The 51,538-nt window shown below is 71.8% G+C and carries 34 protein-coding genes; 24 read left to right on the forward strand and 10 right to left on the reverse strand.

The window, feature by feature from the left end; translation table 11 throughout:
* A partial coding sequence (locus AOK03_RS43735) for a TetR/AcrR family transcriptional regulator (protein ID WP_244177462.1) occupies positions 1-288 on the reverse strand: 288 nt, incomplete at its 3' end.
* A 137-nt stretch (positions 289-425) separates the two neighbouring features.
* Here AOK03_RS43735 and abc-f point away from each other — a divergent pair.
* The 4 genes from abc-f to AOK03_RS02385 all read left to right on the forward strand — a co-directional run bounded on the left by abc-f (position 426) and on the right by AOK03_RS02385 (position 5,723).
* Entirely contained in the window at positions 426-2,036 is a 1,611-nt protein-coding gene (gene abc-f, locus AOK03_RS02370) for a ribosomal protection-like ABC-F family protein (RefSeq protein ID WP_055563426.1), read from the forward strand.
* 34 nt (positions 2,037-2,070) lie between these two features.
* Complete coding sequence (locus AOK03_RS02375; RefSeq protein ID WP_055563427.1) at positions 2,071-2,730, forward strand: histidine phosphatase family protein; 660 nt, start codon at positions 2,071-2,073, stop codon at positions 2,728-2,730.
* A gap of 134 nt (positions 2,731-2,864) precedes the next feature.
* Entirely contained in the window at positions 2,865-3,773 is a 909-nt protein-coding gene (locus AOK03_RS02380) for an ADP-ribosylglycohydrolase family protein (protein WP_055563428.1), read from the forward strand.
* A 564-nt stretch (positions 3,774-4,337) separates the two neighbouring features.
* Positions 4,338-5,723 (forward strand): DUF4153 domain-containing protein, encoded by a 1,386-nt coding sequence (locus AOK03_RS02385; RefSeq protein WP_079074420.1) that lies wholly within the window; start codon positions 4,338-4,340, stop codon positions 5,721-5,723.
* 136 nt (positions 5,724-5,859) lie between these two features.
* Here AOK03_RS02385 and AOK03_RS02390 read toward each other — a convergent pair whose 3' ends face one another.
* Positions 5,860-7,419, reverse strand: coding sequence for an MFS transporter (locus tag AOK03_RS02390; RefSeq protein WP_055563429.1), 1,560 nt, complete (start codon positions 7,417-7,419; stop codon positions 5,860-5,862).
* Positions 7,420-7,558: 139 nt separating this feature from the next.
* On the opposite strand from AOK03_RS02390, the gene AOK03_RS02395 reads away from it, so the two are divergent.
* From AOK03_RS02395 to AOK03_RS40450, 3 genes are all read left to right on the forward strand, one after another.
* A complete protein-coding gene (locus AOK03_RS02395) occupies positions 7,559-8,173 on the forward strand; it encodes a TetR/AcrR family transcriptional regulator (RefSeq protein ID WP_055563430.1) in 615 nt (204 codons plus the stop codon).
* A gap of 90 nt (positions 8,174-8,263) precedes the next feature.
* Positions 8,264-8,965, forward strand: coding sequence for a ribonuclease HII (locus tag AOK03_RS02400; RefSeq protein ID WP_055563431.1), 702 nt, complete (start codon positions 8,264-8,266; stop codon positions 8,963-8,965).
* Between the two features lie 79 nt (positions 8,966-9,044).
* Positions 9,045-9,725 (forward strand): hypothetical protein, encoded by a 681-nt coding sequence (locus AOK03_RS40450; RefSeq protein WP_079074417.1) that lies wholly within the window; start codon positions 9,045-9,047, stop codon positions 9,723-9,725.
* Between the two features lie 225 nt (positions 9,726-9,950).
* Here AOK03_RS40450 and AOK03_RS02410 read toward each other — a convergent pair whose 3' ends face one another.
* Positions 9,951-10,604, reverse strand: coding sequence for a hypothetical protein (locus AOK03_RS02410; protein ID WP_055563433.1), 654 nt, complete (start codon positions 10,602-10,604; stop codon positions 9,951-9,953).
* A 385-nt stretch (positions 10,605-10,989) separates the two neighbouring features.
* On the opposite strand from AOK03_RS02410, the gene AOK03_RS02415 reads away from it, so the two are divergent.
* A complete protein-coding gene (locus AOK03_RS02415; RefSeq protein WP_055563434.1) occupies positions 10,990-13,149 on the forward strand; it encodes a RecQ family ATP-dependent DNA helicase in 2,160 nt (719 codons plus the stop codon).
* A 101-nt stretch (positions 13,150-13,250) separates the two neighbouring features.
* Here AOK03_RS02415 and AOK03_RS02420 read toward each other — a convergent pair whose 3' ends face one another.
* Complete coding sequence (locus tag AOK03_RS02420) at positions 13,251-14,198, reverse strand: methionyl-tRNA formyltransferase (protein ID WP_055563435.1); 948 nt, start codon at positions 14,196-14,198, stop codon at positions 13,251-13,253.
* A gap of 261 nt (positions 14,199-14,459) precedes the next feature.
* Here AOK03_RS02420 and AOK03_RS02425 point away from each other — a divergent pair, with 261 nt between their 5' ends.
* The 8 genes from AOK03_RS02425 to AOK03_RS02460 all read left to right on the forward strand — a co-directional run bounded on the left by AOK03_RS02425 (position 14,460) and on the right by AOK03_RS02460 (position 34,711).
* Positions 14,460-15,812: a lysine N(6)-hydroxylase/L-ornithine N(5)-oxygenase family protein gene (locus AOK03_RS02425; RefSeq protein ID WP_055563436.1), complete on the forward strand. Its 1,353-nt coding sequence runs from the start codon at positions 14,460-14,462 to the stop codon at positions 15,810-15,812.
* A gap of 112 nt (positions 15,813-15,924) precedes the next feature.
* Complete coding sequence (locus tag AOK03_RS02430; RefSeq protein WP_055563437.1) at positions 15,925-16,983, forward strand: FecCD family ABC transporter permease; 1,059 nt, start codon at positions 15,925-15,927, stop codon at positions 16,981-16,983.
* A complete protein-coding gene (locus tag AOK03_RS02435; protein WP_055563438.1) occupies positions 16,980-18,041 on the forward strand; it encodes a FecCD family ABC transporter permease in 1,062 nt (353 codons plus the stop codon). The genes AOK03_RS02430 and AOK03_RS02435 overlap by 4 nt, the downstream gene beginning before the upstream one ends.
* Positions 18,042-18,081: 40 nt before the next feature.
* Positions 18,082-18,921 carry an ABC transporter ATP-binding protein gene (locus tag AOK03_RS02440; protein ID WP_055563439.1) on the forward strand — a complete coding sequence of 280 codons (840 nt, stop codon included), beginning with the start codon at positions 18,082-18,084 and terminating at the stop codon, positions 18,919-18,921.
* A 111-nt stretch (positions 18,922-19,032) separates the two neighbouring features.
* Positions 19,033-20,085: an iron-siderophore ABC transporter substrate-binding protein gene (locus AOK03_RS02445; protein WP_055563440.1), complete on the forward strand. Its 1,053-nt coding sequence runs from the start codon at positions 19,033-19,035 to the stop codon at positions 20,083-20,085.
* A gap of 140 nt (positions 20,086-20,225) precedes the next feature.
* A complete protein-coding gene (locus tag AOK03_RS02450) occupies positions 20,226-21,977 on the forward strand; it encodes an ABC transporter ATP-binding protein (RefSeq protein ID WP_055563454.1) in 1,752 nt (583 codons plus the stop codon).
* A 58-nt stretch (positions 21,978-22,035) separates the two neighbouring features.
* Entirely contained in the window at positions 22,036-33,021 is a 10,986-nt protein-coding gene (locus tag AOK03_RS02455) for a non-ribosomal peptide synthetase (RefSeq protein WP_055563441.1), read from the forward strand.
* Complete coding sequence (locus tag AOK03_RS02460) at positions 32,999-34,711, forward strand: ABC transporter ATP-binding protein (RefSeq protein WP_055563442.1); 1,713 nt, start codon at positions 32,999-33,001, stop codon at positions 34,709-34,711. Before AOK03_RS02455 ends, AOK03_RS02460 begins: the two co-directional genes overlap by 23 nt.
* 40 nt (positions 34,712-34,751) lie before the next feature.
* Here AOK03_RS02460 and AOK03_RS02465 read toward each other — a convergent pair whose 3' ends face one another.
* A complete protein-coding gene (locus AOK03_RS02465; RefSeq protein ID WP_055563443.1) occupies positions 34,752-35,852 on the reverse strand; it encodes an alpha/beta hydrolase-fold protein in 1,101 nt (366 codons plus the stop codon).
* A gap of 120 nt (positions 35,853-35,972) precedes the next feature.
* On the opposite strand from AOK03_RS02465, the gene AOK03_RS02470 reads away from it, so the two are divergent.
* Genes AOK03_RS02470 through AOK03_RS02480 form a run of 3 tightly spaced genes read left to right on the forward strand, consistent with a single transcriptional unit; the run spans position 35,973 to position 38,025 of the window.
* Positions 35,973-36,185 (forward strand): MbtH family protein, encoded by a 213-nt coding sequence (locus AOK03_RS02470; RefSeq protein WP_055563444.1) that lies wholly within the window; start codon positions 35,973-35,975, stop codon positions 36,183-36,185.
* Positions 36,186-36,223: 38 nt separating this feature from the next.
* A complete protein-coding gene (locus AOK03_RS02475) occupies positions 36,224-37,801 on the forward strand; it encodes an amidohydrolase (RefSeq protein WP_055563445.1) in 1,578 nt (525 codons plus the stop codon).
* Positions 37,798-38,025 carry a hypothetical protein gene (locus AOK03_RS02480; protein ID WP_055563446.1) on the forward strand — a complete coding sequence of 76 codons (228 nt, stop codon included), beginning with the start codon at positions 37,798-37,800 and terminating at the stop codon, positions 38,023-38,025. The genes AOK03_RS02475 and AOK03_RS02480 overlap by 4 nt, the downstream gene beginning before the upstream one ends.
* A gap of 15 nt (positions 38,026-38,040) precedes the next feature.
* Here AOK03_RS02480 and helR read toward each other — a convergent pair whose 3' ends face one another.
* On the reverse strand, positions 38,041-40,260 hold the full coding sequence (helR, locus tag AOK03_RS02485) for an RNA polymerase recycling motor ATPase HelR (RefSeq protein WP_055563455.1): 2,220 nt from the start codon (positions 40,258-40,260) through the stop codon (positions 38,041-38,043).
* Between the two features lie 378 nt (positions 40,261-40,638).
* Here helR and AOK03_RS02490 point away from each other — a divergent pair, with 378 nt between their 5' ends.
* Positions 40,639-41,181 (forward strand): GNAT family N-acetyltransferase, encoded by a 543-nt coding sequence (locus AOK03_RS02490; RefSeq protein WP_055563447.1) that lies wholly within the window; start codon positions 40,639-40,641, stop codon positions 41,179-41,181.
* A 116-nt stretch (positions 41,182-41,297) separates the two neighbouring features.
* Here the strand turns inward: AOK03_RS02490 and argB are convergent, their stop codons facing one another.
* From argB to AOK03_RS02510, 4 genes are all read right to left on the reverse strand, one after another.
* On the reverse strand, positions 41,298-42,155 hold the full coding sequence (gene argB / locus AOK03_RS02495; protein WP_055563456.1) for an acetylglutamate kinase: 858 nt from the start codon (positions 42,153-42,155) through the stop codon (positions 41,298-41,300).
* 89 nt (positions 42,156-42,244) lie between these two features.
* A complete protein-coding gene (gene argJ, locus AOK03_RS02500) occupies positions 42,245-43,396 on the reverse strand; it encodes a bifunctional glutamate N-acetyltransferase/amino-acid acetyltransferase ArgJ (RefSeq protein ID WP_055563448.1) in 1,152 nt (383 codons plus the stop codon).
* Entirely contained in the window at positions 43,393-44,496 is a 1,104-nt protein-coding gene (gene argC / locus AOK03_RS02505; RefSeq protein WP_055563449.1) for an N-acetyl-gamma-glutamyl-phosphate reductase, read from the reverse strand. The genes argJ and argC overlap by 4 nt, the downstream gene beginning before the upstream one ends.
* Before the next feature lie 40 nt (positions 44,497-44,536).
* Positions 44,537-45,193, reverse strand: coding sequence for an isochorismatase family protein (locus AOK03_RS02510; RefSeq protein WP_055563450.1), 657 nt, complete (start codon positions 45,191-45,193; stop codon positions 44,537-44,539).
* Between the two features lie 285 nt (positions 45,194-45,478).
* Between AOK03_RS02510 and AOK03_RS40455 the strand changes: the two genes are divergently transcribed.
* The 4 genes from AOK03_RS40455 to AOK03_RS02530 form a co-directional block, all read left to right on the forward strand.
* The gene (locus AOK03_RS40455; RefSeq protein ID WP_055563451.1) at positions 45,479-46,981 is read left to right on the forward strand and encodes a DUF4192 domain-containing protein; all 1,503 of its coding nucleotides are present in this window, start codon (positions 45,479-45,481) and stop codon (positions 46,979-46,981) included.
* Between the two features lie 330 nt (positions 46,982-47,311).
* Entirely contained in the window at positions 47,312-49,330 is a 2,019-nt protein-coding gene (locus AOK03_RS02520) for a glycogen debranching N-terminal domain-containing protein (protein ID WP_079074418.1), read from the forward strand.
* 140 nt (positions 49,331-49,470) lie between these two features.
* Positions 49,471-50,232, forward strand: coding sequence for an NUDIX hydrolase (locus AOK03_RS02525; RefSeq protein ID WP_055563452.1), 762 nt, complete (start codon positions 49,471-49,473; stop codon positions 50,230-50,232).
* Between the two features lie 189 nt (positions 50,233-50,421).
* Positions 50,422-51,538: ATP-binding cassette domain-containing protein (locus AOK03_RS02530; RefSeq protein ID WP_244177463.1), on the forward strand; the 1,117-nt coding region annotated here is incomplete at its 3' end.

Below are 51,538 nucleotides of genomic sequence, written 5' to 3' on the forward strand. Positions count from 1 at the left end.
GCCGCCCCAGCGGCGGTACAGCGTGGTCTTGTGCACCCCCGAGTGGTCGGCCACGTACTCGACGGTGAGCCCGGGGTATCCGTGATCGGCCAGGCCGCTCAGTACGGCGTCGCGGACGGCTGCGCGGGTACGGGCCGTTCGGCCGCCGGGGCGACGGGTGCCGGGAGCGGGCGAGGCGGGTTCGGTGGACGAGGCGGGCCCGGTGGGCCCGGTGGGCGAGGTGGGCGAGGTGGGCGAGGTGGGCTCACCGCCACCGCTCTGACCAGCAGCAGCAGTCTCTTCCTTCATCGGTCTGTTCCTTCCCCTCGGCCCGCCCGGGCCATTAATCACAACTCTGGTTGCATTAGCCGAGTCAGTCTGCCACACTCATCGTAATGCGACTGGGGTTGCGTTTGGTTGAGGCGGATCGAAAATCGGGGGTGCCTGTGCCTACTCAGATCTCTCTGCACGGCGTGACCAAGGCTCATGGGGATCGACTGATCCTCGACGCGGTGTCTCTCACGGTCAGGCCGGGCGAGCGCATAGGTGTGGTGGGGGAGAACGGTGCGGGAAAGTCCACGCTGCTGCACCTGATGTCCGGTGACGAGCGGCCCGACGAGGGTGAGGTGGTGACCGTCGCCGAGCGAGGGGCCGGGCTTCTCGCGCAGACTCCCCGGCTTCCGGCGGATCGGTGCGTCGACGATGCCATCGACGCGGCCCTGGCCGAACTGCGGGCGATGGAGCGCCGGTTGCGTGCTCTGGAGGCGGACCTCGGTTCCGCGACCGAGCGTGAGCTGGGCGAATACGGCGACCTGCTCACGGCTTTCGAATTGCGCGGTGGCTATGAGGCGGACGCGCGCGTGGACAAGGCGATGCACGGGCTGGGGCTCGGGCACGTCGGCCGGGACAGGGTCCTGGGCAGCTTGTCCGGTGGCGAACAGGCCCGTCTCGGCCTCGCCTGCCTCATAGCGGCCGCCCCCGAAGTCATGCTCCTGGACGAACCGACCAATCACCTGGACGAAGATGCGCTGGACTGGCTGGAGAGCGCCCTCGCGGCGCATCGCGGGACGGTGGTCGCGGTCTCTCACGACCGAGTGTTCCTGGAGCGAGTCGCCACCGCGATCCTCGAAGTGGACGCCGACCGCCGGTCGGTGGTGCGTCACGGCGGTGGCTACCAAGGGCTGGTCGCGGAACGGGCGGCCGCCCGGCTGCGCTGGGAGCAGCAGTACGCGCAGTGGTGCGAGGAGACGAGCCGGCTCCAGGAGTTCATGGCAACCACCGCCCACGCGGTAGCCGGTGGACGTGGCATGAAGGACAACAACAAGATGGCGTACGACCGGGCCGGGGGACGGGTCCAGGCCTCGGTCGCGGGGCGCGTCCGGAACGCCCAGGAGCGCCTCCGAAGGCTGCGGGAACAGCCGGTGCGCCGACCTCCCGAGCCACTGAGCTTCACGGCTCGCCCGGTGACGGGCGCGGCCGAAGGGGCCCTGGTGAGCCTGAGGGACGTGAAGGTGGGCGAGCGGCTGGCCGTGGCGTCGCTCACCGTCTCGGCGGGCGAGCGACTGCTGATCCACGGGGGCAACGGCGCGGGCAAGTCCACGTTGCTGCGCACCATGGCGGGAGTGCTCCAGCCCGACGAAGGCACCGTCGCCCGGAGGGGACGGATCGGCTACCTCGCGCAGGAGATACCGGTACGACGCCCCGCCGAGCGCGTCCTCGAAGTGTTCGGCAGCGGCCTCGGGCTGACCGACGACGAGCAGCGGGATCTGCTCCTCTCGTACGGCCTGTTCCGGACCCGGGACCTGCACGTCCCGGTGGGTTCCCTGTCCGCCGGGCAGCGGCGGAGGCTCGCCCTCGCCCGCCTGCTCGCCAGGCCCGCCGACCTGCTGTTGCTGGACGAGCCCGCCAACCACCTGGCACTGGGCCTGGTCGAAGAACTGGAGGCGGCACTGGACCAGTGGACGGGGGCGTTGGTCGTCGTCTCGCACGACCGATTGCTCCGCCGGCGCTTCACCGGCCGAATACGCCGGATGGAGTCCGGGCGGCTACCCGACTGAGCGGCCCACCGGGGACCCGATCTAGGGTTTCTGTATGGCACGCCCGCGGCGCATCATTCTGGTCAGGCACGGCGAATCGGCAGGCAACGCCGACGACACCGTGTACGAGCGCGAACCCGATCATGCCCTGGAGCTCACCGAGACGGGATGGTCCCAGGCCGAGGACACGGGAAAGCACCTGCGGGAACTGCTCGGCCGTGAGCGGGTGAGTGTGTACGTGTCCCCGTACCGCCGCACCCACGAGACCTTCCAGGCGTTCCGGCTCGACCCCGAGCTGGTGCGTGTACGGGAGGAGCCGAGGCTGCGCGAGCAGGACTGGGGCAACTGGCAGGACAGGGACGACGTTCGGCTGCAGAAGGCGTACCGCGACGCGTACGGACACTTCTTCTACCGCTTCGCTCAAGGGGAGTCGGGGGCCGATGTGTACGACCGGGTGGGGGCCTTCCTGGAAAGCCTCTACCGGAGCTTCGAGGCACCGGACCATCCGCCGAACGTCCTGCTGGTCACACACGGACTGACGATGCGGCTGTTCTGCATGCGCTGGTTCCACTGGTCGGTCGCAGAGTTCGAGTCGCTTTCCAACCCGGGCAACGGGGAGATGCGGGTGCTGGTGCTCGGTGAGGACGGCAAGTACACGCTGGACCGGCCGTTCGAACGCTGGCGCGAACCTGAGCCGTACGGCGTCACCGGATAGGCGCCCCTCCCTGCGAGGGCCCGGGTGTTCAGGCTCCCGTGATAGCGATGTCACCGGCCCAGGGATCCGACCGGCTCGGCGGAAGGGCCTGGGTGGTGCTGGATCCGTTGGCAACGAATTAGAGTGGCAGGGCGATGACCGCTGATTCCTCTCCCGACCGGCGCCTTGAGCGCGCTCTGGCCAGCCTGCGCGGACTGGCGGTGGGGGACGCGCTGGGCTCACAGTTCTTCGTGCCCGCGCATTACCCACTGCTCAAGCGCCGTGAGCTGCCCGACGCTCCCTGGCAGTGGACCGACGACACGGAAATGGCCTGCTCCGTCCTGGCCATCCTCGCCGAGCACCGCCGCATCGACCAGGACGCCCTCGCCCTGTCGTTCGCCGAGCACCATGACTTCGACCGTGGCTACGGCCCTGCCGTGAACCGGCTGCTGCGCCAGGTCAGGGAGGGCGGGGACTGGCGGGAGCTGGCCTCTGCGCTCTTCAAGGGGCAGGGGTCCTGGGGGAACGGCGCTGCGATGCGGATCGCCCCGCTCGGCGCCTGGTACGCGGACGACCCGGAGCAGGCGACGCACCAGGCGGAGATCTCCGCCTACCCCACGCATCAGCATCGCGAGGCGGTGGTCGGGGCGATGGCCGTGGCTGCGGCCGCGGCGCTGGTGGCCGCTCCCGCGGGGCCGCCCGCGCCGAAGGAACTGCTCGACGGGGTCATCGCACTGGTGCCGCGCAGCGCGGTGGGAGCGGGGCTGCGCCGGGCGCGGGACATGCTCGACTACGGCGACGCCGGGACGGTGGCGGCGGTTCTCGGGTGCGGTCGTCGGACGACGGCGCATGACACGGTGCCGTTCGCGCTGTGGTCGGCTGCTCGTGGGCTCGGGGCGTACGAGCGGGCCATCTGGGACACCGCCCGGGTGGGCGGGGACATGGACACGACGTGCGCCATCGTCGGTGGGGTCGTCGCGTCAGGGGAGGGCGGCGCGCCGCCCGAGGAATGGCTGGAGCGCACGGAGGCGCTGCCCGGCTGGGTTTCCGTCGGGGCGGTCTGACTCCGTCGGTCTCCGGGATACCTCGGAGTACCCCGGAGTACCACTGTCACGGTCATGCCACAGGCGGGACCGGGTCGGGGGGCGTTGGTGGGGCATGCGGCTACGCTCGGGCGGGCCGTTAGTTGATCTTGACTCGCGTGCGTTGAACGAGATGCCGGTCCCGGCGCCCCTGCGGCCACCTGTGTGTGGCGTGCTGCGCGCGTGGACCGGCCGGGAGGGGGTCCCGTGTCCGACACGTCAGACGGACGTGACGCAGGAGATGCGCGTGATGCAGAGGCTGCGCGCGGCAAAGGCAGTACGGGTGGCGCAGGCGGTACGGGCGGTGTAAAGGGTGGGGCTCCGTCGGCTGAGGTGCCTCAGCTGGTAGGGGCCGCTCAAGTCGCGGACGCCCCGCAGGCCGGGCGTGCGGGGCGTGGCGCGGGCGGGGCGACCGCTGGGCGTGACTCGTGGGGGCATCCCCTGCCCGCGGAGCACACACCGCTTCTTGCCGATCTGCGCCTCGATCCGCCCGGGCCCGTTCGGACGGCGACGCTCTGGGCGGTGCTGGCGACCGGGCTGCTGAGCATGCTGTTGCTCGGCGACGGGCTGGCGCTGAATCTGCTGATCGTCGCCGTTCCGGCCACGCTCGCTGCCTACTTCGCCGCGCAGAAGGGCGGGCGTCGGCCTCGGCCCTGGTCGCTGGTGTGGGCCGTTGGAGGGCTCGGGCTGTTGGTCGTGCCCGCGTTGCGTGATGCGGGGTGGCCCTCGTTCCTGGCGATCGTCTCCGCGCTTGCGCTCGGCTCGCTCGCGCTGCACGGGAGCCGGACCTGGATAGGCATACTCCTGAGTCCGCTCGGCATCTTCGATGCGATCTTCGCCGGGGTTCGGTGGGGCTGGCGCGGGGTGCGGGAGCGGGACGGTGGGGCTCGTGGTGCGGGGCCTGTGCTGCGTGCCATCGCGGTGACGGCGGTGCTGCTCGTTGTGTTCGGCGCGTTGTTCGCTGGTGCGGACGCCGCCTTCGCGGACCTGCTCGGCGATCTGATACCCGACGCCTCGGTCTCCGGGAGCCCCTGGCGCGTGCTGCTCCTGGTCGCCGGGGTGGTCGGGGCGCTCGCGGTTGCGCACACGGCGGCGTCACCCGTGCGCTGGGACAGGCTCGTGGTGAACCCCGGCCGGGCCCGGGGGCGGGTCGAGTGGGCGTTGCCGCTGATCGTGCTGAACGTGCTGTTCGCGGCGTTCAACGTGGTCCAGCTGACGGTGCTGTTCGGCGGGTACGACACGGTGCTCGACAAGACTGGACTCTCGTACTCCGACTATGCGCGGCAGGGGTTCTGGCAGCTGCTGCTCGCCACTCTGCTCACTCTGGTCGTCATCGTGTTCGCCCTGCGTTGGGCTCCCCGTGACGGTGCTCAGGACCGCACGCTGGTGCGCGCGGTGCTCGGCACGCTGTGCGTGATGACGCTGGTCGTGGTGGCGTCCGCGGTGCGTCGGATGGACATGTACGTGGAGGCGTACGGGCTGACCAGGCTGAGGATCTCGGTCGTCTCGGTGGAGCTCTGGCTCGGCGTGATCGTCCTGTTGATCATGGCCGCGGGTATTTGGGGCGCCCAGTGGCTGCCGCGCGCTGTCGCTGCCAGCGCGGCGGCCGGTGTGCTGGCGTTCGGGCTGCTGTCGCCCGACGCGCTGATCGCCGAGCGGAACGTACAGCGATACGAGGAGACCGGGAAGTTCGACTTCGACTACACGCGCCAGTTGTCCGCGGATGCGGTGCCGGAGCTGGACAAGTTGCCGGAGCCGGAGCGTTCCTGCGCGCTCAAGGACATAGTCGACGGCCTCGAATCCGATGGTGAGCCGTGGTTCGCGACCAGTCTGGGGGAGTCCAGGGCACGGCGGATCATCGAGGAACGGCCAGTCTCTGTGGACCCCGGGTTCTGCGGTGAGAGCAGGGATGACCCCTACAGCTCGTACTGACGTCGTGGTGATGACTGGCGTACTGCCGACGTCGACATATTGGCATGAGTGCATGTGGCGGGGCGCGGGCGCGGGCGCGGGTGTTGGTGCGGGTGCCGCGCCGATCGTGTCGGCACGGCACCCGCTGCCCGTTCCGTCAGCCGCCCGCCGGGCCCGCGGCGCTCGCCGTGCCGGCGAGGGCGTCCAGGTCGCTCTTGCGTACGCGGATCACCAGCGCCGCGGTGATCAGGGCGACCACGGCCATGGCGGCGGCCGGGATGAAGGCGGTCGAGATGCCGTGGGCCAGCACCTCGTGGCTCCAGGGCGCGGGGAGCTCGTGGGTCTTGGCGAACTCGGCCTTCTGCTCCGGTGTGGCGTGGGCCATGAAGTCGGCCACTTGGTCCTTGGCCTCGTTCCGGCTCGCCGTGCCGAAGACCGTGGTGAGGATGGAGAGACCGAGCGAGCCGCCCACCTGCTGGGTGGCGTTGAGCAGGCCGGATGCCGCGCCCGCCTCGTGGAGGGCCACTCCGGAGACGGCGGTCAGTGTCAGGGTCACGAAGTTGAGCCCCATGCCGAAGCCGAAGAGCAGCATCGGGCCGAGCACTCCGCCGAGGTACGAACTGTCCGGGCCGATCAGCGCCTGCCAGCCGAGACCCAGGGCGACGATGGCCGAGCCGGTCACCATGAACGGCTTGGGGCCGAGCACGGGGAGGAACTTCTGCGACAGGGCCGCGCCGACCGCGATGACCACCGTCACCGGCAGGAAGGCCAGGCCCGCCTCGATCGGGGTGTAGTTCAAAATGTTCTGGACGAAGAGAACGATGAAGAAGAACATGCCGAACATCGCGGCGGCCAGGCTGAGCATGATCACATACGTGCCCGAGCGGTTGCGGTCGGCGAACATCCGGAGGGGCGTGATCGGCTCCTTCGCCCGCTGCTCGACGAACACGAAGGCCAGGAGCAGGACGATCGCGGCGCCGAACGAACCCACGGTGATGCTGTCGCGCCAGCCTTCTTCGGAGGCGCGGATGAATCCGTAGACGAGGGAAGCCATGCCGAGCGTCGACGTCAGTGCGCCCAGGATGTCGAAGCGGCCGGGGTGGCGCTCGGATTCATTGATGTAGAGCGGGGTGAGGAAGGCGATCAGGATGCCGATGGGCACGTTCACGAACAGGACCCAGCGCCAGTCGAGCCACTCGGTGAGCATGCCGCCCGCCAGCAGGCCGATGGCGCCACCACCTGCGGAGACGGCCGCGAAGACGCCGAACGCGCGGTTCCGTTCGGGACCTTCGGGGAAGGTCGTCGTGATGAGTGCCAGCGAGGTGGGTGAGGCGATGGCGCCTCCGACGCCCTGCAAGGCGCGCGCGGCCAGCAACTGCCAGGGTTCCTGGGCGAAACCGCCGAGGAGCGAGGCGACCGTGAAGAGGAGGATGCCGGCCATGAAGACGCGGCGGCGTCCCAGGATGTCACCGGCGCGACCGCCGAGCAGCAGCAGTCCACCGAACGTGAGGGTGTACGCGCTGACGACCCAAGTGAGGTCGGTCGTCGAGAAGTTGAGGGCTCCCTGGATGTGGGGGAGCGCGATATTCACAATCGTGGCATCGAGTACCACCATGAGTTGGCAGGCCGCGATGACGGTGAGCGCTAAGCCGGGGTGCCCCTCTCGGCGGGCGGTACCAGGCTTTTGATTCTTCGTCAGCTGAGAGGTGGTCGTCATGATCCCCCACAAGTTCCTTAGTGAACGGACCCGTTCACTGTCAACTACGACGGTAGTGACTCCTCTTGAGTGAACGCAAGCGTTCACTCACCCTTCGTCCGTTCTCCGCCTTTCTTGTGTGCTCGATGGAGAGAAATTGATGGCTACTTCTCGTTGGTCGGCCGCTCCCGCCCGGGCGGTGTCCCCGCGCCGCCGGGGTCCTGTCCTGGAGCGGGCGATCCTCGATGCCGCCCTGGAGCAGCTCAGCACGGTCGGCTGGAGCGGGCTGACGATGGAGGGTGTGGCCGCGGGCGCGCAGACGGGCAAGGCCGCCGTGTACCGCCGCTGGCCGTCCAAGGAGGACCTCGTCGTCGACGCGCTGCGGGCCGGGCTGCCCCGCCTCGACAGCCCTCCGGACCTCGGGAGCGTCCGGGAGGATCTGCTGCGGCTGTGCAAGGAGATGCGGGTCACCATGTTCTCGCGCACCGGCTTCGCCCTGCGTTCGGTGCTTCACGAATGCGACACGGCGACGGCCGAGCGCTTCCATGACGTGATCTTCGAAGGTGTCATCGAGCCGAGCGTCAAGTTGATCAAGGAGGTCGTGCGCCGCGGAATCGAGCGTGGAGAGGTCCGTTCCGGGGGTGTCGATGCGTACGTCTGCGATGTCATTCCGGCGATGTTCATGTACCGCTCGAAGGTGTGCGGAAGCGAATGGCGGGACGATGAATTCGAGGCCTTGATCGACCAGGTGATGGTTCCGCTGCTGCGGCCCTGAGGGTCCGGCCCGTCCGGATATGGGCCTCCGGGGCCGTTCGGCGAGCCTGGGTGTCGCGGGCGGTCCCCGGCGGCGTAGGCTATTGCCGCCATGCCGTACGAAGCACCCACCCACACCGTCGAGCGCTCTTTGCGTGCCACCACCGGAGCGAAGATCGTCGCCGGTGTCGACGAGGTCGGGCGCGGCGCGTGGGCAGGTCCGGTCACCGTCTGTGCGGCGGTCACGGGACTGCGCAGGCCGCCGGAAGGGCTCACCGACTCCAAGCTGATCACTCCCAAGCGGCGCACCGCGCTCGCCGAGGAGCTGGCGGGCTGGGTCACGGCGCACGCCCTCGGTCATGCCTCCCACGAGGAGATCGACGCCCTGGGGATGACGGCCGCGCTGCGGCTGGCCGCGGTGCGTGCTCTGGAGGGGCTGCCGGTCCGCCCGGACGCGGTCATCCTCGACGGGAAGCACGACTACCTCGGTGCTCCCTGGCGGGTTCGTACGGTGATCAAGGGTGATCAGTCCTGTGTGGCCGTCGCCGCTGCTTCGGTCATCGCAAAAGTTCAGCGCGACAAAATGATGGCCGAACTGGGCATCGAACATGCAGACTTCGGTTTTGCGGCCAACGCCGGTTATCCGTCGCCGGTGCACAAGGCCGCGCTGGCGGAGCGGGGGCCCACCCCGTACCACCGGCTCACGTGGGCGTATCTTGATGCGTTGCCTCAGTGGCGGCACCTCAAGAAGGCCCGCAGCTGGGCGGACGGAAATGTTCCGGAAATCGAGGGTCAGCTCGGCTTTGAGTTCTGACGCTTTTCCGGTACTTCCCGTCGCACTCATGTGCCACCCGCCGACGCGAGTCGCATCGGCGTTTGATAGACAACACTTCATGCCTCTCATTCCCGAGGAGCCTCAGATTCACGAGAGTGCCCAGGGTCCCCGCACCGCGCCGACCCCCCGCCCCGTACCCGGCCCGCGTCCCGCGGCACCGCCGCGTCCCGGCCGTCCGGGTCCTGCCCGGCCGATGCCGCCCGCGCAGCGCACGCCGCGTGATGCGGCCGCCAAGCCCGGGCCTCCCGCCCCGGCTGTCCCCGGTCCCGCTGCTTCCGCCGCCGGTCCCGCCGCTTCCGGTGGGCCTGCTGCCGGAGTGTCGGCCGGTGGTCCCGACGCCTCGGCCTCGGTTCCGCAGATCCAGCTGATCCCGGCCTCGGCCGAGGGTGCGCTGGACGCCGCCGAGGAAGCGGTCGACCTCCTTCTCGACTCCGGGCGTGCCCCCGGCGAGGTCCTGGTGATCACCACCGGTGACCCGCACCCGTGGGCCACGCACGAGCTGTCCTTCGGTGAGGCCTCCTACTGGGCCCAGCACGAGGCGGGTGACGACGTCTTCTACGCCGACGCCGCCGCCCTGAACCGTGCCGGGTCCCGGCCCGTGGTCGTCGTCGCCCTCAACGGCGGCAGCGAGGACACCGCGGTCTCGGCCCTGCCGACGGCCCTCACCCGTGCGAGCACCCTGCTGATCGTCTGCGGCGACCCGCAGCGGATCAACGCGATGCTGGGCGCGGGCGTCTGAGACGACTTCCGTCGGCCGAAGTCACGGCTGACGTGGAGCCGTTGAAGCGGAGTCGTGATCGACCGTGCGGTGGTGCCGTCAGGCGCCGACCGCGCGGGAGCGCCGTGTGACGGCCGACGTGTGCCGTGCCGGACATGGCCGGGTCGGTCGTATGCCCGTTGCGTGCCGATTGTGGCCTTCGGCCTGCGCGAGCAGGGGTGCGGGGGCGACGTGAGGACGGCGCGGTCAGCGTGCCGCCGCGCGGCGCAGCACATCGGAGGCAGCCCCTCCGGTGCGTATCGTCGGCACTTCGGTCCCGGTCCCGGGGAACAGCTCGGGCCGTGAACCGACGCTCGGCCGTCGGCCGCCGCGTCCCTCGCCGAGCACCTGCCAGCCGTCGGACGTCAGCGTGATGTACGCACCGCAGCGCAGCCCGTGCAGCGTGCAGGCATCCCGCAGGCCCCACATCCAGGCCCCGTCCTCCTGGGTCCAACGGGCGTCCCCCTCACGGCAGTAGAGCAACACTGCGGTACGCACGGGAGTGCGGCGCCGCAGGTCGTGCGGGATGACCCGACGCAACTGCGCGAGCAGCGCGTTGCGGAAGATCCAGCCGTCCGTCATCGTCGCGCGCCGGCTGAACGAGGCGCTCGCCCGCAGCCGTTCGTCCGGATCCAGCACGGCCACCACGGCCGTCGCCGGGGTCGGCAGATGGCGCGCGTGCAGGCCGCTGACGACCTCTCGCGGGTTGCGCAGCAAGGGAATTCCCGCTGCCGACCACTCGGCGGGCTCGAGGATCCGGGCCAGTCGGTGGGCGGAGTAGGCGGAGTCGGGGAAAAACTCGGCCGACGCCGATTGCTCCGGCATCGATACCGCGCCGGACGAGGCGAATCCGAAGGTCACGGTCCTCCCTTCGGCTACGCGCCCGTACGAGGGCGGGGTCGGTCTGGGGGAGCGCACCACGGCACGGCCCTACCGGACCACGGGCCGCACGGGGAGCGGTTCCAATTGTTCCCGCCGCGATCGCCGGGGGCAATGAACAATCGGCACCGCAAGCCGGTATCGGACGATGCGCTGCTTATATCCCTGCCCACATCGCCGCCCTTCGAGTCCTTCGGGCCGGACGGGTCCACCGCGACCTTCGGGTCGGCCGGGTTCTTCGGTTCCGCGGGGGTACGCAGGTCCGCGGGGATGCGCACTGGCGCGAGGGCCACGCACTGCCGCGAGGGCCACGCGCGGCCCCGTGGCGGATTGGGCGATTGTCAGTGCCATCGGGTTGCATGGGGGCATGGACAACCTGGAGCTCCGCACCGAAGCCGACGCCATCCTCGCCGAGCTCGTCGGCGACCCCGGGGGGTCGGCGCGGCTGCGCGAGGACCAGTGGCAGGCGGTGGCGGCACTGGTCCAGGACCGGCGGCGCGCCCTCGTGGTGCAGCGCACCGGCTGGGGCAAGTCGGCGGTGTACTTCGTGGCGACGGCCCTGCTGCGCCGACGCGGCGCGGGCCCCACGGTGATCATCTCCCCGCTGCTCGCCCTGATGCGCAACCAGGTCGAGTCCGCGGCACGCGCAGGCATCCAGGCCCGCACCATCAACTCGGCCAACCCCGAGGAGTGGGACACCATCTACGGAGAGGTCGAGCGCGGCGAGACCGACGTCCTCCTCGTCAGCCCGGAGCGTCTCAACTCGGTGGACTTCCGTGACCAGGTGCTGCCCAAGCTCGCGGCCACCACGGGTCTGCTGGTGGTGGACGAGGCGCACTGCATCTCCGACTGGGGCCACGACTTCCGGCCGGACTACCGAAGGCTGCGGGCGATGCTCGCCGAGCTCTCGGCCGGCGTGCCGGTCCTGGCCACCACCGCGACGGCGAACGCGCGCGTGACGGCGGACGTGGCCGAGCAGCTGGGCACCGGTGCCGGTGAGGCCCTGGTGCTGCGCGGCGCGCTGGACCGCGAGAGCCTGCGCCTCGGCGTCGTCCAACTGCCCGATGCCGCGCACCGGCTGGCCTGGCTCGCCGAGCACCTGGACGAACTGCAGGGCTCCGGGATCATCTACGCCCTGACCGTCGCCGCGGCCGAGGAGGCCACCGCCTTCCTGCGGCAGCGCGGCTTCGAGGTGGCCTCCTACACGGGACGTACGGAGAACGCCGACCGGCTGCAGGCCGAGATCGACCTCCAGGAGAACCGGGTCAAGGCGCTGGTCGCCACGTCGGCGCTGGGCATGGGCTTCGACAAGCCGGACCTGGGTTTCGTGGTGCATCTCGGTTCGCCGTCCTCGCCGATCGCGTACTACCAGCAGGTGGGCCGTGCGGGGCGCGGGGTGGAGCACGCCGACGTGCTGCTGCTGCCGGGCAAGGAGGACGAGGCCATCTGGCGCTACTTCGCCGACACCGCCTTCCCGCCCGAGGCGCAGGTCCGCCAGACCCTCGCCGCCCTGGCCGACGCGGGGCGGCCGCTGTCCGTGCCGGCCCTGGAGGCCGTGGTGGAGCTCCGTCGCACCCGTCTGGAGACGATGCTGAAGGTGCTCGACGTGGACGGGGCGGTCAAGCGGGTCAAGGGCGGCTGGATCTCCACCGGCGAGCAGTGGGTCTACGACTCCGAGCGATACGCGTGGGTGGCCAGGCAGCGCCAGGCCGAGCAGCAGGCCATGCGGGACTACGTGCGCACGGACGGGTGCCGGATGGAGTTCCTGCGCCGTCAGTTGGACGACGAGGGGGCCGCCCCGTGCGGCCGGTGCGACAACTGCGCGGGTGCCTGGACCGACGCGTCCGTGTCCGAGGACGCGCTGTCGGGCGCGGCCAAGGAGCTCGACCGTCCCGGCGTCGAGGTCGAGCCGCGCAGGATGTGGCCGACGGGCATGGCGGCGCTCGGCGTCGACCTCAAGGGCCGGATTCCGGCCAAGGAGCAGTGCTCCACCGGGCGTGCGCTGGGTCGGCTGTCGGACATCGGCTGGGGCAACCGGCTGCGTCCGCTGCTGGCCGAGGGCGCGCCGGACGGGCGGGTTCCCGACGATGTCCTCAAGGCCTCGGTCGCGGTCCTCGCCGACTGGGCGCGCTCTCCCGGGGGATGGGCGAGCGACGCGGCGGACGCCGCAGCCAGGCCGGTGGGCGTCGTGGCCGTGCCGTCATTGGCCCGTCCGCAGCTCGTCGGCTCCCTCGCCCAGGGGATCGCGGACGTCGGTCGCCTCCCCTTCCTGGGGACCCTGGCGTACGAGGGTCCCGGCGGCGCGCACGCGGCGCGCCGCAGCAACTCCGCCCAGCGTCTGCGGTCGTTGTCCGACGCCTTCAGCGTCCCGGAGGAGCTGGCGGCCGCGCTGGCCGCCTCGCCGGGGCCCATCCTGCTCGTGGACGACTACACCGACTCGGGCTGGACCCTCGCGGTCGCGGCCCGCCTCCTGCGGCGGTCGGGCAGCGCGGAGGTGCTGCCGCTGGTGCTCGCCGCGGCGGGCTGAGCCTCCCGCTCCGAGGTCCCGCGCCGGGGTTCCCGAGCCGCTCCCGGGAAGGGAACTCGGCACGGGAGTCCGGCACGGAAATCCGGTACCGCGGCGTCAGCTCACGGACGGCTCGTCAGGTAGCCGCCCATGGAGGTGAAGTACTCCGTCGCGGGCAGCTCCCGGCCGTCCTCGGTCCGTACGCGCGTGATGGCCAGTCCGTGGTTGCGGCCGTTGCGGGCGTCGGCGCCCGCGACGATCACCACGCCCTCGCCCTCGCGGTAGAAGATCCGGCCCGGCGTGCCGCCGTAACGGCCCTCGGACACCACCGCGGAGACGACCTCCAGCCGCTTGCCCTTGTGGAAGGCGAAGGCGCTCGGGTAGGGCGCGGACTGGGCGCGGACCAGGCGCTCGAGGTCCTCGGCGGGCCAGTTCCAGTCGATGCGGATGTCCTCGGCGGACCGCTTGTGGAAGAAGCTCGCCTGGGAACGGTCCTGCTTGGTGAACTCCGTCTGCCCGGCGGCGATGAGGTCGAGCGCGCCGATGGTGACCGGGGCGATGAGGTCGACGGTCTTGTGGAAGAGATCGGTGGCGGTGTCCTTCGGGCCGACCGCGACCGCCTCCTGCCGGACGATGTCGCCGGCGTCGAGCTCGTCGTCCATCATGTGCGCGGTGACGCCCACTTCGGGCTCGCCGTTGATCATCGCCCAGATGATCGGGGAGAACCCGGCGTACTTCGGCAGCAGCGAGTCGTGGACGTTCAGCGTGCCGTGGCGCGGGAGGCCGAAGATGCGCGGGGGGATCCAGGTGCGCCAGTTGTTGGCGACGATGATGTCCGCGTCCGCCTCCTTGAGGCGCTCGAACAGCTCGTCGTCGTCAGGACGGTTGCGGATCAGCACCGGAACGCCGTGCTCCGCGGCGAGGTCGGCGACGGAATCGCTCCAGATCTTCTCGTACGCGTGCTCGCTCTTGGGGTGCGTCACCACCAGCGCCACGTCGTGCTCGGAGTCCAGGAGGGCTTGCAGGGTGCGGTGCCCCCAGGTCTGGTAACCGAACATGACGACCCGCATGGGGGTTCCTCCTCAGGGCAGGGAATGACTGACGATAAGTAAAGCAAGGCTTACCTTAGTATGCAACGAGTCTACCCGGCACCCCAGTTGAAGGGGCCGGTCGCCCGTCCAGTAAGCCCCCCTGCCCGTTTTGCCCGGTCGACAGTCGCGTCGGATTAGCTTAGGCTCACCTAAGTTCGAGTGGGTGGCTCTGCCGACGTGCCCGCTTTCTGTACTTTCCCCCACGCCTGACAGGCGACTTCCCCGCACGATGGGAGTGACATGTCACAGGTTCTTCCTGGCGACGACGCACCACTGGTCCACGACCTCATTGGCATCGGCTTCGGCCCCTCCAATGTGGCGATGGCGATCGCGCTGAGCGAGCACAACGCAAGCGTCGGCAGGGAGGAGACGGTCACCGCTCACTTCTTCGAGCAGCAGTCGAGCTTCGGCTGGCACCGCGGCATGCTGATCGACGACGCGACCATGCAGGTGTCCTTCCTCAAGGACCTGGTGACGCAGCGGAACCCGACCAGTGAGTTCAGCTTCCTCTGCTACCTGAAGAGCAAGGGTCGCCTGACCGACTTCATCAACCACAAGAACCTGTTCCCGCTGCGGGTGGAGTTCCACGACTACCTGGAGTGGGCCGCCGCCAAGGTCGACGACCAGGTCTCCTACGGCCACGAGGTCGTCGGCGTCACGCCGTTCGTCCACGAAGGGGTCGTGGAGTACCTGGACGTCACGGTCCGTTCGGCGGAGGGTCTCGCGGTCCACCGGGCCCGCAACCTCGTCATAGGCACCGGCCTGCGTCCCCTCATGCCGGAAGGCGTGGAGCGCGGCGAGCACGTCTGGCACAACTCCGAACTGCTCACCAAGGTCGACGGCCTGGAGGGCACCTCGCCCTCTCGCTTCGTCGTCGTGGGCGCCGGTCAGAGCGCCGCCGAGAACGTCGCCTACCTGCACCGCCGCTTCCCCGAGGCCGAGATCTGCGCGGTCTTCTCGCGCTACGGCTACAGCCCCGCGGACGACAGCAGCTTCGCCAACCGGATCTTCGACCCCGATGCCGTCGACGAGTACTTCGACGCCCCCGAGGACGTCAAGCAGCGGCTGATGGGCTACCACGGCAACACCAACTACTCCGTGGTGGACATCGATCTGATCGACGACCTGTACCGGCAGATGTACCGGGAGAAGGTCCTCGGCACCGAGCGCCTCCGCTTCCTCAACGTGTCCCGCCTCACCGGCGTCAAGGAGACGTCCGACGGGGTCCGCGCCACCGTGAAGTCCCTCGTCACGGGCGAGGAGAACCCCGTGGACGCCGACGTCGTGGTCTTCGCCACCGGCTACAGCCCCGCCGACCCCGTCGGCCTCCTCGGTGAGGTCGCGGACCGCTGCCTCCGCGACGACGAGGGCCGCGTCCGCGTCGAGCGCGACTACCGCGTGGCCACCGACGCCGACCTGCGGTGCGGCATCTACCTCCAGGGCGGTACGGAGCACACGCACGGCATCACGTCGTCGCTGCTGTCCAACATCGCGATCCGGGTCGGCGAGATCCTGGACTCGGTGCGCGAGCGCAGCGCCGCATCCGCCGGGGCCCGCCCGGTCGCCGGTGAGACGGGCAGCGCCGCGCGCTAGCCGGTCCGAGGGGCCTGTCGGCGGGACCTCCCCGTCCGCCGGGAGGCCCCGTCGGCCGTACGGCACGATCCGATCAAAGGGACAACGGATCAAAGGGATAACGTACGTCGACATGTGCACGACTGCAGTGGAGCGCCCCGTGCCGAGGGGCGCAACGGACACCCGTCGACGGCGGGTCGTGGGGCTCGGCGTCCTCGCCGTCGTCCTGGTGATCGCGGCGGCGGTGTCGCTGGCCGTCGGGGCGCGCGCGCTGACCCCGGCCGAGGTGTGGCACGGGCTGTTCGCCGCGCCGGAATCGGACCAGCGGCTCACCGAGATCCGGCTCATCGTGCAGACCGTGCGGGTGCCGCGGACGGTGCTCGCCGTGGTGGCGGGCATCGCGCTCGGCGTCGGCGGCGCGCTGATCCAGGGATACACCCGCAACCCCATCGCGGACACGGGCCTGCTGGGCGTGAACGCCGGTGCGTCCTTCGCCGTGGTGACGGTGGTCGCCGTGTTCGGGTTCTCCAACCCGTTCCAGTACGTCTGGTTCGGCTTCGCGGGGGCGGCCGTCGCCGGTGTCGTCGTGTTCGGCCTCGCGAGCCTCGGCCGCGGGGCCGGCAATCCCCTGACGCTCGCCCTGGCCGGGCAGGGCATCACGGTGTTCCTCGCGGCGATGACCACGGCCGTCTCCCTCTCGGACCAGAAGTCCCTGAACGCACTGCGGTTCTGGAACGCGGGCTCCGTGGCCGGTGTCGGATTCGATGTGATCTGGCCGGTGACCGCGTTCATCGCGGTCGGACTCGTCCTGGCCCTGACCACGCTGCCCGCCCTCAACCTGCTCAACCTGGGCGAGGACGTGGCACGGGGGCTCGGGGTGAACATCGCGTTCAGCCGGACCGTCGGCATCCTCGCCATCACCCTGCTGGCCGGGGCGGCGACGGCGGCCTGCGGCCCCATCGCCTTCCTCGGTCTGATGGTGGCCCACGTGGCCCGGTATCTGACCGGCCCCGACTACCGCTGGCTCGTGCCGTACGCGGGAGTGCTCGGCGCGGTCGTCCTGCTGGTCTGCGACATCGTGGGCCGACTGGTGGTGCGGCCCGCCGAGTTGGAGGCCGGGGTCGTCGTGGCCCTGCTCGGGGCTCCGTTCTTCGCGGTCCTGGTCTGGCGAGGAAAGTTCAAGAACGCATGAACGAGACAGATGTGAAGCCCGCGGTGACGCCGGGCGTGCGGCTCGGCCCCATGTCGTTCGTGTGGCGGCCCTGGCTCGTCCTCGTCACGCTGCTGCTGATGACGGCGACCTTCCTGGTGTTCTGCCTGTCCATCAGCATCGGCGACTTCCCCATCGGGCTGTCCCGGGTGATCGCCACGCTGGTCGGCCGCGGTGAACAGGTCGACGAGTTCGTCATCATGGATCTGCGGATGCCGCGGGCCCTGGCCGGACTCGTCGTGGGGATCGCGCTGGGCGTGTCCGGCGCGATCACGCAGTCGGTCGCGCGCAACCCGCTGGCCAGCCCGGACATTCTGGGGATCACCGGCGGCGCGAGCGCGGTCGCGGTGTTCTCGGTGACGGTGTCGGGCGGGACCGCCGCGGCGGTCATCGACTCCGTGGGGCTGTCGGCGGCGGCGCTCGCCGGTGGCCTCTGCACGGGCCTGCTCGTGTACTTCCTGGCGTGGCGCCGCGGGGTCGACGGCTTCCGGCTCATCCTCATCGGCATCTCGGTGAGCGCCGTGACGCAGGCGATCACCACCTGGCTCCTCGTCTCGGCCGACATCAGGGATGTGGCCCGCGCCCAGGCGTGGTTGGTCGGCTCGCTGGAGAACCGGTCCTGGGACGAGGTCTGGGTGGCGCTCTGGTGCTCGCTCGCCCTCCTGGTCGTCGTGGCCGGTGCCGCGTTCCAGTTCAAGCCGATGCATCTCGGCGACGACATCGCCGCGGGGCTCGGTGTCCGCTTCGCGCGGGTGCGTGCGGTGCTGCTGCTGTGTGCGGTGCTGTTGGCGGCCGTGGCGGTGAGCGCGGCGGGACCGGTCCCGTTCGTCGCGCTGGTGGCGCCCCAGGTGGCGATGCGGATCGCGCGCCGTCCGACGCCGCCGATGATCGCTTCCGGCCTGGTCGGGGCGCTGCTGCTGATCGGCAGTGACCTGACCGCGCGAGCGGTGCTGCCGAACAATCTCCCCGTCGGCGTGGTGACCGCCGCGATCGGCGGCCCCTTCCTCGTCTACCTGTTGGTACGGGCGAACCTCAAATAGCTGGTACAAAGGTGAGGCAAACCTAATATTAGGGGGGCTTGTGGCCGCTCAGTACATCACCGAGATCGAGCCGACGGTCGAGGACGCCGCACGGCTTGCCGCCAGGGGCGTCTCGGTCGGATACGGCAGCCGTACCGTCATCGACGACCTCGACGTGTCGATCCCGCCCGGGGTGATCACGACGATCATCGGCCCCAACGGCTGCGGCAAATCGACCCTGTTGCGCACGCTGACGCGACTGCTCAAGCCGGTCAGCGGCTCGGTCGTGCTGGACGGCCAGGACATCGTGAAGCTCAAGACCCGCGAGGTGGCGAAGAAGCTCGGGCTGCTGCCCCAGACGCCCGTCGCCCCGGAGGGCCTCACGGTGGCCGATCTGGTCGCCAGGGGGCGTCACCCGCACCAGAGTTGGCTGCGCCAGTGGTCGTCGGACGACGCCGGTGTCGTGGAGCGCGCGCTGGCCATGACCGGCGTCTCCGATCTGGCGGACCGGCCCGTCGACTCGCTGTCCGGCGGGCAGCGCCAGCGCGTCTGGATCTCCATGACCCTGGCCCAGGGCACCGATCTGCTGCTCCTCGACGAGCCGACCACGTATCTGGACCTGGCGCACGCGATCGACGTACTGGACCTGGTGGACGATCTGCACGAGTCGGGGCGCACCGTGGTGATGGTGCTGCACGACCTCAACCTGGCCACGCGGTACAGCGACAACCTCATCGTGATGAAGGCGGGTGCGATCCTGGCGCAGGGGCATCCCCGTGAGGTGATCACCGCGGATCTGCTGCAGGAGGCGTTCGGGCTGCGCGCGCGGGTCGTGGACGACCCGGTGGGCGACCGGCCGCTGATCGTGCCGATCGGTCGTACGCACGTCCAACTCGACTGATCCCACCGAGGAAGAGCCAGGTAAGGCTAGGCTAACCTCACCTCTGCAAGGTAAGGTTTGGCTGCCCTGAGACCGGGGCGCAGCGGTCAGCGCGAAAGCAAGGGAATCCGGATGCTCCTCCACCGAACGACGCTCATGAAGCCCCGGCGGCGGCTGGCGGCCGTACTGACCGCCACGGCCCTCGGTGTCGGCCTGCTCGCGGGATGCGGTTCCGACTCGGGCGACGACGCGAGCGACAACACTCCGGCGGCCGCCACCGGCGGCAAGTTCCCGGTCACCGTGGAGCACGCGTTCGGGTCCACGAAGGTCGAGAAGGCCCCGAAGCGCGTCGTCACCGTCGGCTACACCGACGACCAGACCGCCCTGGCGCTCGGTACGAAGCCGGTCGGCATGGTCGACCAGTACCCGAACCCGGAGGGCAAGTCCCCCGACATCAACACCCAGTGGCCCTGGGTGAAGGACAAGTGGGGCGACACCAAGCCCGACGTCATCATGAAGAACGGCGACTCCGGCCCCAACTACGAGAAGATCGCCGCCCTGCGCCCGGACCTGATCATCGCGGTGTACTCCGAGATCGACAAGGCCGCCTACGACAAGCTCTCCCAGATCGCCCCGACGGTGGGCCGCACCAAGGGCGAGAAGGAGCTCTTCAGCGCTCCCTGGCAGGACAACGCGGTACACATCGCCAAGGCGCTCGGCAAGGAGGACGAGGGCAAGAAGCTCGTCGAGGGCATCGAGGACAAGCTGGCCGCGGCCAAGAAGTCGCACCCGAAGTTCGCGAACCAGACCTCCGTCGCCCTGTCCTGGTACAAGGACTCCATCAACCCGTTCACCTCGAAGGACGTCCGCGGGCGGCTTCTGACGGGCATGGGCTTCAAGTACCAGACGAAGATCGACAAGATCGCCGGCGGCAAGTTCTCCACCGAACTCTCGCCCGAGCGCACCGACCTGGTCGACGTCGACCGCATCGTCGTCATCAACGACAAGGCGGACACCGAGGCGCTGAAGAAGTTCAAGCTGTTCGCCAACCTGGACGCCGTGAAGAAGGGCAACGTGTCCTACCTGCTGGACAGCGAGGGCCCGGCGGTCGGCGCCGCGATGTCGCAGGGCACCGTACTGTCCCTGCCGTACGCGATCGACGAGCTCGTCAAGTCGGTCGAATAGATCGGTCGAACAGAGATGACGTTCCACCTGTCCCGTCCCCGGCTCGACTTGGTCTTCGTGTGAGCACTGCCGAATCACCCACCGCTGAAACACCCTCGACCGACACCCCCGCCGCCGACGCGGGCGCCGCCCCGGCGACGCTGCGCACGGCGTCGGGACGCGAGGCCACCCGGTGGGTCTCGGCCCACTGCCGCGAAGTCCCATGGCTGACGACCGCCACCGTGTTCACCACGGTGGCGGGCGCGGCGCTCCAGGTCCTCCCGGTGCTCCTGCTCGGCCGGGTGGTCGACGGAGTCGTCGAGGGCGAAGGGCGTTCGGTCCTCGTCACGATCGGTGTGCTGATGGGGGTCGCCGCGCTGCTCGGCGCGGTGGCCACCGCGGCCTCGACCTATCTGATCGGCCGCCTGGGCGCGGATCTCCTCGCGCGGCTGCGGGAAGGTGCCGTCCGTGCGGTGCTCGGCATGCCGAGCACGCGGATCGAGCAGGTCGGCCGCGGAGACGTGCTCTCCCGGGTCGGCGACGACGTGGCCGTGCTGTCCAAGGGCATCCGGACGGCCATCCCCACGGTGTTCTCGGCGGGCGTGCTGGTCTTCATCGCCACGGTCGGCATGTTCGGCCTGGACTGGCGGCTCGGCCTCGCGGGCGCCGCCGCGCTGCCCGCGTACGCGCTGGCCCTGCGCTGGTACCTGCCCCGCTCCGCCCCGCTCTACCGCAAGCAGCGCATCGCCCAGGCCGACCGCGCGCAGGCGCTGATCAGCGGCCTGAACGGGATCGACACCGTGCGCGCGTACCGCCTGGAGGACGACGTCCGGGAGAAGGTCACCGCGGAGTCCTGGCGGGTGCGCAACCTCGGCGTCGACGTGTTCCGGTTCTTCGGGCGGTTCGTGGGCCGGGAGAACCGTGCCGAGTTCATCGGACTCGTCCTCATCCTCGTGGTGGGATACGCCCTCTTGGAGGCCGACGCCGCCAGCCTGGGCGAGGTGTCGGCGGCCCCGCTGATGTTCCACCGCCTGTTCACCCCGCTCGGCGCCATCATGTTCACCTTCGACGAGGCGCAGAAGTCGGGCGCCAGCCTCACCCGCCTCGTCGGGGTGCTCGGGGAGTCCGCGGAGGAGCGGCTCGTGGGCGACACGTCCGTCGCGCCGGCCGACGCCGTGGCGCACCAGGTGACGGTGGAGGGGCTGACGTTCAGCTATCCCGACACCGATGAACCGGTGCTCAAGGACGTCGACCTGGTGATCCCGGCAGGTGGTTCGCTCGCTCTCGTGGGGGCGACGGGCGCGGGCAAGTCGACGCTGGCCGCGCTGATCGCGGGCATCGGTACCCCGCAGGCGGGCTCGGTGCGCATCGGGGCGCACGACCTGGGCGGCCTCGACGAGGCCGGGGCGCGGGCCCTGGTGAGCATCCTGACGCAGGAGACGCACGTGTTCTCGGGCCCGCTCGCCGAGGACCTGCGGCTCGCCGCGCCGCAGGCCACCGACGTCGAACTCATGGACGCGCTGCGCACGGTGGGCGCCGCGGGCTGGGTCGAGGCGCTGCCCGAGGGGCTCGACACCACGGTCGGCGAGGGCGGCGAGCGGCTGGACGTCACCAAGATCGCGCAGATCGCCCTGGCCCGCCTGGTCCTCGGCCGGGCGCCGGTGGTCGTGCTCGACGAGTCGACCGCGGAGGCGGGCAGCGAGGGCGCCGCCGAGCTGGAGCGTGCGGTCCTTGCCGCGTGCGCGGGGCGGACGACGCTCTTCGTGGCGCACCGGCTGACACAGGCCATGGCCGCGGACCGGATCGCCGTGCTCGACGCGGGGCGCGTGGTGGAGCAGGGCACCCACGACGAGTTGGTGGCACTGGGCGGCCGGTACGCACGACTGTGGCGGGCCTGGCGCGAGGGTAGTTAGGCAACCCTAATTTAGGTTAGCCTAACTGCGATTACCTGGAAGGGACGCTGTGTCTTCGATGATGGAACCGAGCGCTCGCCTCGTGCTGCTTTCCCCCGCCCGCCTGGCCGATGTGCGTCGGCGCGCAGGCGACTACTCCGACCGGACCGTCGCTGAGGCGTGCGCCATCGGTCTCGCGTACTGGGCGACGGGCCTGAGCCCCGAAGGCATCGATCTCACCCCGAGCACGCTCTTCGCCGACGTCCTCGGCTGGGTCGACAACGGCGGTACCGGGCCCGGCAGTCAGGACGCGGGCGCACAGGGCAGGCACGTCCCCGTCCCCGACGGCGTCGAGCCGCACGAAGCACAGCTCGCGCTCGACGACCTCGCCGACTTCCCCGACCGGCCGCTCGGCAGCATAGGCCCGGTCAGCGCCGAGGCACGCCTGAAGACCCTGGCCGAGTGGAACGACACCCACGCCGACCGGGCCCGCCCGACCCTCGTCGAGATGTTCCTCGAACAGGCGCGGGCCAGGCCGGACGCCATCGCCGTCGTCGACGAGCACCGGTCGCTGACCTACCGTGAGGCCGCCGAGCGGTCCGCCCAGTTGGCCCACCACCTCATCGCGCGCGGCCTCGCCCCCGAACAGGTCGTCGGCATCTCGCTGGGCCGCTCCGCCGACATGGTCGTCGGCCTGCTCGCCGTGCTCCGGGCGGGCTGCGCCTTCGTGCCGCTCGACCCGCAGTGGCCCGCCGCGCGCCGCTCCGTCGTCATCGAGGACGCCCGCGTCGTCCTCCAGCTCAACTCCTCGGGCGAGCACGACCCGCAGGAACCCGATGCCGTCGCCGTCGACCTCGCCGACTGGGCGTTCGGCGCCCTGCCCACCGAGGAGACCGGGGTCTCCGTGGCCGGTGACTCCCTCGCGTACGTGATCTTCACGTCCGGCTCGACCGGGCGGCCCAAGGGCGCGATGATCCGGCACGAGGCGATCAGCGAGCGCCTGCTCTGGCAGGTCGACGAGATCCTGCACTTCGGCCACGACGACGCGTCGCTGTTCAAGGCGCCGCTGTCGTTCGACATCTCCATCAACGAGATCTTCCTGCCGCTGGTCTGCGGCGCCCGCCTGGTCGTCCTGCGGACCGGCGGCGAGCGCGACCCGCACCACCTGCTGAGCGTGATCGCCGAGCAGCGCGTCACCTTCACGTACCTCGTGTCGTCCATGCTGGACGTGCTCCTGGAGATGGCGGGCGACTCCGGCCGCCTCGACAGCCTGCGCCACGTCTGGTGCGGCGGCGAGGTGCTCACCCCCGAGCTGTACGAGCGGTTCCGCACCCGGCTCGCCATCCCGATGTACCACGGCTACGGCCCGGCCGAGACGACCATCGGCGTCTCGCACGTCATCTACCGGGGCGAGGCCGAGCGCCTCTCGACGTCCATCGGCAGGGCCAACCCCAACACCCAGCTGTACGTCCTCGACGACGAGCTGCGCCCGGTCCCGGTCGGGGTCGGCGGCGAACTGTACGCAGGCGGCCTCCTCCTGGGCCGCGGCTACGTCAACGCGCCCGGCCTGACCGCCTCCCGGTTCGTCGCCAACCCCTTCGCCTCGGACGGGTCCCGGCTCTACCGCACCGGCGACCTCGCGCGGTTCGCCCCCGACGGATCCCTCGACTTCCTCGGCCGGGCCGACAACCAGATCAAGATCCGCGGCATGCGCCTGGAGATCGAGGACGTCGAGGTCGGCCTCGCCGAGCACCCCCGCGTCCGCCACACCTGCGTCGTCGCCAGGAAGAACACCGCGGGCGGCACCTACCTGGTGGGCTACGTGATCCCCGCCGCGGGCAGCGAGAACCTGCGGGCGGACGAGGTCAAGGCGTGGGCCGTCGACCACATGGTCGAGTACATGGTGCCCACCCACATCGTCGTGATGGACGCGTTCCCGCTCACCGCGAACGGCAAGCTCGACCGGAACGCGCTGCCCGAGCCCAGCACGGCGACCGGCGCGGTCGCCCCGCCCACCACCGAGAACGAGCGCGTGGTCTGCGCGGCCGTCGCCGCGGTGCTGCAGCTGGACGAGGTCGGCGTCGACCAGGACTTCTTCCAGCTCGGCGGCGACAGCATCCTGACGATCTCGCTGCTGAGCGCGCTGCGCGAGGCGGGGCTCTACGTCACGGCGCGGCAGATCTTCACCCACGGCGTCGTGGGCGCACTGGCGGCGGTCGCGAGCCGCGAGGACGTCTCCACCGTGGACCACGGCGACGTCGCGACCGGCGCCGTCGTGGGCTCGCCCATCGTGCAGTGGCTCGGCGAGACCACCGACGCCGTCGACGGCTTCGTCCAGTCGGTGGTCCTCAACACCCCGCAGGACCTGACTGCCGAAGCGCTCGACGAGATGCTCGGCGCCGTCCTCGGACGGCACGACATGCTGCGCGCGAAGCTCGTGCGCGGCGACCACTGGAGCTTCGACATCCCCGAGGCCGACCGGACCGCCCCGGGGCCGGTGTGGCAGGAGAGCGACCGGCCGCTGGACGCGTGCGTCGAGCTCGCCACCGCCGGGCTCGACCCGGACGGCGGCGCGATGCTGCGCGCCGTCTGGCGCCGCGCGGAGAACCAACTGGTCGTCGTCGTCCACCACGTCGTGATCGACGGCGTGTCCTGGCGGGTCCTGATGGAGGACCTGGCCACGGCGTGGCGCCAGATCGCTTCCGGCGACCCCGTCGAACTGCCCCCGGTCGGCACGTCGTTCCGGCGCTGGACACAGCTCCTGGAGCGCGCGGGCTTCGAGGCCGACCGCGACCACTTCCAGCAGCCCCTGCCGGGCGCCGACCGGCCGGTGGGCCGACGCGCGCTGTCCGCCGCCGACACCGTCGCACGCGAGCGGATCCAGACCGTCACGGTCGGCCCCGAGATCACCGCCGCGCTCCTCGGCGAGATCCCCGCCAAGTTCCACGCGGGCGTCAACGACGTGCTCCTGACCGCGCTCGCCGTCGCCCTCGCCCGGTGGCGCCGCGACCTCGGACAGGACCAGACGTTCGCCCACATCGAACTGGAGGGCCACGGCCGCGAGGGACGCTTCGTGGCGGACGCGGCCGGTTTCGAGCCGGAACTCTCGCGCACCGTCGGCTGGTTCACCACGCTGTTCCCGGTGACCGTGGACCCCGGCGCCGCGCCCGACCTCACCGCCCCCGAGTACCTCGCCGCCGCGCTCAAGGCGGTCAAGGAAGACCTCTCCCGGGTGCCGAGCAACGGCATCTCCTACGGCGCCCTGCGCTACCTCGCGGGCACCGCGTTCGACACGCCCGCGCCCCAGGTGCTCTTCAACTACCTGGGCCGCTTCGACGCGGGCGCCTCCGGGGACTGGCAGCTCACGGGCGCCACCGGCCAGCTGGGCGAGAAGCGCGACCCGAACATGCGCCTGCCGCGCGCCCTGGAGTTCAACGCCATCGCCGAACCGGCCTCGACCGGCGGCGAGTACGAACTGGTCACCACCGTCTCCTGGCCCGACGGCATGTTCACCGAAGCGGACATCGCGACGCTCGGCGGCTACTTCCGCGTGGCCCTGGCCGGTCTCGCCGCACTCGACGAGGGCGGTCACACCCCCAGCGACTTCCCCCTGGTGCCGCTCACCCAGGCCGACGTCGACGACCTGGACGGCCCGGCGCTGCGGGACGTCCTGCCGCTGACCCCGCTGCAGGAAGGCCTGTACTTCCACTCGGTCTTCGACGACGAATCGGCGGGCGCGTACGTCGAGCAGCAGCTCCTCACGCTGGACGCGGCGGACGGCGACGTGGACGCCGACCGGCTCGCGGCCGCCGCCACCCGGCTGCTCGCGCTCTACCCGAACCTGGCCGCACGCTTCACGGCCCTCGCCGACGGCCGCGTGGTCTCCGTCCTGGAGAACGGCGTCCGGGCGCCCTTCACGACCGTGGACCGCCCCGGCATCACCGACGAGGAGATCCGCGACCTCGCCGAGCGGGACCGCCGCGCCGGGTTCGACCTGGCCACCGGACCGCTGATGCGGTACACGCTCGTCCGGGCCGGTGGCGGCCGCACCGTCCTGGTGCAGACCGTGCACCACATCATCGCCGACGGCTGGTCGGTCCCGCCGATGCTGCGCGCGCTCCTCGCCGAGTACCACGCGCCGGGCACCGTGTACCCGGTCGGCGGCTTCCCCGACTACGTGCACTGGCTCGCCGGGCGGGACGACGACGAGAGCGACCGGGTGTGGCGCGAGGAGCTCGCCGAGCTGCCGGGTCCCTCACTGGTCGCCGACGGCCACACCCCCTCGGACCGGTTCGCCGACACGGCCGTCGAGGCCGAGGGCGACGTCGACGCGGCCGTCCGGTCCGCCGGTGTGCCCCTGAGCGTCGCCGTGCACAGCGCCTGGGCGGTGACGCTCGGCGGCATCCTGCACACCGACGACGTCGTGTTCGGCTCCACGGTGTCCGGACGCGACGCGGACGTGCCCGGCATCGGCGACATGGTGGGCCTGTTCATCAACACGATCCCCGTACGGGCCCGTTGGACGGGCGCGACCACGGCGGGCGACCTGCTCGCCTCGGTGCGGGAGCACCAGAGCGCCGTCCTGCCGCACCAGCACGTGTCGCTCGCGCGGATCGGCCGCCAGGCGGGCGCCGGTTCGCTGTTCGACACCCTCGTGGTGTTCGACGTGGCGACCGACGTGCAGAGCCTGCGGACCCCCGACGCCGAGCTCGTCATCACCGACATCGTGAACGAGGGCGCCCCGCACTACCCGCTCACGCTGGTCGTGGAGCGCGCGCTCGACGGGCGTCCGCGCTTCAACCTGATCTACGACGGCGAGCTCCTCGGCGAATCCACCGCCCAGGAGATCCTGCGCACCTTCTCCCTGACCCTCACCGGCCTGCTCACCCGGCCGGACGCCCTGGTCGACGAGGTGAAGCCCGCGGACACCCGGCGCCCGGAGCGGATCGAACCGACGACCCTGGGCGGCCTCTTCGACGCCGCCGCGCGCCGCGATCCGGCGGCCACCGCCGTCACCCAGTGCGCGCTCGACGGCGCCACCCGGTCGCTGACGTACGGCGAACTGGCCGACGCCAAGAGCGAGTTGGCGGCGACGCTGCGCGCGGCCGGGGTCGGCCCCGGCAAGCGCGTCGCCGTCGCCGTCCCGCGCTCCGTCGAGCAGGTGGTCGCGCTGGTCGCGATCGTCTCCGCGGGCGGCGCCTACGTACCGCTGGACCTGGCCTACCCGGACGAGCGCCTGGAGTACGTCCTCGCCGACGCCGCCCCGCAGGTCGTCCTCGTCGACCGCGAGCAGCGCGACCGCTTCACCGGACTCCTGGACCGGGCGGGCGTATCCGCCCGCGTCCTCGTCCAGGGCGACGCACCGCCGCAGGACACCGACGGGTCCGCCGACGCGCCTGCTGCTGAGGCCCGCTGGAACGATCCCGCGTACGTGATCTACACGTCCGGCTCGACCGGCCGCCCCAAGGGCGTCGTCGTACCGCACTCCAGCGTCGTGACGCTGCTCGCCAACACCCGGCCCGACATGGGCTTCGGGCCGCACGACGTGTGGGTGCAGTTCCACTCCTTCTCCTTCGACTTCGCGGTCTGGGAGCTGTGGGGCGCGCTGGCACACGGCGGTGAGCTGCTGGTTCCGGAGTACGCGCTGACCCGCTCACCGGTCGACTTCCACCGGCTCGTCCGCGAGCGCGGCGTGACCGTGCTCAACCAGACGCCGTCGGCGTTCTACCAGTTCATCGAGGCCGACCGGCACGCCGGCGAGCCGGTGACCGCGCTGCGCCGGATCATCTTCGGCGGCGAGGCGCTGGACCTCGGCCGACTGCGCGGCTGGGTCGAGCGGCACGGCACCGCGTCGCCCGAGCTGGTCAACATGTACGGCATCACCGAGACCACCGTCCACGTCACCCACCGGGTGCTGACCGATGCCGACTTCGGCTCCCCGGGCCGCGGCGACGAGGTCAGCCCGATCGGCGGCCCGATCCCCGGCCTGGTCACCTACCTGCTCGACGACCGGCTCCGGCCGGTGCCGCCTGGCCGGGTCGGCGCCATCTACGTCGCGGGCGACCAGGTGGCGCTCGGCTACCTCGGCAGGACCGGCCTCACCGCGGGCCGGTTCGTGGCGAACCCGTTCGCGGACGACGGCTCCCGGATGTACCACACGGGCGACCTGGCCCGACGCACGCTGGACGGCGAGCTGGAGTTCGCGGGCCGCGCCGACGACCAGGTGCAGCTCAAGGGGTTCCGGATCGAGCTCGGCGAGGTCGAGTCCGCGCTCAGGGAGCTCGACGGGGTGGTCGACGTGGCCGTCACCGTCGCCGACAGCGGCGACCACCTGGTCGCGCACGTCGTGGGCCGCGTGCCCGACGACCTCGCGGGCCTGCTCGCCGCGAAGCTGCCCGTGCACATGGTGCCGGGCCGGGTCCTTCCGGTCGACGCCCTGCCGCTGACGGTCAACGGCAAGCTGGACCGCAAGGCGCTGGCCGAGAGCGCCGCGCACGACGACAGTGCCCCCGTCGCGGCCGCCGGTGATTCCGCGCTCGCCGCCCTGGTCGGCATCTTCGCCGAGACGCTGCCCGGCTCCGCCGCCGTGGACGGGGACACCGACTTCTTCATGGCGGGCGGCGACAGCATCGTCGCCATCACGGTGATCAACCGTGCGAGGGCGCTCGGCCTGCCGATCGCGCCCCGCGACGTCTTCCTGTTCAGGACGCCGCGCGCGCTCGCCGAACACCTGGGGTCGAGCGCGCCGCAGGCCGCGGCGCCCGCCCCCGAACGCCGCGAGGACGGCCCCCTCCCGCCGACGCCGATCATCCTGCGCCAGCGCGAACTGGGCGGGTCCCTCGACCGGTTCGTCCAGGCCAGGACCCTCGCGGCCCCCGACGGCACCGGATTCGCCGACGCCGCGCGCGCCGCGAACGCCGTCGTGGCCGCCCACCCGGCCCTGCGGATGCGGCTGCGCGTCGAGCACGGCGTGTGGGCGCTGCGCACCGAACCCGCCCGCGAGGCCACCGTCGTCCGCACGGACGCGGCCGACGCGACGGCCGCCGCGGACGAGGCCGCCGGACGGCTCGACCCCGAGGCCGGGGACGTCGTCGCGTTCTCGTGGCTGGAGACGAGCCGGACCCTGGTCGTCACCGTCCACCACATCGCCGTCGACGCGGTGTCCTGGCTGGTCCTCCTCGACGACCTGGCCGCCGCCATGAGCGGGACCGCACTCGCCGCGACGACCACGTCCTACGCCGAGTACGCCGAGGCGCTGACGCTCCGGTCCGGCGAGGCCGTCGACGACCTCGGGCACTGGATCACCACGCTCCAGGCGCCCGCACTGCTCCCGGAATCCGCTGCCGGAGGTGCCGGAGGCCTGCGCGAGACCACCGTCGTCCTCGCGCCGGAGGCGAGCGACCGCCTGACGCGCACCGCGCCCGCCGCCCTCGGCGTCGGTCTCACCGAGCTGCTGTGCGGCGCGCTGCGCACCGCGCTGACCCACGTCCAGCCGTCGCCCACCGACCTCGCGGTCGAGCTGGAGCGGCACGGCCGGGTCCCGGTCCTCGAACAGCACGACTACACCCGTACCGTCGGCTGGTTCACCTCCATCGCGCCGGTACGGCTCACCGCGCACACCGACCCCGTCGCCGCCGCGCGCGAGGTCGCCGCACGCCAGCCGGACGAGCGCGGGCACGTCGCGTACGGCCAGCTCAAGTACCTCAACCCGCAGACGGCCCCACTGCTGACCGCCCGCCCCCAGGTCCTGTTCAACTACCTGGGCCGGGGCAGCGAGTCCCAAGCGGTGCACGTCACCGGGGGCGGCCAGGGCAGCCCGTACGCCGTCGAGGTCAACGCCTGGACCGACGACGCCACCGGCGGTCTGCACGCGGCCTTCACCCTCGCCGACGGCATCCCCGACGAGATCACCGAGCACTGGCTCGCCGCCCTGGAGCGGATCGCGGACGCCTCCGTGACCGCCGAGCGCACCGCGCCGGTCACCCCGCTCCAGCGGGGCCTCTTCTTCCAGGCCCAGCTGGCGGGCACGGCCGGACACTACGTCGCACAGAGCTGGTTCACCTTCGACCGGCGCCTGGACGCCGACGCGCTGGCCGAGGCGATGGCGTACGTCATCGCGCGGCACCCCGTCGTCGGCGCCGGCTTCACCACCGACGACGACGGGAACCCGGTCCAGGTCCTCAAGGCGGGCCGCCGGGTCGACGTGCGCACGGTCGAGCTGGCGGACGACGCCGAGGTCGAGGCCTTCCGCACCCGGGACCGCGACGCGGGATTCGACCCGGCCGACGCGCCGCTGATCCGGCTGACCGTGGTCCGGCTGCCCGACGGCAACGACGGGCTGCTGCTCAGCTACCACCTGCTGCTGTGGGACGGCTGGTCCCGCGAGATCGTGCTGCGGGACCTGTTCGACGCCTACGAGTCCGTCCTCGCGGGCGAGCGGCTCGACACGGCCCCGGCCACGCCGGGCTTCGAGGAGTACGCCAGGGCGCTCGCCGCCAAGGACCCCGCCGTGTCGGAACGCTTCTGGGCGGAGCACCTGGCCCAGGTCCCCGGCCCGACCCTGCTCGCCGGACCGGCACCGACCCTCTCGCAGGACCTGCCGCCCGCCCTCGTGCACCAGCTCTCCGTCGAGCAGTCCGACCTGCTGCGGGACGCGGCCAAGCAGCACGGTGTCACGCTGAACTCCGTGCTGACCGGCGCCTTCGGCCTCCTGCTCGGCGCCCACACGGGCCGCAGCGATGCCGTGTTCGGCGTGACCGTCTCGGGCCGCGACGGCGAGGGCCTGTCCGACATCGTCGGCGTGCTGCTCAACACCGTGCCCACCTGGACGAAGGCCCGGCCGGACGACACCGTCGGCGACTATCTGTCGGCCGTACAGGCGGCCAGGGTCGAGGCGATGGAGCACGAGCACCTCGGGCTCGGCGAGATCCAGCGGGCCAGCGGTCACGACACCCTGTTCGACAACCTGTTCGTGCTGCAGAACTTCCTCGACATGGACGCCTTCGCCGAGATGAACACCCGGCACGGCATCACCTCGGTCAAGGCCGACGACTCCACCCACTACCCGTTCACCTGGGTCGTCACCCCCGGCGACCGGCTCACGGTCAAGCTGGAGCACCGCCACGGCGACACCGCCGACGCCCGCCGTCTCCTCGACGACTACGTGCGCGTGCTGGCGGACCTGGCCCGCTCGACCGGACCGGTCGGCGCGCTGCCGGGCCTCGGCGCGGAACCCGAGCCCGCCGTGCGCACGGACGTCGGCACGGACACCGTCGTCGACCGGTTCGACCGGGCAGCCGACCGGGACCCGGAGCGCGTCGCCCTCGTCGCCCACGGCGCGACCATGACCTTCGCCCAACTGCGGGACCGCAGCCGCGCGGTGGCGGGCGTGCTCGCCGGACGGGGCCTCGGGCCCGAGACGACCGTGGGCCTCGCGATCCCGCGCTCCCTCGACTCGATCGTGGCGCTGTTCGCCGTGCTGCGCGTCGGCGCCGCGTACGTACCGCTGGAGCTCGACCACCCGGACGAGCGGATCGCGGCGATCGTCGCGGACGCCCGTCCGGACGCGATCCTCACCGTGAGCGCCGTCTCGCCCCGCCTGACCGGCACCGTGGCCGACACCGGCGCCCTGATCGAGCTGGACCGTCCGCTGCCCGCGGCCGAGCCGTTCGTGACGTTCGCCCCCGATGACCCGGACCGGCTGCGGCACCCCGCGTACACGATCTACACCTCCGGTTCGACCGGAAAGCCCAAGGGCGTGGTGACCGAGTACGCCGGGCTCACCAACATGCTGATCAACCACCAGCGCCGGATCTTCGAACCGGTCCTCGCCGAGCACGGCCACCGGACCTTCCGGATCGCGCACACCGTGTCGTTCGCCTTCGACATGTCGTGGGAGGAGCTCCTGTGGCTCGCCGACGGCCACGAGGTGCACATCTGCGACGAGGAGCTGCGCCGCGACGCGCCCGGCCTGGTCGCGTACTGCCTGGAGCACGGGATCGACGTCATCAACGTCACCCCGACGTACGCGCAGCAGCTGGTGTCCGAGGGCCTGCTCGACGACCCGGAGCGGCGCCCGGCGCTCGTACTGCTCGGCGGTGAGGCCGTCACGCCGACGCTGTGGCAGCGCCTCGCCGAGACCGAGGGGACCGTCGGCTACAACCTGTACGGCCCCACCGAGTACACGATCAACACCCTCGGCGTCGGCACCTTCGAGTGCCAGGACCCGGTGGTGGGCGTGCCGATCGACAACACCGACGTGTACGTCCTCGACCCGTGGCTGCGGCCGCTGCCGGACGGCGTCCCCGGCGAGCTGTACGTGTCGGGCATCGGCATCGCGCGCGGCTACCTCGGCCAGTACGCACAGAGCGCGCACCGCTTCGTCGCGTGCCCGTTCGGCGCCCCCGGCGAGCGCATGTACCGCACCGGCGACCTGGTGTTCCGCAGGCCCGACGGCAACCTGACGTACCTGGGCCGCACCGACCAGCAGGTCAAGATCCGGGGCCACCGGGTCGAACTGGGCGAGGTCGAGGCCGCGTTCGCCGCGCACCCGGCGGTGCGGTTCGTCGCCGCGGTCGCCCAGCCCGATCCACAGGTCGACGGCGCGTACCGCCTCGCCGCCTACCTGGTGCTCGACGGTGCCGAGCTGCCCGCCGTCGCCGCCGAAGTGGGCACGGGCCTGCCGGACTTCCTGCGCCCGACGCACTTCGCCGAGGTCGACAGCATCCCGCTGACCGTGAACGGGAAGGCTGACACCAAGGCGCTGCCCGAGGCCAAGCCGCTGGGCGCGCTGACCACGGTGGGGGAGCGCGGCCCGGAGACCGAGACCGAGAGCGTGGTCTGCGAGTTCTTCGCCGAAGCCCTGGACCTCGACGACGACGAGGTGCGCGCGGTGAGCGATTTCGTGTCCCTCGGCGGACACTCGATGCTGGCGGTGCGGCTGATCGGGCTGCTCCGCCGCGAGTACGGTCCTGTGGTCACGATCCGAGACCTTTTCACCCTGCGAACCCCGGAAGCGATTGCCCGCCACCTCGATGACGCCAATGACAACTCCGACGACTCCTGACACGAAGCGGCCCCGACCGGGGTCCGACATCCTCCGGACCGCACTGCGCCGCAACGTCGGCGCGATGGTCTGGGGCACCGTCCTCATGGGCCTGTACCAGGCGGGCGAGACGGCGTTCCCCATCGCGCTCGGCATGATCGTCGAGCACACGATGCGGGACGACCGGAGCCTCGGCGCGCTCGGCCTCTCCATCGGTGCGCTCGCCGTGATCATCACGACCGTCTCGCTGTCGTGGCGGTTCGGCATGCGCATCCTGCAGAAGGCCAACACGACCGAGGCGCACCGCTGGCGCGTGAAGGTCGCGGCCTGCGGGCTCCAGCCGGTGGCCAGGGACGTCGACCTCAAGTCCGGCGAGGTGCTGACCATCGCCACCGAGGACGCGGACCAGACCGCCGACATCATCGAGGTGGTGCCGCTGCTGATCAGCTCGCTGGTCGCGGTGCTCGTCGCGGCGGTCGCCCTCGGCATGGCCGACTTCCGGCTCGGGCTGCTGGTGATCGTGGGAACCGTCGCGATCCTGTCGATCCTGAGCGTGATGTCCAAGCGCATCGGGTCCAGCACCCGCGAGCAGCAGGCCCGGGTGGCGCGCGCGGGCGCGAAGGTCGCCGACCTGATCAGCGGCCTGCGTCCGCTGCACGGTTTCGGCGGCAACCACGCGGCGTTCCGTTCCTACCGCGCGGTCAGCACGGAGGCGAAGCGCCAGTCGGTCACCGTCGCCAAGGTGAACGGCGTGTACGCGGGCACCGCACAGGCGCTCAACGCGGTCCTCGCGGCCGCGGTGACCCTGACGGCGGGCTGGCTGGCCTTCGAGGGCGGTATCACCATCGGCGAGCTCGTCATGGCCGTCGGCCTCGCGCAGTTCATCATGGAACCGCTGAAGATGTTCTCGGAGATGCCCAAGTACGTGATGATCGCGCGGGCGTCGGCCGAGCGGATGGCGCTGGTGCTCTCCGCGCCGCCGGTGACGGCCCCCGGGCCCGGGCGCCCGGCCGCGGGCGGGGACCTGGAGGTCGACTGCGTGCGGTACGGATCGCTGCGCAAGCTGAAGTTCACGGTGGCGGCCGGTGAGTTCGTGGCGATCGCCGGGTACCAGCCGCGGGCGGTGGCCGACCTCGCGTCGATCCTGGCGATGAACGTGCCGCCCGATGCGTACGAGGGAGTGGTGCGGGTCAGCGGGCAGGAGATGGCGGACCTGTCGGTCGAGGCGGTCCGCGAGCACATGCTGGTGAACCCGTACGACGGGGAGATCTTCGCGGGCACCCTGCGCACGAACATCGACCCGTCGGGCAGCAGCCGGACGGTCCCCGAGGCCGTCGAGGCGTCCATGCTGACCGATGTCGTCGCCCTCCACCGCGAAGGCCTCGACTACGGAGTGCGCGATCGCGGAGCGAACCTCTCCGGAGGACAGCGCCAACGCCTCTCCCTGGCCCGCGCGCTGGCCGCCGACACCGAGGTCCTCGTGCTGCACAACCCGACGACGGCGGTCGACGCGGTCACCGAACAGCTCATCGCGCGCAACGTCGCGAAGCTGCGCCGGGGCCGCACCACCGTGGTGATCACCAGCAGCCCGGCGATGCTGGACGCCGCCGACCGCGTCCTCGTCCTGGACGACGGCGTCATCACGGTGGAGGACAGCCACCGGAATCTCCTCGCCACGGATGAGGACTACTGCCTGGCCGTGGCGAGGTGATGGGGGCCGTGGCTGCGTGAGGAGGGCTTGCCGGTGCCTTTCAGGCGAGCGCCCAGGCGACGTCCCTGAGCAGCGCGTGCCGCCAGCCCGCCCGGTCATGGCCGGAGGCCGCCCGCGAGACCCGTACGGTCGCTCCGGCCTCCTGGACCAGCGACTCGGTCAGCTCGCAGTGGGGGAGCATCCGCGGCTCGTGCTCCCCCAGGTCGAACGCGATGCGCAGCCCGGACAGATCGGGACGCTCCTTCCGCAGCCGCTCGGCGATGGTGCCGCCGACCGTGCCGCCCAGCGGGTCCGCCGATGCCATGGCGTCGGGCGTCCACCAGAACGACGGCGACTGGCAGGCCACGCGGGACACCAGGTCGGGGAAGTCCAGCGCCGCGTACACCGCGCTCAGCCCGCCCAGGCTCTGCCCGGCGACCACCAGTCGGCCCGCGTCGGCGGGCACGCCGCTCTCCGCCACCAGCGGCAGCAGTTCGTCCCGTACCGCCTCCCACAGGCCGGGGTTGCACCCGAAGTCGTCCAGCCGGTCCTTGGCGGGCAGGAAGACGAGGGTGACCGGGGGCATCTCGCCTCCGGCGACGGCCGATTCGAAGGCGGTCATGGCCGGGTGCAGATAGAGCCAGTCGTCCCCGTCGAGCAGCAGGACCACCGGCCCGCCGCCGCCCACCGCGTGGACCCGCACGGTGCGCCGCCCGCCGAGCCGCCGACTGGCCCAGCGGATGCGGGTGGCGGGCAGGGGCAGGGTGTCGTCGGCGCCGATGCCGGGCCAGTGGGGCTGGGCGGGGGCGTCCGGGGTCGCGGCGATGGACCGGTCGCCGCCGGCGCCGACCGGGTTGAGCGGATCGGCGTACGCCGCCTCGCCCGCGAGGACCTGATAGGTCACGCGCAGCCGTTCGGGCATCCGCACCTCGGCGTACCAGCAGTCCGTGTCGGCCCAGCGCTCCAGCGCCACCGGCTCCGACCAGCTCTCGAAACCGATGCGCGCGGAGGACCCGCGCCACAGGAAGAGCGTGGTCCAACCGCCGTCGTCGGCAGGTACGGAGACAGGACTCCGGGCAGCCGACCAGAAGGCTTCGGTGCCGGGTTCACCGGCCAGTCCGTACTCGGCGAAGGCGTTCCCGGTGTCGGCCGCGGGGCGCATCAACGTCTCCTTGTGAGAGGGAAGGGAGTAAGGCTAAGCTCGCATTAATTTAGGGGAGCCTAACCTAATCCTGACCTCCCCTTCCATCCCCGATCCGCACTCTGCAGGAGGCACCGACACATGAGCACCAACCCCTTCGACGACCCCGAAGGCCGCTTCCTGGTCCTGGTGAACGACGAGGGGCAGCACTCGCTCTGGCCCTCCTTCGCCGAGGTGCCCGGCGGGTGGACCACCGCCTTCGGCGAGGACTCGCGGGACGCCTGCCTGGAGTACATCGAGACCAACTGGACCGACCTGCGCCCCCGTTCGCTCGCGGCGTCCGTCGACGGCTGACCTCACCGGCCACCGGCTACCGGAGGGGCGGATCGCCGATGCTCTGCAAGAGACTGACGAACGCGCGCTTCCTCACCATGGATCCGGACCACCCCGTCGCCCACGACCTGGGCATCTGGCGGGGCCGGATCGCGGGCCTGGACGCGGCCGTGACCTCCTCGCCCGCGCGCGAGGTGATCGACCTCCAGGGCGCCACCGTGCTGCCCGGATTCATCGACGCCCACGTGCATCTGGCCTGGACCGGGCTCAATGAGAACACCTTGAGCATCGCGGGCCGCACCCGGATCGACGACGTGCTCGCCGTCGTGGCGCAGGCCGCGGCGCGCGAACGCGCCCCCGGCGCCTGGCTGAGCCTCGTCGGATACGACCAGCGGGCCCTGGGCCGCCATCTGACCGCCACCGAACTGGACACGGTCAGCCGGGGCCACAAGGTCTTCCTGCTGCACGACTCCGGACACGGCTGCGTGGTCAACTCCGCCGTCCTCGACCTGCTCCCCGCGGACATCCCGCACGAGAACGGCTTCCTCGCCGAGGGCGCGATGGGCGCCGCCCGCGCCCTGCGCCTGCCGTACTCCCAGCGCGAACTGGCCGAGGCGATCGGGCGCGCCGCCCGGACCTGTCTGAGCGAGGGCGTCACCGCCTGCGCGGAGGCGGGCATCGGCGGCACCCTCTTCGGCCACAGCCCCGTCGAGCTGGGCGCCTATCAACTCGCCCGCGAGGAGGGCCTGCTGCCGCTGCGCGTGCAGCTCATGGTGTCCGCGGAACGGCTCCGCCCGGTCTCCGCGCACGAGGCCGACGGCATTCCCAGGGCCCTCGACCTGGGCCTGCGCACCGGCTTCGGCGACGACCGCCTCTCCGTGGGCGCGCTGAAGATCTACACCGACGGCGGCATGATGGCCCGGACCGCCGCGCTCAGCAGGCCGTACGAAGGACTCGACCACGCGGGCCAGTTGCAGGACGACCCGGACGCGCTCGCCGACACGATCGTCGACGGTCATCTGGCGGGGTGGCAGCTCGCCGTCCACGCCATCGGCGACCGCGCGGCCGACCTCGCCCTGGACGCCCTGGAACGGGCCCAGCGCCTCCGGCCGCGGCCCCACGCCCGGCACCGCATCGAGCACGCGGGCCTGATCCGCCCCGACCAGCTCCCGCGCTTCGCCCGACTCGGCGTCAGCGCGGTCGTGCAACCCAACTTCCTGCGCTTCTTCGGCGACGACTACGCGGCGATCATGGGGGAGGAGCGGGCTCCCTGGCTCTACCGCGGCCGCGGGTTCCTGGACCACGGCGTGCCCCTGGTCGGCAGCTCCGACCGCCCCGTCACGGACGGGTCCCCGCTGCGGGCCGTCCAGTTCATGGTCGAGCGCGCCGCCGAGTCGGGCCGGGTGGTCGGCCCGGAGGAGGGCATCACCGTCGACGAGGCCCTGCGCGCCTACACGGTGGCCGGCGCGCACGCCTGCCACTGGGAGGACACCTTGGGAACCCTCACCCCGGGCAAGCGCGCCGACCTGGTGGTGCTCGGCGACGACCCTCGCCGGGTCGACACCGCACGTATCGGCGCGATCGAAGTGGCGGCGACGTACGTCGACGGCCGCGAGACGGGGAAGGCGGCGTCGTGAGCGATCCGGGGAGCGTCCGGGAGGGCGACGCGTACGTGCAGGATGGCGACGGACCCGGGTGGCGCTACGTCCTCTGGAACACGGCCGGGGAGACCCTCGTCTTCGACCGGCGGATCAACTGCCCCGCGGACGTCGCCGACGAGGCCCTGCCCGAGGTGCTGCGCAGGATGCGCGAGGCGGGCGTGCCCGAGACGGATGCGTACCCGGGCCGCCCGTGCGCCTGACCCCGCCCCCCGCCCTCAGGGAGACGTGAGGATCACGAGCCGCTGCGTCGCCCGGGTCATCGCCACATAGCGGTCGACCGCCCCTTCGACGCCCTCGCCGAACGTCTCCGGGTCGACGAGGACGACCAGGTCGAACTCCAGCCCCTTCGACAGCTCCGGAGTGAGGGACCGTACGCGTGACGAGGCCTGGAACTTCTCCTGGAAAGCCGCGTCGCCGATGACGCAGGCGACCCCGTCGGCGTGCGCGTCGAGCCAGGTGTCGAGGGTGGAGTCCAGGTCCGTGACCGATCCGTGGACGACGGGGATGCCGCTGCTGCGGATGGACGTCGGCACGTTGGCGTCGGGGATCCCGGCCCTGACGACCGGCTCGGCCTCCGTCATGACCTCCTGCGGAGTGCGGTAGTTGATGCTCAGGGAGGCCATCGTGACCCGGTCGACGCCGGCCCGCGCCAGCCGCTCCTCCCACGACTCGGTGAACCCTTGCCTCGCCTGGGCGCGGTCACCCACGACGGTGAAGCTCCGGGACGGGCAGCGCAGCAGCAGCATCTGCCACTCCGCGTCCGTCAGTTCCTGCGCCTCGTCCACGACGACATGCACGAACGGGCCCGCGAGCCGGTCCGGATCCTCGGTGGGCAGGGCGCCCTCGTCGATCAGGGTGTCCTGGAGGTCCTTGCCCCGCAGCATCCGCACCGCGCCCTCGCTGTCGTCACCGGCCGAGGCGAAGTCGGCGGCCGAGAGGATCTCGTCGATGACACCGGCCATGCGCTCGCGTTCGGCGGCGACGGCGGCGTCGTGCCGCCGCTTGCGCCGGGCCGCCTCCGGGTCGCCGAGCCGCTGCCGCGCCGCGTCCAGGAGCGGCAGGTCGGACACCGTCCAGGCCTGGGGAGCGTGCTTGCGCTGCAGCTTCATCACGTCGTCGTGGTCGAGCCAGGGCGCGCACATCCGCAGATAGGCGGGGACCGTCCACAGGTCGGACACGAGGTCGGCGGCCTCGATCAGCGGCCACGCGCGGTTGAGCGTCGTGACCAGCTCCCTGTCCTGCCGCAGCGACCGCAGGAACAGCTCGGGCGAGATGCCGTCCTCCTCCTCGTCGATGCCCTGCTCGCCCATGAGCTTGTCCATGAGGATCGTGGCCAGTTCCTCCCAGATCAGCTCGCGCGCCTCGTTGTGCGCGGTGCCCGGTCCTGGCGCCCGGAACGCCTCGTCCCAGTCGTCGGCGCTCACCCGCACATCGGCCCAGGGCGTCGAGGCCGTGTACGCCTCGGAGGGCGGCTCCTCGTAGAACCTGACGGCCTTCTCGATCGCCTTCACCATGTCCGCGGTCGATTTGAGGCGGGCCACGTCGGGGTCGCTCTCGGGGCGTGCGGCGGCGCCCTCGGCGACGAGGTCCCGCAGGGTGCAGGTCTGCACGCCCTCCTCGCCGAGGCTGGGCAGGACATCGGCGACGTATCCCAGGTAGGGCTCGTGCGGACCGACGAAGAGCACCCCGCCGCCGCGACGGTCGTGGCCGAGCCGGGGGTCGGAGTAGAGGAGGTAGGCGGAACGGTGCAGGGCGACGACGGTCTTGCCCGTGCCGGGCCCGCCGTCGACGACGAGGGCGCCGCGGGAGCCCGCGCGGATGATGGCGTCCTGGTCGGACTGGATGGTGCCGAGCACGTCGCGCATCCGGGCCGACCGGTTGCTGCCCAGGCTGGCGATGAAGGCGGACTGGTCGTCGAGCGCGGCGTGGTGTTCGAGGCCGTCGGCGGTGAACACCTCGTCCCAGTAGTCGCTGATCCGGCCGCCGGTCCAGCGGTACCTGCGACGGCTCGCCAGCCCCATCGGGTTGGCGTGGGTCGCCGCGAAGAACGGCTCGGCGGCGGGCGAACGCCAGTCGACGAGCAGTCGGCGGCCCTCGCTGTCGGTGAGGCCGAGGCGCCCGATGTACAGGGGCTCGGCGTCGTCGTCCGCGAGGACGACGTGCCCCAGGCAGAGGTCGAGTCCGAAGCGGCGCAGGGCGCGCAGGCGGCCGCTCAGCCGGTGGATCTCCGAGTCCCGGTCCATCGCCTCGCGGCCGATGCCGCCGGGTGCCTTGCGCAGGGTGTCGAGACGGCCGGAGAGCTCGGCGACGGTCTGCTCGAGGCTCTCCGCGATCGCGGTGAAGTGCCGCTCGTCGCGAGCGATCAGTGCCGGCTCGGCCTTGGTGGAGAGAGTGGCGGGCAGGTTGAACGCGCTGCTGGTCAGGGGGTCTCCGATGTCCGCAGGATCAGGCTTGAGCCGTGATTTTGCGGGACGGTGGGGGCCTTGCCGCAAGCCCCCCTGTGCGCTATAAGTTGAAAGTGGCAAGAGGTGGGATTCCCCTCTTGCCTTTGTTGTGTGCGGGATCGGACCCCCGCTGTGTGCGGGATCGGAACCGCTGCTCGCGGGATCGGTCCCGTGGTGCACGGGCTTCGGACCCGTGGTGCACGGGCTTCGGTCCCTTCTTCCTCCTCTCCCCGGCTCCCTCCACCTCCCTCCGCGAGCTTCGGCACGTCTCAGGATCCATGCCGGTTGGACTCAAAACTTAGGTAAGGCTAGCCTTATCTCGCTTGTCTTCGATCGTGGAACCATCGTGGAACCGAGGAAGGTACAGCCTTGATCACGGCTACGCCGCGCCCTGCCCCGCTGCACGCACCCCCCGCAGGGGTTCCCGACGGGCCGCCCGCGGTGCGCTCCGCCCGCGAGGAGGACGCCGCCGCACTCGTCGCCCTGTCCCAGCCCTTCGTGCGCTCGGGGGCACTGCGGGAGCGGCCCGCCTCGCTCTACTCCGCCCACGCCGCCGACTTCCTCGTCGCGGACGCGGACGTGAGCGTGCCGGGAGGACCGCTGGAGGGCTGCGTGGGCCTGCGAGTGCACCCGGCCGATCCGGCGACGGGCCGCGGGGCCGCGGGCGTTCTGTACAACTTCTGCGTGGCCGGGCACCAGCAGGGCCGCGGCGTGGGAGCCGGACTCATGCGCGCCGCACTGGCCGTGGCCCGCGCCAAGTCGCTCGGTGCGCTGTTCACGGCGACGACGGGCGGGGGCGACCTGTTCCTCCGGTACGGGTTCGCGCCGACGGCCGCGCGCGTGGCGCCCCCGGCGTGGGCGAACTCCCTCGATCCGCGGCGCAACGCGCTGATACTCGCGAGGAGTTTGTGACGGTACGACCGACGTGCTGACGCGACGCCACATCGGCGTCACACATGCCGCTCCCGCCCCGGTTCACCTCCCGGGGCGGGAGTCGTCGTCTGCACGTCAGCGCCCGCCCGTGCCCGTCAGACGGTGCACTCGTCGTGCGCGGGGCTTCCGCCGCGATCGGCATCCGCGTCGGGAACCACCGTGGTGCCGGGACTGGTCTCGCCGAGCACGCCGCGCACCACCGCGTGCGGCACTCGCCCGTCGAGCACGTGCGCCTTGCGCACGCCACCGCGAACGGCCCGCAGACATCCCTCCATCTTCGGCAGCATCCCGCTCGCGAGTCCCGGCAGCAGTTCGTCCAGCGCGTCCGCCGTCAGGCGCTCGATCACCTCGGTGCTGTGCGGCCAGTTCGCGTACAGCCCCTCGACATCGGTGAGCATCACGAGGCGTTCGGCGTCGAGCGCCACGGCCAGGGCCGACGCGGCGAGGTCGGCGTTGACGTTGTAGACCTGCCCGTCCTCGCCGCGTGCCACGGGGGAGACGACCGGTATGTGGCCCTGCTCCAGGAGCGCACGTACGGTGTCCGGGTTCACCTTCACGATGTCGCCGACGAGACCGATGTCCACCGGCCGGTCGTCCACCCAGGCGGCCCGTCGTACGGCTGTCATCGTGTGCGCGTCCTCGCCCGTCATGCCGACGGCGAACGGTCCGTGGGCGTTGATGTGGCCGACCAACTCCCGCTGGACCCGGCCGGTCAGCACCATGCGGACCACCTCCATGGTCTCCGGGGTGGTCACCCGCAGACCCGCCGCGAACCGGGTCTCCAGGCCGAGGCGGTCGAGCATCGCGTTGATCTGCGGGCCGCCTCCGTGGACGACGACGGGGCGCAGGCCCGCCTGCCACAGTTCGACGACGTCCCGGGCGAACGCCCGCTGCAGGTCCGCGTCCACCATGGCGTGCCCGCCGAACTTGACGACGACCACGCTGCCTTGCATGCCCTCCGCGCGGAGGACGGCCTCGGCGTCTTCGGGGTCCTCGGGCTTCTGCTCCCTGACGGCCGTTCGCATGTCTGCCCCTACTCCGTTCACGAGCTGTACGCGCTGTTCTCGTGGACGTACGCAGCGGTCAGATCATTCGTCCAGATCGTCGCCGACGCATCCCCGGAGCGCAGGTCGACGGTGATCGTCACCGCGCGCCCCGAGAGGTCCACCTCGTCCCGCGGCTCACCGGCCGCACCGTCCCGGCACACCCGGACGCCGTTGATCGACACGTCCAGGCGGTCGGGGTCGAAGACCGCGGAGGTCGTGCCGATCGCCGACAGCACCCGGCCCCAGTTCGGGTCCTCGCCGTGCAGGGCGCACTTGAGGAGGTTGTTCCGTGCGACCGACCGGCCCACCGTCACGGCGTCCGGCTCCGAGGCCGCGCCGACCACCCGCACCTCGATCTCCTTCGACGCGCCCTCCGCGTCCGCGATGAGCCGGAGCGCCAGGTCGAGACAGACGCCGTGCACGGCCCGCGTGAACTCGGCCGGATCCGGCCGCACTCCCGAGGCGCCCGAAGCGAGCAACAGCACGGTGTCGTTGGTGGACATGCAGCCGTCCGAGTCCACCCGGTCGAAGGTGGTGCGCACCGCCTCCCTGAGCGCCGAGTCGAGCGACTGGGCGCTGACGTCGGCGTCCGTGGTCAGGACCACCAGCATCGTCGCGAGGCCGGGCGCCAGCATGCCCGCGCCCTTCGCCATGCCGCCCACGGTCCACCCGGGGCCGGACGCGACCGCCGTCTTGTGCACCGAGTCGGTCGTCTTGATCGCGATCGCGGCGGGCTCGCCGCCGTCCTCCGACAGCGCGGCGGCAGCGGCGTCGATGCCCGCCGTGACCCGGTCCATGGGCAGCCGGACGCCGATGAGGCCGGTGGAACACACCGCGACCCCGTCGGCCGCCACGTCGAGGGCCCGCGCCGTGCACTCGGCCATCACGCGCGTGTCGTCCTCGCCCCCGGGGCCCGTACAGGCGTTGGCGCCACCGGAGTTGAGGACGACGGCGGCCAGTGTGCCGTCGTCGATCACGCGCCGCGACCAGCGCACGGGTGCGGCCTGGACACGATTCGAGGTGAACACCGCGGCCGCCGCGTTCGACGGCCCGTGGTTCACCACCAGCGCCAGGTCCGGGGCGCCGGACTCCTTGACCCCGGCGGATATCCCGCTCGCGGTGAATCCCCGGGCAGCGGTCACGCTCACGGAGCCACTCCATTCATGGGCAGGCCCGTCCCTTCGGGGAGCCCGAGGGCGACGTTCATGCTCTGCACCGCGCCACCGGCGGTGCCCTTGGTCAGGTTGTCGATCGCACTCACACAGACGAGCCGACGCGCGGCCGCGTCCACGGCCACCTGCACCTGGGCGGTGTTGGACCCCAGGACGGCGGCGGTCGAGGGCCAGGTGCCGGGCGGCAGCAGGCGTACGAAGGGCTCGTCTCCGTAGGCGGTTTCGTACGCGGCGCGCACCGCCTTCTCCACGGCGCTCATGTCGTCCGCGGTGCGGTCGGTGTCGGTGTCGGTGTCGGCCTGGGCGTGGGCTGTGGTGCCGGTCGTCAGGGCGGGGCGCAGGCGCGCCGAGCAGGTGGCGAGGATGCCGCGCGGCATCGGTGCCAGGGTCGGCGTGAAGGAGACGGTCACGTGCTCGCCCGCGACCCGGGAGAGGTTCTGCGTCAGCTCGGGTGTGTGCCGGTGGCCGCCGCCGACCCCGTACGGCGTCATCGAACCCATCACCTCGGAACCGACCAGGTGAGGCTTGGCGACCCGGCCCGCGCCCGACGTGCCGCTCGCCGCGACGACGACGGCTTCCGGCTCCACCAGCCCCGCCAGGAAGGCGGGGTACAGCGCAAGGGTCACCGCCGTCGGATAGCAGCCCGGCACGGCGACGCGGCCGGTTCCCTTCAGCTCGTCCCGGGCACCCGGCAGTTCGGGCAGGCCGTAGGGCCACGTACCGGCGTGCGGGGAGCCGTAGAACCGCTGCCAGTCCGCCGGGTCGCGCAACCGGAAGTCGGCCCCGCAGTCCACGACGAGGGTGCCGGGCTCCAACTGCCGGGCCAGCGCGGCGGACTGGCCGTGCGGCAGCGCCAGGAACACCACGTCGTGGCCGCGCAGGGACTCCGCCGACGTCTCCGCGAGGACCCGGTCCGCGACGGCGGCCAGGTGCGGTTGCACCTCCCCGAGCCGCCGCCCCGCGCTGCTGTGCGCGGTCACCGCGCCGATCTCGACCTCCGGATGCGACAACAGCAGGCGGAGGATCTCCCCGCCTGCATAGCCACTGGCTCCGGCCACCGCGGCCCGTACTGTCATGGTCTCCGTCTCTCGTGGGGGGTCTTGCGCTCTTGGGTGGTCACGCGTTCTTCGGCTCCCTGTGCAGGAGCAGGCCGCGCAGCAGGCCGTCCGTCGTGCAGACCATGCCGCTGCGCGCGGCCCAGCGAAGCGCCAGGTTGTGTTCCTCCGCGGAGAGGTCGGCCACCGCGTCGGCGACGACGAACGGCTGGATGTCGTTCATGAAGGCGTCCGCCGCGGTCAGGAGGACGCCGAGGTGCGCGTACACCCCGCAGACGATCAGCTGGTCGCGGCCCTTCGACCGCAGCAGCCTGCCGAGGTGGCTGCGCAGGAAGGCGTTGTGGCGCACGTTCGACAGCAGGTGCTCGCCGGGGCGGGGCGTGAGGGGCGAGACGATCGCCGCGGCGCCGGGCTCGTCCCCGATGCCTGGCCCCCACATGTCCGCGACGAGCCCGCGCTGCCCAGGCGCCTGACCTGCGGGCTCCGCGCTGAAGATGATGGGCATGCCCAGGGTCGACGCCAGCTCCCGGAGCGTCGCTATGTTGTCGACGAGCTCCACCACGGGAGAGAGGCCCTTGGGGAACGCGCCCACGAAGTGGTTCTGCATGTCGTGGACCAGCAGCGCGGCACGCACCGGATCGATGCGCCAGGAGACGTGCGACCGGGGGAGGGCGGTGCGGTCCGGCATCGGGTAGGAGCCGATGGCGGGTAGGCCCATGGGTGTTTTCCCTCCCCTGATGACGCGCGCACCGCTGGGTCCGAACTGCGAATTGACCTTAGCTTAGCCTAACCTAATTAGCACTGGGGTTGAGGTGGAGGCGGCGGTCCGCGGTTCGCGCGGCGGCTGTGTGTGGCGCAATTGTGTACGCGGGGGACGGAGTTGGTCGGGGCGAGCTCGTGAAGCTGTGGATAAGTGTTGGCGTGCTCCTGACGTTGGCGTGCCCCTGGCCGGAGTTATCCACAGGGCCAACCGGAACTCTGCGCTTCGCGGGAGAGTCGGCGCATGACGAACCACAGCGAAGCGGCGGGTCCGCTCGATCCCAACGAATCCGTCCGTCCCGATGGCCCGGCCCAGCGGCCCGGCGGTCCGGTCCAGCGGTCTGGCGGTCCGGTGCCCCGTCCCGGTGAGCAGGCGCCCCGTCCCGGCGACTCGTTCGACGAGCCGGTGGTCACGCTGCGCACCCCGGCCGAACTGGCCGATGCCCTGCCGTATTTGCTCGGGTTCACGCCCGAGGAGAGCATCGTGCTCATCGCGCTGCACGGCGAGCGGGGACGGTTCGGCGGCCGCGTGCGCCTCGGCGTCCCCGAGCGCGCGGAGGACTGGCCGTGTGTCGCGGAGCAGCTGGCCCAGTGTCTGGTGGGCGGTTGCGAGAGGAGGGGAGCGCGTCCTGAAGGCGTCGTCGCCTTCCTCTGTCAGGAGCCCGTGGGCGCGGAGACCGGGCAGCAGGTCGTGGAGCGTCTGCGCCCGCTGGCCCAGGTGCTGCGCACGGCGTGCGGCCGCCTGGACGTGCCGGTCTTCGAAGTCGTGTGCATCTCGCAGGGCCGCTTCTGGACGTACTGCTGCCCGGACACGCGGTGCTGTCCTCCGGAGGGCATCCCCCTGCTCAGGCCGGGCACCTCGGTCCTGGCCGCCGCCGCGACGTACATGGGGGTGCAGCCGGGCGCCACACAGGGCGAGATGAGGGGACGGCTCACCCCGTGGGGGACCGCGGCGGCGACGGACCAGGAGCGGGCACTCGACGCGGCGAGCCTCGAACTCCTCCCCAGGATGCTGCGCGAGGCGGCTCAGCTGGCGGCTCAAGCGGCGGCTGAAGAGGCGACTGAAGGGGCGGCTCAAGACGGAGCCCAAGGCGCGGGTCAATACGCGGGCCGATTCGGCGACCTGGGCGAGATCTGCGAGGAGGGAGAGGGCGTCGCCGCGGAGACGCTCGATCTGGCGCGCCGGATCATGGCACGCCTGGACGCGGCGCCCCCGGCATCGGGCCCCCTCGAAGCGGACAACAGGGACGACGAGCTGATCGCACACGACGAGGCGGCCGCACTCATCTTCGGCCTCCAGGTCCCCACGACCCGCGATCGTGCGGCGGAGTGGATGGAGGGCGCCGAAGGGCCGCCCGCGCTGCGGCTCTGGCGGGCCCTGTCCCGACGCTGCGTCGGGGCGTACGCGGAGTACGCGGCCGCGCCACTGGCCCTCGCCGGCTGGGTCGCCTGGTCCCTCGGCGACCTCGCCGAAGGCCAGGAGGCCCTGGGCATGGCACTGAGCGCCGACTCCCGATACGCCTTCGCCCTGCTCCTCAACCGCGCCTGCAACGACGACATGGACCCGGAGTCGATCCGCCGCTGTCTGCGACGCAAGCGTGAGGCCCATGACGGTGCTTCTCCCCGGCCCGGCCGCCGACGTCGGCCGCGCTCCGCACCTGGAGTCCCTCGGGCTTCCGGCGGCCCGGGCAAGGGCCCGCGGAGCCGCCGCCGCGTCGCCCGGCGCCTCGCGAGGGGCGGCCGATGACCGCGCACGAGCTGTGGGCCACATGGTCGGCTTACCGCGCGGGGGCGTGACTTGGCGCAGGTTCCGCCCGTTCACCTGAGTGGCGGTACCCCCGGCCGGGTCGCACCGCCGTAGACACGCAAACGACAGACACCGCAGACACCGCAGACGACGCAAAAGAAGCTGCCCATGTCTCTTCCCGCTCCGTCTTCCGACTTCGACAGCTTCGACAGATTCGGTAGAGCCGACAGATCCCTCGGATCCGGCAGATCCGAGGGATCCGAGGGATCTGAGAGACCCGACAGGCCGGACAGGTTCGACGCGTCCCCATCCCTGTCCTCGCCTATGGCTATGCCTACGCCAGCGTTCTCGCCCCCGCGCACGCGCCCATCACCCTCACCGGCCCCCGAGCCCCGCAGGGTCCGTGAACTCCCGCCCGCGCACACCGCGCTGATCTGCGTCGCCCTGCCCGCTCTCGCGATCTCCACGGACGAGGGGCAGTTGACCGGTCGCGGGCTGGAAGGGTTCTATCGCGCGGGGCGCCGGACCCTGTCCCGCTGCCACGTGCGGGTGGCGGGGCGCGACCCGGTCGCCGTGCAGGCCCGCATGCTCTCCGCGGACCGCGCCCGGTTCGTCGCGACGCTCCGTCTCTCGACGGACGGCGGCCCCGACCCGGAGGTCGTCGTCGAGCGGATCCGGCACGCGGACGGCACGGAGCGGATCACCTTGCACAGCGCTTCCGGGCGCCCCCTCCGGCTGCCCCTCGAAGTCTCGCTCGGCACCGACCTCGCGGAGGTGGGCGCGGTCGCCTCGGGCCTGGCGGGACCCGAACTGCCCGCCAGCGTGCACGACTCCGGCATGCGGTGGTCCTCCGCCACGGCGCACTGCGTCGTCACGGCCGACCCCGCACCCGCGGATGCCCTGGCCTCCGCGGGGCTGCTGCGCTGGGAGGTGGACCTGCCGCCTGGCGCCTCCCGGAGCGTCGAGCTGAGGGTGCGGCCCGATGGGGCGGGGCCCGTCCGCGCCGCGGGGCACGGTGCGCTGCGCTCGGCCGCCGGGGCGCGGGCGGTCGGCGACGACCCGCGGGTCCAGCCGCTCCTCGCCCGGTCCGTCGAGGACCTGCAGGCGTTGCTGCTCCGCGATCCCGAGCACCCGGCCGACCTGTATCCGGCCGCGGGAGCGCCGTGGCGCTGCGGTCTCGCGCCGGCCGAGGCGCTGGCCGCCGCCCGCATGGCACTGCCGCTGGGCACGCGCATCGCCGCGGGGACGCTGCGTACTCTCGCCCGCAGCCAAGTCGAGGGATCAGGCCCCCGGTCGGGCCTGATCCCGGGGCCGCTCCGGGACGCGGGCCCACACCTGCCGCCCGGCTGCACGGGCACCGAGGCGACCCTGCTCTTTCCGGTGCTCCTCGCGGAAGCCTGGCGCTGGGGGCTCCCCGGGCAGGAGGTCGAGGAACTGCTGCCCGCGGCGGAGCGGTGCCTGGAGTGGCTGCGCACCTCCGTCGGCGACGGCATCTTCCTGCCCGACGTCCGCTCGGCGGGAATCGCGCGCGGCGAAGTCCAGGCGCACGCGCACCGGGCCGCACTGCTGGGCGCCGACCTGCTCGACGCGCACGGCCGCGGGGATCCCATGGGCCTGCGCCAGTGGGCGGCGCGGTTGCGGTCCGCCTTCCGGGAGCAGTTCTGGGTGGACGACCGGGCCGGTGGCAGGCCGGCCGCCGCCCGCCTGGCCGACGGGAGGCTCGTGCCGCACCTCACCTCGGGAGCGGCCCACCTCCTGGACACCGGCCTGCTCGGATCGGGGACGCTCGCCTCCGGACTGCTCGACAAGGTCAGCACCGAGCAGCTCGCCCGGCTGTTCGGCGGACCCGTCATGGACTCCGGGTGGGGGCTGCGCAGCCTTGGGGCGAAGGAGGCCGCGTACAACCCGTTCGGGCACCGGGGCGGAGCGGTCCGCGTGCAGGAGACGGCCGTCGCCGTCACGGGACTGGCGGCGGCGGGGTACGAGAAGGAGGCGAGCTCGCTCCTGCGCGGCCTGTTGTCCGCGGCCGAGTGCTTCGGGCACCGGCTGCCCGAGATGTACGCGGGGGAGCAGCGCACGGAAGGCGGAGCTCCGCTGCCGCACCCCGCGGCCTGCCGCCCGGCGGCCACCGCCGCGGCCGCCGGGATCCACGTCCTCGCGGCGCTCGCCGGGATCCGGCCCGACGCGCCCGCGGGCACGGTGAAGCTGACTCCGGTCCGCAGCGCCCCGCTGGGAGAGCTGGGGCTGAGTGCGCTCAGCGTCGCGGGAGCCCCGTTCTCCGTACGCGTGAGCAGGCTCGGCCTCGCCATGGTCGAGGAGGCCGCCGACGGGCTGCAGTTGGGGGTGTGACCCTGCCCCACGCGCAGCGACGGTGCACGGACGGACGGACCCGCGGATCAGGCGACCCGGGTGGAGGAGCGACGGGAAGCAACCGGACAGCAATGGGTGAAGGAGGTGTTTATCGTCAAGCAGACGACTATGATCGCGGCATGTCGCCCTACGACCCGTCGGCCTTCCCGCCCTTCGCAGTCACCGTCGACCTGGTCGTGCTGACCGTGCGTCGGCACGCGCTCTGTGCGCTGGCCGTACGGCGCGGTGAGCAGCCGTTCCAGGGACGTTGGGCGCTGCCCGGCGGGTTCGTGCGCGCCGATGAGGACCTGTCGTCGGCGGCCGCACGCGAACTGAGCGAGGAAACGGGCCTGTGCGCGCACGCGCCCGACGCCCCGGCCCAGGCCAACGGAGCGCATCTCGAACAGCTCGCCACGTACGGCGACCCGAAGCGTGACCCGCGCATGCGCGTGGTCAGCGTCGCCCATCTCGCGCTCGCTCCCGACCTGCCCGCGCCGCGAGCGGGCGGCGACGCGAACAGCGCCCGCTGGGCCCCGGTGGAAGCCCTGCTCAAGCAGGGGGGATACGGCCGCGAGGACGAACAGGCGGCACCCCTGGCCTTCGACCACGCCCAGATCCTCGCCGACGGCGTGGAGCGCGCCCGCTCCAAGATCGAGTACTCCTCGTTGGCCACGGCCTTCTGTCCACCGGAGTTCACGGTCGGCGAGCTGCGGAGGGTGTACGAGGCCGTGTGGGGCGTCGTCCTCGACCCGCGCAACTTCCACCGCAAGGTCACGGGTACCCCCGGCTTCCTCGTGCCCACCGGCGGGACCACCACCCGGCAGGGCGGGCGACCCGCCCAGCTCTTCCGCGCGGGCGGTGCGACGCTCCTCAACCCGCCGATGCTGCGCCCCGAAGTCTGACGGTCGAGCTCGGCGTCACCTGCTGATCCTCGGGGATCGGGCTGCTCGGTGGACACCAGTGGCCCACACCCTGACCGAAAAGCCGCAAATGTCGCGTTATCTTGCTGCAGTACCCACGGGGTTCGTCCGTCCCCGATCCGGCGGACGGGCCCCGGCCGCCGAGCGGTCGCACATCCTGCGAGAGAAGCGATGATCCAGGCCATCGGACTGACCAGCAATCCCCGCCAGGAGCTCCCGCCCGCCGTAGAGGACGTGTCCTTCGAGGCGCGTACCGGTCGCGTCACGGCACTGCTCGATGCCGAGTCAGTCGGCGCGACCACGGCGCTGCGGTTGATGCTCGAACTCCAACAGGGCCGTGGAATCACGTACTTCAGAGGCCGCCCCCTGCACCGCATCGCCCATCCGTCGCGTGAGGTCGGCGTCCTCATGGGTGATGTCCCAGGGCATCCCGCGCGTTCGGTCCGCGGCCATTTGCGCATGCTGTGCGCGGCCGTGGGTGTGCCCGTCCTGCGTGCCGACGACGTCCTGGAGGTCGTCGGCCTCGTCAGCCTCCGCGACCAGCGCCTCGGCACCCTCTCGCGCGGCATGGACCGCCGACTGGGTCTGGCGTGCGCGCTGCTCGCCGACCCCCACACGCTCGTCCTGGACGGGCCGGGCGACGGCCTCTCGGTCCGGGAGGGCGCCTGGCTGCACGGCATCCTGCGCGCCCACGCCTCCCAGGGCGGCACGGTCCTGTTCGCGACGAACGACCCCAAGGAGGCCGCGCGGACCGCTGATCACGTCGTCACACTGGAGTCGGGACGTCTCGTCGCCGACCAGGCGGCCACGGAGTTCGCGCGGACCAGGCTCCGCCCCCGCGTCGCCGTCCGGAGCCCGCATGCCGCGCGCCTGGGCGCGCTCCTCGCCAAGGAGGCGCGGGCCCGCCAGCGCTCGGTCGAGGTGGTCAAGGAAGACGGCAACCGGCTCTCGGTGTACGGAAGCACATGCGCCGACGTGGGGGACGCCGCATACCGGCACGGCATCCTCGTCCACCAACTCGCCGACGAGGTGGGCGATGCGGGGCCGCCGAAGCAGCCGGACCGGTCGGAGCAGGCGGAACAGCCGAGGCCGTCGGAGCGGCGGCACGCGTACACCGCCCCCCACTCGGCCGACGACTGTGCCGATGCCGCAGAGACGGCCGAAGTTCCCTCAGGCGCCCCTGACGGAGCCTCCGCCGAGCTGTCGGCGACAGGCGGCGACGAAGGCCCGTGGGAAACCCCTCAGGCCCCTCAGAGCCATCAGGCCCACCAAGCCCCACGAGAGACCC

This window comes from Streptomyces atriruber, from assembly GCF_001418325.1.
GTDB lineage: Bacteria > Actinomycetota > Actinomycetes > Streptomycetales > Streptomycetaceae > Streptomyces > Streptomyces atriruber.

What these genes read in the sequence shown, in the direction of transcription:
- argB (WP_055563456.1), bottom strand. Translation starts at nt 42,155, where the DNA reads ATGCAAGGCAGCGTGGTCGTCGTCAAGTTCGGCGGGCACGCCATGGTG.
- AOK03_RS02460 (WP_055563442.1), top strand. Translation starts at nt 32,999, where the DNA reads ATGACAACTCCGACGACTCCTGACACGAAGCGGCCCCGACCGGGGTCC.
- AOK03_RS02445 (WP_055563440.1), top strand. Translation starts at nt 19,033, where the DNA reads ATGCTCCTCCACCGAACGACGCTCATGAAGCCCCGGCGGCGGCTGGCG.
- AOK03_RS02435 (WP_055563438.1), top strand. Translation starts at nt 16,980, where the DNA reads ATGAACGAGACAGATGTGAAGCCCGCGGTGACGCCGGGCGTGCGGCTC.
- AOK03_RS02465 (WP_055563443.1), bottom strand. Translation starts at nt 35,852, where the DNA reads ATGCGCCCCGCGGCCGACACCGGGAACGCCTTCGCCGAGTACGGACTG.
- AOK03_RS02420 (WP_055563435.1), bottom strand. Translation starts at nt 14,198, where the DNA reads ATGCGGGTCGTCATGTTCGGTTACCAGACCTGGGGGCACCGCACCCTG.
- AOK03_RS02375 (WP_055563427.1), top strand. Translation starts at nt 2,071, where the DNA reads ATGGCACGCCCGCGGCGCATCATTCTGGTCAGGCACGGCGAATCGGCA.
- AOK03_RS02455 (WP_055563441.1), top strand. Translation starts at nt 22,036, where the DNA reads ATGATGGAACCGAGCGCTCGCCTCGTGCTGCTTTCCCCCGCCCGCCTG.
- AOK03_RS02520 (WP_079074418.1), top strand. Translation starts at nt 47,312, where the DNA reads ATGCCTACGCCAGCGTTCTCGCCCCCGCGCACGCGCCCATCACCCTCA.
- AOK03_RS02380 (WP_055563428.1), top strand. Translation starts at nt 2,865, where the DNA reads ATGACCGCTGATTCCTCTCCCGACCGGCGCCTTGAGCGCGCTCTGGCC.
- AOK03_RS02400 (WP_055563431.1), top strand. Translation starts at nt 8,264, where the DNA reads ATGCCGTACGAAGCACCCACCCACACCGTCGAGCGCTCTTTGCGTGCC.
- AOK03_RS02430 (WP_055563437.1), top strand. Translation starts at nt 15,925, where the DNA reads ATGTGCACGACTGCAGTGGAGCGCCCCGTGCCGAGGGGCGCAACGGAC.
- AOK03_RS02395 (WP_055563430.1), top strand. Translation starts at nt 7,559, where the DNA reads ATGGCTACTTCTCGTTGGTCGGCCGCTCCCGCCCGGGCGGTGTCCCCG.
- AOK03_RS02425 (WP_055563436.1), top strand. Translation starts at nt 14,460, where the DNA reads ATGTCACAGGTTCTTCCTGGCGACGACGCACCACTGGTCCACGACCTC.
- argC (WP_055563449.1), bottom strand. Translation starts at nt 44,496, where the DNA reads ATGACAGTACGGGCCGCGGTGGCCGGAGCCAGTGGCTATGCAGGCGGG.
- AOK03_RS40455 (WP_055563451.1), top strand. Translation starts at nt 45,479, where the DNA reads ATGACGAACCACAGCGAAGCGGCGGGTCCGCTCGATCCCAACGAATCC.
- AOK03_RS02525 (WP_055563452.1), top strand. Translation starts at nt 49,471, where the DNA reads ATGTCGCCCTACGACCCGTCGGCCTTCCCGCCCTTCGCAGTCACCGTC.
- AOK03_RS02470 (WP_055563444.1), top strand. Translation starts at nt 35,973, where the DNA reads ATGAGCACCAACCCCTTCGACGACCCCGAAGGCCGCTTCCTGGTCCTG.
- AOK03_RS02415 (WP_055563434.1), top strand. Translation starts at nt 10,990, where the DNA reads ATGGACAACCTGGAGCTCCGCACCGAAGCCGACGCCATCCTCGCCGAG.
- AOK03_RS02510 (WP_055563450.1), bottom strand. Translation starts at nt 45,193, where the DNA reads ATGGGCCTACCCGCCATCGGCTCCTACCCGATGCCGGACCGCACCGCC.
- AOK03_RS02390 (WP_055563429.1), bottom strand. Translation starts at nt 7,419, where the DNA reads ATGACGACCACCTCTCAGCTGACGAAGAATCAAAAGCCTGGTACCGCC.
- AOK03_RS02385 (WP_079074420.1), top strand. Translation starts at nt 4,338, where the DNA reads ATGCTGTTGCTCGGCGACGGGCTGGCGCTGAATCTGCTGATCGTCGCC.
- AOK03_RS40450 (WP_079074417.1), top strand. Translation starts at nt 9,045, where the DNA reads ATGCCTCTCATTCCCGAGGAGCCTCAGATTCACGAGAGTGCCCAGGGT.
- AOK03_RS02475 (WP_055563445.1), top strand. Translation starts at nt 36,224, where the DNA reads ATGCTCTGCAAGAGACTGACGAACGCGCGCTTCCTCACCATGGATCCG.